Annotated in this window: 52 protein-coding genes (2 of these 52 only partly in view); 20 read left to right on the forward strand and 32 right to left on the reverse strand. The window is 63.3% G+C overall.

The genetic code is table 11. From position 1 onward, the window contains the following. Positions 1-300 carry the final stretch of a flagellar basal body P-ring formation chaperone FlgA gene (gene flgA, locus DXK50_RS03075; protein ID WP_249186602.1) on the forward strand. 414 nt of this gene lie to the left of the window's left edge, so 300 of the gene's 714 nt are visible here — the last part of the coding sequence; its start codon lies off the left edge, out of view; the stop codon is at positions 298-300. Positions 301-425: 125 nt separating this feature from the next. Here the strand turns inward: flgA and glcC are convergent, their stop codons facing one another. Then, positions 426-1,199 carry a transcriptional regulator GlcC gene (glcC, locus tag DXK50_RS03080; RefSeq protein ID WP_212629297.1) on the reverse strand — a complete coding sequence of 258 codons (774 nt, stop codon included), beginning with the start codon at positions 1,197-1,199 and terminating at the stop codon, positions 426-428. Positions 1,200-1,437: 238 nt separating this feature from the next. On the opposite strand from glcC, the gene glcD reads away from it, so the two are divergent. From glcD to DXK50_RS03140, 12 genes are all read left to right on the forward strand, one after another. Continuing rightward, positions 1,438-2,937 (forward strand): glycolate oxidase subunit GlcD, encoded by a 1,500-nt coding sequence (gene glcD, locus DXK50_RS03085; RefSeq protein WP_212629298.1) that lies wholly within the window; start codon positions 1,438-1,440, stop codon positions 2,935-2,937. After that, positions 2,937-3,992, forward strand: coding sequence for a glycolate oxidase subunit GlcE (gene glcE, locus DXK50_RS03090; RefSeq protein ID WP_212629299.1), 1,056 nt, complete (start codon positions 2,937-2,939; stop codon positions 3,990-3,992). Before glcD ends, glcE begins: the two co-directional genes overlap by 1 nt. A 3-nt stretch (positions 3,993-3,995) precedes the next feature. Then, a complete protein-coding gene (glcF, locus tag DXK50_RS03095) occupies positions 3,996-5,213 on the forward strand; it encodes a glycolate oxidase subunit GlcF (protein ID WP_212629300.1) in 1,218 nt (405 codons plus the stop codon). A 218-nt stretch (positions 5,214-5,431) separates the two neighbouring features. Then, positions 5,432-5,830: a heme-binding protein gene (locus DXK50_RS03100; RefSeq protein WP_161864091.1), complete on the forward strand. Its 399-nt coding sequence runs from the start codon at positions 5,432-5,434 to the stop codon at positions 5,828-5,830. Between the two features lie 203 nt (positions 5,831-6,033). Further along, on the forward strand, positions 6,034-8,211 hold the full coding sequence (locus DXK50_RS03105; protein ID WP_212629301.1) for a malate synthase G: 2,178 nt from the start codon (positions 6,034-6,036) through the stop codon (positions 8,209-8,211). Positions 8,212-8,518: 307 nt separating this feature from the next. Further along, on the forward strand, positions 8,519-10,219 hold the full coding sequence (locus tag DXK50_RS03110; protein WP_212629302.1) for an L-lactate permease: 1,701 nt from the start codon (positions 8,519-8,521) through the stop codon (positions 10,217-10,219). Positions 10,220-10,352: 133 nt separating this feature from the next. Continuing rightward, positions 10,353-10,520 carry a rubredoxin gene (locus tag DXK50_RS03115; RefSeq protein WP_003242223.1) on the forward strand — a complete coding sequence of 56 codons (168 nt, stop codon included), beginning with the start codon at positions 10,353-10,355 and terminating at the stop codon, positions 10,518-10,520. A 229-nt stretch (positions 10,521-10,749) separates the two neighbouring features. Continuing rightward, positions 10,750-11,589: a lateral flagellin LafA gene (lafA, locus tag DXK50_RS03120; protein WP_212629303.1), complete on the forward strand. Its 840-nt coding sequence runs from the start codon at positions 10,750-10,752 to the stop codon at positions 11,587-11,589. A 140-nt stretch (positions 11,590-11,729) separates the two neighbouring features. Further along, on the forward strand, positions 11,730-12,566 hold the full coding sequence (gene lafA, locus DXK50_RS03125; protein WP_212629304.1) for a lateral flagellin LafA: 837 nt from the start codon (positions 11,730-11,732) through the stop codon (positions 12,564-12,566). 139 nt (positions 12,567-12,705) lie between these two features. After that, positions 12,706-13,617, forward strand: a complete 912-nt coding sequence (gene lafA / locus DXK50_RS03130; RefSeq protein ID WP_212629305.1) for a lateral flagellin LafA — start codon at positions 12,706-12,708, stop codon at positions 13,615-13,617. 340 nt (positions 13,618-13,957) lie between these two features. Next, positions 13,958-14,794, forward strand: a complete 837-nt coding sequence (locus DXK50_RS03135) for a winged helix-turn-helix domain-containing protein (protein ID WP_212629306.1) — start codon at positions 13,958-13,960, stop codon at positions 14,792-14,794. Next, positions 14,791-15,258: a hypothetical protein gene (locus DXK50_RS03140; protein ID WP_212629307.1), complete on the forward strand. Its 468-nt coding sequence runs from the start codon at positions 14,791-14,793 to the stop codon at positions 15,256-15,258. The genes DXK50_RS03135 and DXK50_RS03140 overlap by 4 nt, the downstream gene beginning before the upstream one ends. An 18-nt stretch (positions 15,259-15,276) precedes the next feature. Here the strand turns inward: DXK50_RS03140 and DXK50_RS03145 are convergent, their stop codons facing one another. From DXK50_RS03145 to DXK50_RS03225, 17 genes are all read right to left on the reverse strand, one after another. Continuing rightward, entirely contained in the window at positions 15,277-16,218 is a 942-nt protein-coding gene (locus DXK50_RS03145) for a flagellar motor protein MotB (RefSeq protein ID WP_161864098.1), read from the reverse strand. After that, positions 16,215-17,087 carry a flagellar motor stator protein MotA gene (gene motA, locus DXK50_RS03150; protein ID WP_161864099.1) on the reverse strand — a complete coding sequence of 291 codons (873 nt, stop codon included), beginning with the start codon at positions 17,085-17,087 and terminating at the stop codon, positions 16,215-16,217. The genes DXK50_RS03145 and motA overlap by 4 nt, the downstream gene beginning before the upstream one ends. Position 17,088: 1 nt before the next feature. After that, positions 17,089-17,823 carry a FliA/WhiG family RNA polymerase sigma factor gene (locus DXK50_RS03155; RefSeq protein ID WP_161864100.1) on the reverse strand — a complete coding sequence of 245 codons (735 nt, stop codon included), beginning with the start codon at positions 17,821-17,823 and terminating at the stop codon, positions 17,089-17,091. Between the two features lie 41 nt (positions 17,824-17,864). Beyond that, complete coding sequence (locus DXK50_RS03160) at positions 17,865-18,341, reverse strand: flagellar basal body-associated FliL family protein (RefSeq protein ID WP_161864101.1); 477 nt, start codon at positions 18,339-18,341, stop codon at positions 17,865-17,867. Between the two features lie 26 nt (positions 18,342-18,367). After that, complete coding sequence (locus DXK50_RS03165; protein WP_212629308.1) at positions 18,368-19,447, reverse strand: flagellar hook-length control protein FliK; 1,080 nt, start codon at positions 19,445-19,447, stop codon at positions 18,368-18,370. A 3-nt stretch (positions 19,448-19,450) separates the two neighbouring features. Further along, on the reverse strand, positions 19,451-19,768 hold the full coding sequence (locus DXK50_RS03170; protein ID WP_212629309.1) for a hypothetical protein: 318 nt from the start codon (positions 19,766-19,768) through the stop codon (positions 19,451-19,453). Beyond that, positions 19,752-20,150, reverse strand: coding sequence for a flagellar export chaperone FliS (gene fliS / locus DXK50_RS03175; protein ID WP_106737774.1), 399 nt, complete (start codon positions 20,148-20,150; stop codon positions 19,752-19,754). Before fliS ends, DXK50_RS03170 begins: the two co-directional genes overlap by 17 nt. Beyond that, positions 20,150-21,445: a flagellar filament capping protein FliD gene (gene fliD / locus DXK50_RS03180; RefSeq protein ID WP_212629310.1), complete on the reverse strand. Its 1,296-nt coding sequence runs from the start codon at positions 21,443-21,445 to the stop codon at positions 20,150-20,152. Before fliD ends, fliS begins: the two co-directional genes overlap by 1 nt. 462 nt (positions 21,446-21,907) lie before the next feature. Further along, on the reverse strand, positions 21,908-22,804 hold the full coding sequence (locus DXK50_RS03185; protein ID WP_212629311.1) for a peptidoglycan DD-metalloendopeptidase family protein: 897 nt from the start codon (positions 22,802-22,804) through the stop codon (positions 21,908-21,910). Positions 22,805-22,974: 170 nt separating this feature from the next. Next, complete coding sequence (locus DXK50_RS03190) at positions 22,975-23,883, reverse strand: response regulator (RefSeq protein ID WP_212629312.1); 909 nt, start codon at positions 23,881-23,883, stop codon at positions 22,975-22,977. Positions 23,884-24,018: 135 nt separating this feature from the next. Beyond that, positions 24,019-24,747, reverse strand: a complete 729-nt coding sequence (gene phoU, locus DXK50_RS03195) for a phosphate signaling complex protein PhoU (protein ID WP_161864107.1) — start codon at positions 24,745-24,747, stop codon at positions 24,019-24,021. A 160-nt stretch (positions 24,748-24,907) separates the two neighbouring features. After that, positions 24,908-25,741 carry a phosphate ABC transporter ATP-binding protein PstB gene (pstB, locus tag DXK50_RS03200; protein ID WP_161864108.1) on the reverse strand — a complete coding sequence of 278 codons (834 nt, stop codon included), beginning with the start codon at positions 25,739-25,741 and terminating at the stop codon, positions 24,908-24,910. 66 nt (positions 25,742-25,807) lie between these two features. Further along, positions 25,808-27,424, reverse strand: a complete 1,617-nt coding sequence (gene pstA, locus DXK50_RS03205) for a phosphate ABC transporter permease PstA (RefSeq protein ID WP_178101751.1) — start codon at positions 27,422-27,424, stop codon at positions 25,808-25,810. A gap of 221 nt (positions 27,425-27,645) precedes the next feature. Continuing rightward, positions 27,646-29,931 (reverse strand): ABC transporter permease subunit, encoded by a 2,286-nt coding sequence (locus tag DXK50_RS03210; RefSeq protein ID WP_212629313.1) that lies wholly within the window; start codon positions 29,929-29,931, stop codon positions 27,646-27,648. 176 nt (positions 29,932-30,107) lie between these two features. Then, positions 30,108-31,076: a PstS family phosphate ABC transporter substrate-binding protein gene (locus tag DXK50_RS03215; protein WP_161864111.1), complete on the reverse strand. Its 969-nt coding sequence runs from the start codon at positions 31,074-31,076 to the stop codon at positions 30,108-30,110. Positions 31,077-31,811: 735 nt separating this feature from the next. After that, on the reverse strand, positions 31,812-32,246 hold the full coding sequence (locus DXK50_RS03220) for a ferritin-like domain-containing protein (protein ID WP_212629314.1): 435 nt from the start codon (positions 32,244-32,246) through the stop codon (positions 31,812-31,814). A 67-nt stretch (positions 32,247-32,313) separates the two neighbouring features. Continuing rightward, complete coding sequence (locus tag DXK50_RS03225) at positions 32,314-33,144, reverse strand: BON domain-containing protein (RefSeq protein ID WP_212629315.1); 831 nt, start codon at positions 33,142-33,144, stop codon at positions 32,314-32,316. Between the two features lie 210 nt (positions 33,145-33,354). Between DXK50_RS03225 and algB the strand changes: the two genes are divergently transcribed. Beyond that, the gene (gene algB / locus DXK50_RS03230) at positions 33,355-34,707 is read left to right on the forward strand and encodes a sigma-54-dependent response regulator transcription factor AlgB (RefSeq protein ID WP_161864114.1); all 1,353 of its coding nucleotides are present in this window, start codon (positions 33,355-33,357) and stop codon (positions 34,705-34,707) included. Positions 34,708-34,720: 13 nt separating this feature from the next. Beyond that, positions 34,721-36,517 (forward strand): ATP-binding protein, encoded by a 1,797-nt coding sequence (locus DXK50_RS03235; RefSeq protein WP_212629316.1) that lies wholly within the window; start codon positions 34,721-34,723, stop codon positions 36,515-36,517. 92 nt (positions 36,518-36,609) lie between these two features. On the opposite strand, the gene DXK50_RS03240 is transcribed toward DXK50_RS03235, so the two are convergent. The 6 genes from DXK50_RS03240 to DXK50_RS03265 form a co-directional block, all read right to left on the reverse strand. Then, complete coding sequence (locus DXK50_RS03240) at positions 36,610-36,795, reverse strand: PA3371 family protein (protein ID WP_161864116.1); 186 nt, start codon at positions 36,793-36,795, stop codon at positions 36,610-36,612. 18 nt (positions 36,796-36,813) lie between these two features. Further along, positions 36,814-37,113, reverse strand: a complete 300-nt coding sequence (locus DXK50_RS03245; RefSeq protein WP_161864117.1) for a hypothetical protein — start codon at positions 37,111-37,113, stop codon at positions 36,814-36,816. A 173-nt stretch (positions 37,114-37,286) separates the two neighbouring features. After that, positions 37,287-38,474, reverse strand: coding sequence for a hybrid sensor histidine kinase/response regulator (locus DXK50_RS03250; RefSeq protein WP_212629317.1), 1,188 nt, complete (start codon positions 38,472-38,474; stop codon positions 37,287-37,289). Further along, the gene (locus DXK50_RS03255) at positions 38,468-39,079 is read right to left on the reverse strand and encodes a chemotaxis protein CheB (protein ID WP_161864119.1); all 612 of its coding nucleotides are present in this window, start codon (positions 39,077-39,079) and stop codon (positions 38,468-38,470) included. The genes DXK50_RS03250 and DXK50_RS03255 overlap by 7 nt, the downstream gene beginning before the upstream one ends. Beyond that, complete coding sequence (locus DXK50_RS03260; RefSeq protein WP_161864120.1) at positions 39,076-39,885, reverse strand: CheR family methyltransferase; 810 nt, start codon at positions 39,883-39,885, stop codon at positions 39,076-39,078. The genes DXK50_RS03255 and DXK50_RS03260 overlap by 4 nt, the downstream gene beginning before the upstream one ends. Further along, positions 39,885-43,388, reverse strand: coding sequence for a response regulator (locus tag DXK50_RS03265; protein ID WP_212629318.1), 3,504 nt, complete (start codon positions 43,386-43,388; stop codon positions 39,885-39,887). Before DXK50_RS03265 ends, DXK50_RS03260 begins: the two co-directional genes overlap by 1 nt. 131 nt (positions 43,389-43,519) lie before the next feature. Between DXK50_RS03265 and DXK50_RS03270 the strand changes: the two genes are divergently transcribed. The 3 genes from DXK50_RS03270 (at position 43,520) to DXK50_RS03280 (ending at position 45,179) form a co-directional block, all read left to right on the forward strand. Continuing rightward, on the forward strand, positions 43,520-43,912 hold the full coding sequence (locus DXK50_RS03270) for a response regulator (protein WP_212629319.1): 393 nt from the start codon (positions 43,520-43,522) through the stop codon (positions 43,910-43,912). 50 nt (positions 43,913-43,962) lie between these two features. Next, the gene (locus tag DXK50_RS03275; protein WP_212629320.1) at positions 43,963-44,631 is read left to right on the forward strand and encodes a DUF3313 domain-containing protein; all 669 of its coding nucleotides are present in this window, start codon (positions 43,963-43,965) and stop codon (positions 44,629-44,631) included. Between the two features lie 134 nt (positions 44,632-44,765). Further along, positions 44,766-45,179: a DUF1330 domain-containing protein gene (locus tag DXK50_RS03280; protein ID WP_161864124.1), complete on the forward strand. Its 414-nt coding sequence runs from the start codon at positions 44,766-44,768 to the stop codon at positions 45,177-45,179. Here DXK50_RS03280 and DXK50_RS03285 read toward each other — a convergent pair. Together DXK50_RS03285 and DXK50_RS03290 are read right to left on the reverse strand one after the other, a co-directional pair. Continuing rightward, positions 45,176-45,958, reverse strand: a complete 783-nt coding sequence (locus DXK50_RS03285) for an N-acetylmuramoyl-L-alanine amidase (protein WP_212629321.1) — start codon at positions 45,956-45,958, stop codon at positions 45,176-45,178. The genes DXK50_RS03280 and DXK50_RS03285 overlap by 4 nt on opposite strands. After that, a complete protein-coding gene (locus DXK50_RS03290) occupies positions 45,955-46,545 on the reverse strand; it encodes a MarC family protein (RefSeq protein ID WP_161864126.1) in 591 nt (196 codons plus the stop codon). The genes DXK50_RS03285 and DXK50_RS03290 overlap by 4 nt, the downstream gene beginning before the upstream one ends. Before the next feature lie 228 nt (positions 46,546-46,773). Here DXK50_RS03290 and DXK50_RS03295 point away from each other — a divergent pair, with 228 nt between their 5' ends. Next, positions 46,774-48,297 (forward strand): nucleobase:cation symporter-2 family protein, encoded by a 1,524-nt coding sequence (locus DXK50_RS03295; protein ID WP_212629322.1) that lies wholly within the window; start codon positions 46,774-46,776, stop codon positions 48,295-48,297. 52 nt (positions 48,298-48,349) lie between these two features. On the opposite strand, the gene DXK50_RS03300 is transcribed toward DXK50_RS03295, so the two are convergent. From DXK50_RS03300 to DXK50_RS03320, 5 genes are all read right to left on the reverse strand, one after another. Continuing rightward, positions 48,350-50,206, reverse strand: coding sequence for a GGDEF domain-containing protein (locus DXK50_RS03300; RefSeq protein WP_212629323.1), 1,857 nt, complete (start codon positions 50,204-50,206; stop codon positions 48,350-48,352). A gap of 5 nt (positions 50,207-50,211) precedes the next feature. Next, positions 50,212-51,084: an endonuclease/exonuclease/phosphatase family protein gene (locus tag DXK50_RS03305; RefSeq protein WP_212629324.1), complete on the reverse strand. Its 873-nt coding sequence runs from the start codon at positions 51,082-51,084 to the stop codon at positions 50,212-50,214. Positions 51,085-51,103: 19 nt separating this feature from the next. Beyond that, entirely contained in the window at positions 51,104-51,730 is a 627-nt protein-coding gene (locus DXK50_RS03310) for a thiol:disulfide interchange protein DsbA/DsbL (RefSeq protein WP_024306270.1), read from the reverse strand. Positions 51,731-52,081: 351 nt separating this feature from the next. Further along, complete coding sequence (locus DXK50_RS03315) at positions 52,082-52,687, reverse strand: c-type cytochrome (RefSeq protein ID WP_161864130.1); 606 nt, start codon at positions 52,685-52,687, stop codon at positions 52,082-52,084. Positions 52,688-52,786: 99 nt separating this feature from the next. Beyond that, positions 52,787-53,077 (reverse strand): c-type cytochrome, encoded by a 291-nt coding sequence (locus DXK50_RS03320; protein WP_161864131.1) that lies wholly within the window; start codon positions 53,075-53,077, stop codon positions 52,787-52,789. A 241-nt stretch (positions 53,078-53,318) separates the two neighbouring features. Here DXK50_RS03320 and yihA point away from each other — a divergent pair, with 241 nt between their 5' ends. Next, complete coding sequence (yihA, locus tag DXK50_RS03325; RefSeq protein WP_212629325.1) at positions 53,319-53,966, forward strand: ribosome biogenesis GTP-binding protein YihA/YsxC; 648 nt, start codon at positions 53,319-53,321, stop codon at positions 53,964-53,966. A gap of 450 nt (positions 53,967-54,416) precedes the next feature. Here the strand turns inward: yihA and polA are convergent, their stop codons facing one another. Further along, a protein-coding gene (polA, locus tag DXK50_RS03330; RefSeq protein WP_212629326.1) for a DNA polymerase I crosses the window boundary here: on the reverse strand, positions 54,417-57,183 show its 3' portion. 29 nt of this gene lie beyond the right edge of the window; only the last 2,767 of its 2,796 coding nucleotides appear in the window; the start codon falls outside the window, past its right edge; the stop codon is at positions 54,417-54,419.

The raw sequence follows: 57,183 nt of genomic DNA on the forward strand, positions 1-57,183 counted from the left end.
GGCAAGGCCTCGCGCGGTTTCTACAACAGCCTCGACGAGGTGGTCGGTCAGGGTGCCAAGCGCCGTGTGCGCGCCGGCCAGCTGATCGCGCCGAATCTGCTTAGCGCACCGCTGCTGATTCGCCGCGGCCAGCAGGTCACCATCATCGCCAGCCAGGACGGCATTTCCGCCTCGGCCACCGGCGAGGCGCTGGCCAATGGCCGCGAAGGCGAGGTGATCCGCGTGCGCAACCTCGGCAGCCAGAAGGTGATCGAGGCGCAGGTGGTGGAAGAAGGCGTGGTCACCAGCACCTTCAGGTAGGGTGTCATGCCACGTGGGAGGCGCTTGCGCAGCGAGCGGGTCTGGCGGGTCGCGGCTAAAGCCCCTCCCACAAATATGTAGGGCGGGTGCAACCCGCCACCATTGACCGACGGGTTTCGCTCGCCCTAAGCCCAGCCCTCCAAGCGCATGGTCGCCCGCACCAGGCGCTGCTCTTCCTGCTCGATCTCCTTGAGGTTGTCGCGGATGCTGTGGATATGATCGCGCGCGGCACGCTGGGCCTGTTCCGGCAGGCGCTCGATAACCGCGTGATACAGCCGTGAGTGCTGACGGTCAATCTGCCGCTTCTGCGCCGGGCGGTGGTAGAGGTTGTTCACCGAGGCGAACACGGTGCTGAGCATGAGGTCGGTCAGCGATTGCAGGGTGTGCACCAGCACCGGGTTATGCGAAGCCTCGCAGATGGCCAGGTGGAAGGCGTGGTCGAGGCGCGCATGCTCGCGCGGGTCGACCGGGTTTTCCTGGGTGTGTGCGGCGAGCATTTCCTCATAGCGCCGCGTCAACAGTACGAAATCCGCTTCGGTGCCTCGCAGCGCCGCCAGACGCGCCGACTCGCCCTCGAGCAGGTCGCGTACTTCGAGCAGGTCGTAGAGCGTGCGCGGTTGCGAATTGAACAGGTGCATCAGCGGGCTGGCATCACGCTCGCCGCTGAGCTTGGCCACCCGTGAGTCGCGGCCCTGGGCCGTCTCGATGATGCCCCGTCCGCGCAGCACCTTGAGCCCTTCGCGCAGCGCCGAGCGGGAGATGCCCAGCTTCTCGCACAGGCGCCGCTCCGACGGCAGCGGCTGGCCCACCTTGAGCACGCCATCGACGATCAGGCGTTCGATTCGCTCGGCCACCACGTCACTCACCTGGCGTCGTGCGGCGCCCTGACTCGCATCCACTTAAGCCTCCTCAGAACTGGTCGTACCAGTTATCACAGCCCCTTTCGCTTGCTTTCCAAGCCATCCCTTAGCCCAGCAAGCATAAGTCTTTTACCTGAATTCAGGTGAAAGCGTGGCGAAAGAAACTGGTCCTACCAGCAACAAAGAGAATGGACGACCGGGACCCGAGAGCCTAAACATGCGGCCCATGGTCGCAGCATGACCGCCAATAAAAACAACGTCCACGACTGAGCCTGCCATGAGCATTCTGTACGACGAGCGCGTCGACGGCGCACTGCCCAAGGTCGAAAAAGCTGCGCTGCTGGCCGAGCTGCGCCAGCACCTGCCCGACCTCGACATCCTGCACACCCAGGAAGACCTCAAGCCCTACGAGTGCGATGGCCTGTCCGCCTACCGCACCACACCGATGCTGGTGGTGCTGCCCGAGCGCATCGAGCAGGTGCAGCAGCTGCTCAAGCTCTGCCACGCACGTGGCGTACCGGTGGTGGCGCGCGGCGCGGGTACCGGCCTGTCCGGCGGCGCGCTGCCGCTGGAGCAGGGCATCCTGCTGGTGATGGCGCGCTTCAATCAGATTCTCGAGATCAACCGCGAAGGCCGCTTCGCCCGCGTCCAACCCGGCGTGCGCAACCTGGCGATCTCCCAGGCCGCCGCGCCCTTCGACCTGTATTACGCCCCCGACCCCTCGTCGCAGATCGCCTGCTCCATCGGCGGCAACGTCGCCGAGAACGCCGGCGGCGTGCACTGCCTGAAGTACGGCCTGACCGTGCACAACCTGCTCAAGGTCGACATCCTCACCGTCGAGGGCGAGTTCATGACCCTCGGCAGCGACGCCCTGGACGCGCCGGGTTTCGACCTGCTGGCGCTGTTCACCGGCTCCGAAGGCATGCTCGGCATCGTCACCGAAGTGACGGTCAAGCTGCTGCCCAAGCCGCAGGTGGCCAAGGTGCTGCTGGCGGCCTTCGACTCGGTGGAAAAGGCCGGCCGCGCCGTGGGTGACATCATCGCCGCCGGCATCATCCCCGGCGGTCTGGAAATGATGGACAACCTGGCCATTCGCGCCGCCGAAGATTTCATTCACGCCGGCTACCCGGTGGAAGCCGAGGCCATCCTGCTCTGCGAGCTGGACGGCGTAGAGGCCGACGTCGCCGACGATTGCGAACGGGTACGTGAGGTGCTGGAGAAAGCCGGCGCCACCGAAGTGCGCCTGGCCCGCGACGAAGCCGAGCGGGTGAAATTCTGGGCCGGGCGCAAGAACGCCTTCCCCGCGGTCGGGCGCATCTCGCCGGACTACTACTGCATGGACGGCACCATCCCCCGCCGCGAGCTGCCCGGCGTGCTGCGCGGCATCGCCGAGCTCTCCGAAGAGTACGGCCTGCGCGTGGCCAACGTGTTTCATGCCGGCGACGGCAACATGCACCCCTTGATCCTCTTCGATGCCAACGTGCCGGGCGAGCTGGAGCGCGCCGAGGCCATCGGCGGCAAGATCCTCGAACTCTGCGTCAAGGTCGGCGGCAGCATCACCGGCGAGCACGGCGTGGGCCGCGAGAAAATCAACCAGATGTGCGCGCAGTTCAACAGCGACGAGATCACCCTGTTCCATGCGGTGAAGGCGGCGTTCGACCCCAGCGGCCTGCTCAACCCGGGCAAGAACATCCCCACCCTGCACCGCTGCGCCGAGTTCGGCGCCATGCACGTGCACCACGGCCAACTGCCCTTCCCGGAACTGGAGCGTTTCTGATGTCGCATGATTTCGACGCCAGCGCCGCGCTGCTGGAACAGGTCAACCACGCACTCAACAGCGCCACCCCGCTGCGCATCCATGGCAGCGGCAGCAAGGCCCATCTGGGCCGCGCCACCAGCGGCGAAGTGCTGGACACCCGTCAGCATCGCGGCATCGTCAGCTACGACCCCACCGAGCTGGTGCTCACCGCCCGTGCCGGTACGCCGCTGGCCGAGATCGAGGCGGCACTGGAGGCCAACAACCAGATGCTGCCGTGCGAGCCGCCGCACCTGGGCGATGGCGCCACCTTGGGCGGCATGGTCGCTGCCGGGCTGTCCGGCCCGCGCCGACCCTGGGCCGGTTCGGTGCGCGACCAGGTGCTCGGCACCCGCGTGATCACCGGCCAGGGCAAGCTGCTGCGCTTCGGCGGCGAGGTGATGAAGAACGTCGCCGGCTACGATCTGTCGCGGCTGATGGCCGGCAGTTTCGGCTGCCTCGGCCTGCTCGCCGAAGTCTCGCTCAAGGTGCTGCCCAAGCCGCGCCAGGTACTCAGCCTGCGCCTGGAAGTGGACGCCCTGCAGGCACTGAACAAGCTCGCCGAATGGGGCCAGCAGCCGCTGCCGATCAGCGCCGCCAGCCATGACGGTGCGGCGCTGCACTTGCGCCTGGAAGGCGGCGAAGGTTCTGTGCTGGCCGCGCGCCAACGCCTGGGTGGCGAAGAGATCGACAACGCTTACTGGCACGAACTGCGTGAACAGCGCCTGCCGTTCTTTACAGGCAGCGGCACGCTGTGGCGCCTGTCGCTGCCGGCCAATAGCGGTCTGCTCGATCTGCCCGGCCGCCAGCTGATCGACTGGGGCGGCGCGCAGCGCTGGCTGAAGACGGACGCCGATGGCGAGCTGATCCAGCGCGTGACGGCCAAGCTCGGCGGCCACGCCACCTGCTTCGCTGCCGGCCAGGCGCAACCTTTCCAGCCGCTGGCTGCTCCTTTGCTGCGTTACCAGCGCCAGCTGAAGAACCAGCTCGACCCCCAGGGCATCTTCAACCCTGGCCGCATGTACGCCGAGGTATAAGACGTGCAGACCAATTTGAGTGAACAGGCCAAACGCCTGCCGCGCGCCGAGGAAGCCGAGCGCATCCTGCGCTCCTGCGTGCATTGCGGCTTCTGCAACGCCACCTGCCCGACCTACCAGTTGCTCGGCGACGAGCTGGACGGCCCGCGCGGGCGCATCTACCTGATCAAGCAGATGCTCGAAGGCGGTGAAGTGACCGCCAAGACCCAGGAGCATCTGGATCGCTGCCTGACCTGCCGCAACTGCGAAACCACCTGCCCGTCCGGTGTGCAGTACCACAACCTGCTGGATATCGGCCGCGAAGTGGTCGAGCAGGCGGTGCCGCGGCCGCTGAACGAACGCCTGCTGCGTCAGGGCCTGCGCGCCGTGGTGCCGCGCCCGGCCTTGTTCAAGACGCTGACCCAGACTGGCCTGGCCCTGCGCCCGCTGCTGCCGGCCGCGCTCAAGGCCAAGCTGCCGCGCGAAGTTCGCCCGGCCAAGCCGCGCCCGACGCAGCAGCATGCCCGCCGCGTACTGATGCTCGAAGGCTGCGTGCAGCCGGGGCTGTCGCCCAACACCAACGCCGCCACCGCACGCGTACTCGATCGCCTCGGCATCAGCGTCACGCCGATCCACGAGGCCGGCTGCTGCGGCGCCGTGGACTACCACCTCAACGCCCAGGAAGCCGGGTTGCAACGCGCGCGACAGAACATCGACGCCTGGTGGCCGGCCATCGAGTCCGGCGCCGAGGCCATCGTGCAGACCGCCAGCGGCTGCGGCGCTTTCGTCAAGGACTACGGCCATCTGCTCGCCAGCGACCCCGCCTATGCGAGCAAGGCGGCGCGGGTCAGCGCCCTGGCCAGGGATCTGGTCGAAGTGCTGCTGGGTGAGCCACTGGAACAGCTGCAGGTACGCGCTGAGCAGCGCCTGGCCTTCCACTGCCCTTGCACCCTGCAGCATGCGCAGAAGCTCGGCGGCGCGGTGGAGGGCGTGCTGACGCGCCTCGGCTTCGGCCTCACCGCCGTGCCGGACAGCCATCTGTGCTGCGGCTCGGCCGGCACCTATTCGCTGACACAGCCGGCGCTGTCACGCCAGCTGCGCGACAACAAGCTCAACGCCCTGGAAAGCGGCAAACCGGACGCCATCGTCACCGCCAACATCGGCTGCCAGACCCATCTGGATGGTGCCGGACGCACGCCGGTAAGGCACTGGATCGAAATAGTCGAGGAGGCCATGCACTGATCACAGCGTAGCGGGGTGCAAGCCTCGAATGATCTTGCATAGGTAGGAGCGAGCTCTGCTCGCGAAGCTTTTGCCGTTTGCCAGGGTTCGCGAGCAGAGCTCGCTCCTACGGATTAGCACGCTGCCGGTCAGGGCTTGGCCCTGCCCAACAAGCGGTGGATGAAGAAAGCGACATCCACCCTACAACTGATCACGAAGACACGAATACGAGGTATGCCATGCAAAGCAAAGCCGTACTCAGCCAGATCGAAGTCAGCCAGATCCTCCAGGCGGCCCGCAACGAAGCGCAGCAACAGGGCTGGGCCGTGGCCATCGCCGTGGTCGACGATGGCGGTCATCCGCTAGCCCTGGAACGCCTCGACGGCTGCGCGCCCATCGGCGCCTATATCGCCACCGAAAAGGCGCGCAGCGCCGCTATCGGCCGCCGCGAAACCAAGGGCTACGAGGACATGGTCAACGGCGGTCGCACCGCCTTCGTCAGCGCGCCGCTGATTACCTCGCTGGAGGGCGGTGTGCCGGTGCTGGTGGATGGCCAGGTGGTGGGTGCCGTGGGCGTGTCCGGGGTCAAGGCCGAACAGGATGCGCAGGTGGCCAAGGCGGGGATAGCGGTGCTGTAAGCAGCAAGCATCGTTTTCTCCCCTCTCCCGCTTGCGGGAGAGGGGCTGGGGGAGAGGGCTGGAAGCGACGCGAAACGCCGCTATTCCCCTCTCCGTACGCGGCCCGCCCTAACCCTCTCCCCAAAGGGGCGAGGGAACTGATCGAGGCGAGATGAAATTCATAGGCATCCCAGGCAACCGGATGCAGACAGGAGAACAGGAAAATGATCGAACGCGTGCAATGTCAGCGTCTGCAGGTAGCGGCCGAGCTCAAGCAATTCATCGAAAGCGAAGTGCTGCCCGGCAGCGGTATCGAGGCGGCGGCCTTCTGGAGCGGTTTCGATGCGCTGGTGCACGACCTGGCGCCGCGCAACCGCGCCCTGCTGGCCGAGCGTGACCGCCTGCAGAGCGAGCTGGATACCTGGCATCGCGCCCATCCCGGGCCGATCACCGACATGAGCGCCTACCGCGCCTTCCTCGGCTCCATCGGCTATCTGCTGCCGCAGCCGGAGAAGGTCAAGGCGACCACCGCCAACGTCGACAGCGAGATCGCCACCCAGGCCGGCCCGCAACTGGTAGTGCCGGTGATGAACGCACGTTATGCACTCAACGCCGCCAATGCCCGCTGGGGCTCGCTGTACGACGCCCTGTACGGCACCGATGCGATCAGCGAAGAGGGCGGCGCCAGCAAGGGGCCGGGCTATAACGAAGTACGCGGCGCCAAGGTGATCGCCTTCGCCCGCGCCTTCCTCGACCAGGCCGCGCCGCTGGCCCAGGGCTCGCACGCCGACGCCAGTGCCTATGCCGTGGTCGCCGGCCAGCTGCAGGTGACCCTGAGCAGCGGCGCGCAGACCTCGCTGGCGCAGCCTGAGAAGTTCGTCGGTTTCCAGGGCGAGGCTGCCACGCCGAGCGCCGTGCTGCTGAAGAACAATGGCCTGCACTTCGAGATCCAGATTGATGCCAATAGCCCCATCGGCCGCACCGACGCCGCCGGTGTGAAGGACGTGCTGATGGAAGCGGCGCTGTCGACCATCATGGACTGCGAAGACTCGGTGGCCGCCGTCGATGCCGCCGACAAGGTGGTGGTCTACCGCAACTGGCTGGGCCTGATGAAGGGTGACCTGGCCGAGGAGCTGGAAAAAGGCGGCAAGCGCATCACTCGCCGCCTCAACGCCGATCGCGTCTACACTGCCGCCGCCGGCAGCGAACTGACCCTGCACGGCCGCTCGCTGCTGTTCATCCGCAACGTCGGCCACCTGATGAGCAACCCGGCGATCCTCGATGGCGAAGGCCAGGAGATTCCCGAGGGCATCCTCGATGCGGTGGTGACCAGCCTGATCGCCCTGCATGATCTCAAGCGTCGCGGCAACTCGCGCACCGGCAGCGTCTATATCGTCAAACCCAAGATGCACGGGCCGTTCGAAGTAGCCTTCGCCAACGAACTGTTCGGTCGCGTCGAGCAGCTGCTGGGCATGCCGGCCAATACCTTGAAGATGGGCATCATGGATGAAGAGCGGCGCACCAGCGTCAACCTCAAGGCCTGCATCGAGGCGGCCAGCGCGCGTGTTGCCTTCATCAACACCGGCTTTCTCGACCGCACCGGCGACGAGATGCATACGGCCATGGAAGCCGGCGCGATGCTGCGCAAGGGCGACATGAAATCCAGCGCCTGGATCCAGGCCTACGAGCGTAACAACGTGCTGGTCGGCCTGGCCTGTGGCCTGCGCGGCAAGGCGCAGATCGGCAAGGGCATGTGGGCCATGCCGGATCTGATGGCGGCCATGCTCGAACAGAAGATCGGCCACCCGAAAGCCGGCGCCAACACCGCCTGGGTGCCGTCGCCGACTGCCGCCGTGCTGCACGCCCTGCACTATCACCAGATCGACGTGCAGGCGGTGCAGAGCGAGCTGGAACTGATCGACCTGGCCAGCCAGCACGACAGCCTGCTCAATGACTTGCTCAGCGTGCCGGTCAGCGCCGAACGGCCGTGGAGCGCCAGCGATATTCAGCAGGAGCTGGACAACAACTGCCAGGGCATCCTCGGTTACGTGGTGCGCTGGGTCGAGCAGGGCGTCGGCTGCTCCAAGGTGCCGGATATCCACAACGTCGGTCTGATGGAAGACCGCGCCACCCTGCGCATTTCGGCTCAGCATATCGCCAACTGGCTGCACCACGGTGTGGTCAGCGAGGCCCAGGTGCGCGAGACGCTGCAGCGCATGGCGCAGGTGGTGGACGGACAGAATGCCGGCGATCCGGCCTACCGGCCGATGGCGCCTAACTTCGAGCAGTCCCATGCCTTCCGCGCCGCCAGTGATCTGGTGTTCAAGGGCCGCGAGCAGCCGTCCGGCTATACCGAGCCGCTGCTGCATGCCTGGCGGCTGCGCTTCAAAGAGGAGGCCTGAGCATCACAGCATAGATGTAGGAGCGGCGACCCGCCGCGAAGCTCTGCGGCGTTGACCAGAAAAGCTTCGCCCCGGGGCGGGGCTCCTACACAAGCGGGTTCACAACCGTGGATATGACTTCCACGGAGCAGTAACAAGCCCTGACGGTTTCTGACCGTCGGGGCTTTCGAGCATGAGCGCGGCGATGGGTGATCCCTGCCGTCGCGGCTCGCGGAAAGGCCGGTGCCGTAGTGCCCGTCCTTCCAGATGCGTGGCGCCGGGTACCCCCGGAAAACTGTGGTTCACAAGAAAAAGAAGGAACCAACCCATGAGTCAAACGCTGCTGTCCATCCTGGCCTTCGTGCCTCTGGTGCTGGCGGGTGTACTGCTGATCGGCTTTCGCTGGCCGGCCAAGTACGCGATGCCGCTGGTGTTCGTCCTCACTGCTCTAATCGGCCTGCTGGCCTGGGACATGTCCCTCAACCGGGTCATCGCCTCCAGCCTGCAGGGGCTGATCCTCACCGCCGCAATCCTGTGGATCATCTTCGGCGCGATCCTGCTGCTCAACACGCTCAAGCACTCCGGCGGCATCGCGGCGATTCGTCGGGGCTTCTCCAACATCAGCCCGGATCGCCGCGTGCAGGCGCTAATCGTCGCCTGGCTGTTCGGCTGCTTCATCGAGGGTGCCTCCGGTTTCGGTACTCCGGCCGCGGTCGCCGCGCCACTGCTGGTGGCCCTGGGCTTCCCGGCCCTGGCCGCGGTGGTACTGGGGATGATGGTGCAATCCACGCCGGTGTCCTTCGGGGCGGTGGGTACGCCGATTCTGGTGGGCGTCGGCGCCGGCCTGGACAAGACCGGCATCACCGAGCAACTGGTGGCCACCGGCAGCAGCTGGGAAACCTTCTTCCACCTGATCTATTCGCGCGTGGCCATCACCCACGGCCTGATCGGCCTGCTGATGCCGCTGATCATGGTGATGATCATGACGCGCTTCTTCGGCCGCAATCAGAGCTGGAAGGAAGGCCTGGCCATCGCGCCGTTCGCCATCTTCACCGCCTTCGCCTTCTCCCTGCCGTACATGGCGGCCGGCGTGTTCCTAGGCCCGGAATTTCCCTCGATGATCGGCGCCCTGGTCGGCCTGGCCATCGTGGTGCCGGCGGCCAAGGCCGGCTTCCTGCTGCCGAAGGAGACCTGGGACTTCGCCGATCCCAAGGATTGGCCGTCCGACTGGATGGGCAAGATCGAAATGAAACTGGAAGACGTGGCCGGCAAGGCGCCGATCTCGGTGCCCATGGCCTGGGCGCCCTATCTGCTGCTGGCGGTGTTCCTGGTGATCTCGCGCACCTTCCCCGAGGTGAAAGCGGCGCTGATGAGCTTTACCTTCGGCTGGAAGGACATCCTCGGCGAGACCGGTGTGTCCGGCACCATCGAGCCGCTGTACCTGCCAGGGGGCATCCTGTGCATGGTGGTGCTGGTGACCTTCTTCCTGCATCGCATGCGCTTCTCCGAGCTCAAGGCGGCAATGGGCGAGTCGAGCAAGACCCTGCTCGGGGCCGGCTTCGTGCTGATCTTCACCATCCCCATGGTGCGTATCCTGATCAACTCCGGGGTCAATGGCAGCGACCTGGTGTCGATGCCGGTGGCCATGGCGCAGCTGGTGGCCGACAGCGTCGGTGGCATTTACCCCTTCTTCGCCCCGGCCGTGGGCGGTCTCGGCGCCTTTATCGCCGGCTCCAATACCGTCTCCAACCTGATGCTGTCGCAGTTCCAGTTCAACGCGGCGCAGCTGCTCGGCGTGTCCGGGGCGATGATGGTGGCACTGCAGTCGGTCGGCGCAGCGGCGGGCAACATGATCGCCATCCACAATGTGGTGGCGGCCTCGGCGACCGTCGGGCTGCTTGGGCGCGAGGGCATCACCCTGCGCAAGACCATTCTGCCGACGCTGTATTACCTGGCCGTAGCCGGCGTGATCGCGCTGATCGCGATGTACGGCTTGGGGCTGAGCGATCCTCTGATGGTCGCTCGCTGAGGCCAGGCGGGCCGTGCACTGCACGACCCGACTTTGGTTGGCCACCGGCCGGCGGCGATTGCCACCGGCCGGCTTGGCGCATCCGCGCAATTGCGGTAGCTTGCCGGCACCGTGAGATTCACCCGAGGTCGATATGAAGAAGTGGCAATGCGTGGTCTGTGGACTGATTTACGACGAGAGCCAGGGCTGGCCGGACGACGGCATCGCCCCCGGCACCCGCTGGGAAGACGTGCCGGAAGACTGGCTGTGCCCCGACTGCGGCGTCGGCAAGATGGATTTCGAGATGATCGAAATCGGCTGATTCGGCCCTGGCCACACGACAACGGCGACCTTCGGGTCGCCGTTTTCATTTCTGCATCGCCCCGGCCGCCGCGCCCGGCTCTTCAACGGCCGGCCAATGTGAAGCTCCACCGCAGTGCAGGAAAAACACTCGCGTCATTTAATCCGCGCCAAAAGCCGGTCGCCCTTCAGGTACAGCAGGCAATCACAGCCAGCTTCATTCCGCGCTTACCGCACGAAGGATTACGATCATGGCCTTGTCGATTCACACCAACTATTCCTCACTGATCACTCAGACCAACCTGGGCAAAACCAATAACGCCCTGGGCACCAACCAGCAGCGCCTTGGCACCGGCCTGCGTATCAACAGCGCCGCCGACGACGCCGCCGGCCTGCAGATCGCCACCCGCCTCAACGCTCAGTCGCGCGGCATGGACGTGGCCATGCGCAACACCGGCGACTCCATCTCCCTGCTGCAGACTGCCGAAGGCGCCTTCAGCGAGATGACCGACATCATGCAGCGCATGAAGGATCTGGCCACCCAGGCGGCGAACGACACCAACAGCGACGACGACCGTACCTCGCTGAAGGCCGAGTACGACGAGCTGGGCAACGAACTGACCAACATCATCAGCAACACCAAGTACGCTGGCGAAGCCCTGTTCGCGGCTGGTGGCAAGCTGACCGGGGCTATGACCTTCCAGATCGGCTCCAGCAGCGCCGAAACCCTGTCGTTCAATGCCGCCGCCAACCTGACCGCCGTCACCGGCGCGATCACCACCATCAAGGCCGAGACCCTCGACACCGCGGCCAATGCCGGCGGCGCGATGGACGAGCTGGAAACCGCTCTGGACGCCGTAGGCACCCTGCGTTCGCAGTTGGGCGCCAACATCAACCGCCTGAATCACACCGCCAACAACCTGGCCAACATGAAGGACAACACCGACATGGCCAAGGGTCGCATCATGGACGCCGACTTCGCCAAGGAAAGCGCCAACATGACCAAGAACAGCATGCTGATGCAGTCCGGCATCTCCATGCTCAAGCAAGCCGGCCAGATGCCGGGCATGGTCATGTCCCTGCTGGGCTGATCACAGGCTTTCCAGGCGCAACGGATTGCGCCACCCCCATTTCACGATTGAACGCCATCGCCCCTTAAGGCACTTGTGAAAACGGTCGCCCTGTTCCTATAGCACCGCTTCCAGGCGTTCACGCACGAAGGATTACGATCATGGCTCTCTCGATTCATACCAACTACTCCTCGCTGGTGACCCAGACCAACCTGGGCAAGACCAACAACGCCCTGGGCACCAACCAGCAGCGCCTGGGCACCGGCCTGCGTATCAACAGCGCCGCCGACGACGCCGCCGGCCTGCAGATCGCTACCCGCCTGAACGCCCAATCGCGCGGCATGGACGTGGCCATGCGCAACACCGGCGATGCCATCTCTCTGCTGCAAACCGCCGAAGGTGCGTTCAACGAAACCACCGACATCCTGCAGCGCATGAAGGATCTGGCCACCCAGGCAGCGAACGACACCAACTCCGCTGACGACCGCACCTCCCTGCAGTCGGAATTCGACGAGTTGGCAAAAGAAATCACCAACATCTTCAACAACACCAAATACGCGGGCGAAAACCTGTTCACCGGCAAGCTCGCCGACGCGGTCAGCTTCCAGATCGGCTCCAGCTCGGCAGAAACCCTGAGTTTCGACGTCAGCACCGATCTGGGCACCCTGGACACCACGCTCAATACCGACGTGGCCGCCCTGACCCTCGACACTGCAGCCAACGCCGGTGCGGCGATGACCGCGCTGGAGGGCGCGCTGGACGATGTCGGCGCGATGCGTGCCAGCTTCGGTGCCAACATCAACCGCCTGAACCACACCGCCAACAACCTGGCCAACATGAAGGACAACACCGACATGGCCAAGGGCCGCATCATGGATGCCGACTTCGCCAAGGAAAGCGCCAACATGACCAAGAACAGCATGCTGATGCAGTCCGGCATCTCCATGCTCAAGCAAGCCGGCCAGATGCCGGGCATGGTCATGTCCCTGCTGGGCTGATCCCACGTCATCCAGGCGCAAGGGACTGCGCCGCCCCCATTTCACGATTGAACGCCAGCGCCCTTAAGGCATTCGAGAAAACGGTCGCCCTGTACCTACAGCACCGCTTCCAGGCGTTCACGCACGAAGGATTACGATCATGGCTCTCTCGATTCATACCAACTACTCCTCGCTGGTAACCCAGACCAACCTGGGCAAGACCAACAACGCCCTGGGCACCAACCAGCAGCGCCTGGGCACCGGCCTGCGCATCAACAGCGCCGCCGACGATGCCGCCGGCCTGCAGATCGCCACCCGCCTGAACGCCCAGTCGCGCGGCATGGACGTGGCCATGCGCAACACCGGCGATGCCATCTCCCTGCTGCAAACCGCCGAAGGTGCGTTCAGCGAGATGACCGACATCGTTCAGCGCATGAAGGACCTCGCTACCCAGGCCTCCAACGCCACCAACAGCGGTGCCGACCTGATCGCTCTGCAGAACGAGTACGACGAACTCGGCAAGGAAATGGCCAACATCGTCAAGAACACCAAGTACGCTGGCGAGAATCTGTTCAGTAACGGCACCACCGTCGACGGTTCCAACGGCAAGCTGTCCGATGCGGTGAACTTCCAGATCGGCTCCAGCTCCGCCGAGACCCTGGAACTGGACGTCGGCGCCAAGCTGACCGCACTGGGCACCTCGCTGGCAGCGATTTCCGATACCTATACCACCGCCGGCACCCCGGGTACCGAACTGGCCAGCACTCAGGATCCGACGACCGCCACCAACGCCACCGCCAACGCGATGATCGACACCCTGAGCGACGCGCTGGACGACATCGGTGCGTTGCGTGCCAGTTTCGGTGCCAACATCAACCGCCTGAACCACACCGCCAACAACCTGGCCAACATGAAGGACAACACCGACATGGCCAAGGGCCGCATCATGGACGCCGACTTCGCCAAGGAAAGCGCCAACATGACCAAGAACAGCATGCTGATGCAGTCCGGCATCTCCATGCTCAAGCAGGCCGGCCAGATGCCGGGCATGGTCATGTCCCTGCTGGGCTGATCCCGCATCATCCAGGCGCGATGGATCGCGCCACTTCATCCGACGCCCCGCTCTCGCGGGGCGTTCTGCATGGTCGCTCGGACCATCGCCAGATCTCGCGCCAATCGATCATCCGTGACGGTGGTTCGGCATGATCGAATCACTTTCCCGATTCTCGTTGATCGTGCCCATTTAATTGGCTGCGTGGCTGCTATCAGCCTTGAACGAGTTTACTCGTTGTCCTACAACTGCAATCAGGCTGTGGCACAAGACTTGCCACCGCATTTTCCTGACGCCAGAATGCCGACCCATTTATCGTCCGGACTTTCCAGTCGGAAGCACCGCTCGCCTCAAGGAACGCATGAATTCCAGCTCCGAAACGCCGCTCGCCGAGCCGGGAAGCACGATTGCCTGCCTGATCATCAGGACCGGGCGCAGTGATTGCTATGCACACTTCTACCCGGCGCTGTATCAGCTGACCCTGGTCAAAAGTGGCATCGAGGAGAAGATCGACCTGGGCTATTCCGGTAGCCGTCTGCTCGAACGCCTGCTGCAGGAGCCCGGCGAGGTGGTGTCACGCGACGAGCTGATGAATCATGCCTGGGCCGATCGGGTGGTCGGGCAGGGCAGCCTCAATCAGCAGATCTACACCCTGCGCCAGATATTGGGCGATGAGAAGAGCAGGGAAATCATCCAGACTCTGCCGCGCCGCGGCTATCTGCTCAACCCCAACTACCTGGTCTACCCACCGAGCATCGACGATATCGGCGCAGTCAGCGAACCGGCGGATACACCGGCGCCGCCGTCCGCCTTTTTGCGTCGCCACAGTCGGCAGCGCGCATCCTGGCTGATTCTGCTGAGCGTTTTCGGTATCGCCGGGATTATCTTGTTCACGGCGCTGTACCAGATCAGCCAACCCAAGGACCTGCACAGCAGCGAAATGAATCTCGGCTCGCTGCACGTGCACTACATCGATCAGGACTCGCAACGCCTGCAGCAGCTGATTTTGCAGACTCACGGCCTGACCAGCCAACTTGCGCTACTGGCCAGCAAGCCTGCGACCCTGGTGCTGCGTCTGCATGGCGGCTTTTATGAACTGCTGTGTCTGCAGCCCAGCGGCGACGCACGTTCGCTGATGCTGCACGAAAGCCAGCTGAGTCAGGTGGCCGACGCCCAGCTACGCAGGTGCCTGCCATGAGCCTGGCCAGAGAGCGCGGCATCAGCGGTGTTTGGTTGCTGTGCATGGTCGCTACGGCCCTGGCCATGCTGCTGGGTATGCTGGCCATGTGGGCGAGCTTCATCTCCAGCAGCGAACTCGACGGACGCTACCAGTCCACCGGCCAGGTGCAGCTGAGCAACGGGCAGGTGCTGGACATCAGCCACAGCCTGCGGGTCAGCAACGGTCGCTTCTACGCCATGACCCGGCAGGGCGACAGCATTCTGGAAACCTCGGGCGTGGTGGACTATGGCTTCCTCGGCAATTATCGATTGCGTGTCGAAGACGGCCAGGTCACCGGGCTGGCCAGTGAAATCGATGACGAGCTGGTGTTCAATCTGCTCTACGGCCGACACAAGGGATCGACCATTCGCCTGACCAGCGTCGATGGCTGCCTCTATGCGCTGGAAACCCGGCAGGTGTACTGCCAGGCCCGCAATCCGTAAGGCGGAACGCGCCATCGCTCAGGACTCCGGCAGACTGAGCTGGACGCCTTCGGCGCGAACCTCGGCACGCACCTGAGCCTCGCCGAACAGCTCGCGATACAGGCCTTCGGCCTGGCTGGTCAGCAACAGTAGCTCGATACGTCTATTGGCGCCGTTCTGCGTATCGCCCGGCAGCAGCGGCATGCGGTCGGCCTGGGCCGCCACCTGCAACACGTTGCCGCTCGGCAGACCGGCCTCGACCAGCACGTTGCGCGCGCGTAGTGCGCGGTCGCCGGAGAGGTTCCAGTTGTTGTAACCGCCGACTACGCCGCGATAGGGCATGGAGTCGGTGTGCCCGCTGATGATCAGGTGGTTGTCGACTCGCCCGAGAATGCCGGCCAGGCGCTGCAGCAGGGTTTCGAAATGCGCATTCAGGTGGGAACTGCCGCGGTTGAACATGAACCGCTGCGCGTCGTCCTTGATCAGGATACGCAGGCCCTGAGGCACCACCTGCACTTCGATATTGGCCTCGGCGTCGAGTTGCAGTGCCAGTTCCTTCATCAACGCGGCCAGCTCCTGCATCTGTGTCGACTCGCTGAAGTGCGGGCGACGCGGCTCGCCGGGCTGACCCTCGCCAAGGGCCGCACCGGGGTCTTCCTGCGGCGTACGCGCGCGGTTTTCCGGGTCACGGCGCGGGGCGACCTGCACCGGCACGCCATCGAGTTCCAGCGGCGTGGTGCTGGTGCCGTCGAAGATACCGGCGCCGCCATCGACCAGAGGATTGTTCAGCATGTCGGCGTTGGCGCGGCTGGCGTCCTGGGTCTGCGGCTGGATGATCCACAGCACCATGAACAGCGCCATCATGGCCATGGTGAAATCGGCGAAGGCCACCTTCCAGGCACCGCCATGCTCGTCGTGGCCGCCCTTCTTGCCACGCCGCTTGATGATGATCTCGTGGCCGTCACCGCCGCGTGGTTTCATGCGGCGTCCCTTTCATCTTCGTAACGGTTGACCCAGATTTCCAGCTGCTTGAACGCCGGTTTGACGTCCTGTTCGATCAGCTTGCGCCCGGCATCCACCGCCAGCAGCGTGGGCTTGCCGGCGACGTGGGCGACCAGGGTGGTACGCACGCACTCGAGCGCCGACATCTCGGTCTTGATGCGCTGGCCCATGGCGCTCGACAACGGCTCCATCACGCAATAGCACATGAAGATGCCGAGGAAGGTGCCGACCAGCGCCGCCGCCACGTGGGCGCCGATCTCGGCGACCGAACCGCCGATATTGCCCATGGTGATGACGATGCCGAGGATCGCCGCGAGGATGCCGAAGCCCGGCATCGCCTCGCCGATCTTGTGCAGCGAGCGCGAAGGCTGCATCAGCACGTGCTCCATGGCCTCCAGCTCCTGCTCAAGGAAGCCTTCCAGTTCGTGTGCACTGATCTTGCCCATGGCCATCAGACGGAAGTTGTCGGCAATGAAGGCCATCAGGTTCTTTTCCTGACGGATCAGCGGGTACTTGCCGAACAGGTCACTCTGCTCCGGCTCTTCGATATGCGCGTCGAGCACCTTGAGGCCACCGACGTCGACCATCTCCAGCAGTTCGTAGAGCATCATCAGCAACTGGCGCTGGAACTCCTCGCCGCGCTTCTTGTAGACGAACACACCCTTGATCTGGTGCAGCATTTCCAGCAGCACGTCCTTGGGGTTGGCCACCACCAGCGCGCCGAAACCGGCACCGACGATGATGATCACCTCGGCCGGCTGCCACAGCATGGCCAGCTCGCCATGGGCCATGACGTAGCCACCGAGCACGCAGGCGACGATGATCAATGCACCTAATAACTTCTGCACCCTAGCCTCTCTCGTTCAGGTAACGGCTGGCCTTGGCGATCGCCTGCTTGCTCAGCTGGCAGACGCGAGCGTCGCTCAGCTCCAGCACCAGGGCGATTTCCTTTAGGCTCAGCTCGTGTTGGTAGTAAAGGGTCAGCACCAGCCGCTCGCGTTCGCTGAGCTGACTCAGCGCCTGGGTCAGCAAACGCTCCTTGAGCACGCGTTCCTCGACCGCACTGCCGCCACAGGCAAACCCCTCGTGGCCGTTCTGCAGCAGCTCATCGAGGCTTTCGATCGCTTCGCAGGCGTCGGCCTGGAGAAACTCCTGATAATCCTTGGCGCTGATCCCGGCCGCCTCGAGAATCTCCTGCTCCTGCGGCACGCGGCCCAGCTGCCGCGCCAGCTGGCGGATGGCATCGCGAACCCTGTGCGTCTGCTGACGCACCTGGCGCGGTCGCCAGTCCTGACGACGCAGCTCATCGAGAATCGCACCGCGAATGCGCAATGCGGCGAAACGCCCGAACTGCTCATCCGGGGTGCCGTAGCGGCGCAGGCACTCGAGCAGCCCCATCAGACCGATCTGCTCCATGTCCTCGCGGTCGAGCACCTGGTTGGCCTGCAGCGCCAGCTGGCTGACGATGCGCTTGACCAGCGGCAGGTACTGCAACAGCCACTTCTGCTCGGCCCCCGGGGCGAACAGCGCGGCACCACCCTGTTCGGCGGCATAGCTGTAGTCGATGGCGCAGTTGGCGTTCATGAATACTCGGCTCCGGTTCCGGCGCAGTCGCGTGCTGCGCCCTACTGGACGATCAGCTTGCTGACCAGCACGTTGGCGAAGGGCATCGCCAGTTTCTTGCTGGCAAAATCATCGGACAGCACCCGCTCGAGGGTGCCCTGCAGTTCGGGAATGGGCATGCCGCGCAGCTTCTCGAAGCTCATCGAGGACAGATGCGCGACCACCGAATTGCGCACCATGGGATCGATCTGCTCGAGCTTCTTCGGATCGGTTTCCACGTCCGCCTGCAACACCAGGTCGAGAACGAAATAATGTTCGCGGGTCTCACCCTGCAGGCTGACGATCACTTTCTCGATGGGAAAGAAGCGGTATTCGCTCTTGGCCTCCTCAGCTTCGCTGCCGCCAGCGCCAGCGGAAATGCCGAGCACGGTCTGGCCGGTCTGCATCGACTTGAGCGTGGCGTAGTTGAAGATGCTGCCGCCGATCACCACCAGGGTGTTGAAGATAACCAGCAGCAGGAGGATGCGCGGCATTGTCATGACTACTCTCGATTCATTAACGAAAATTAAACGGTGACCAGCACATCGCTGGCCGACTCCGTGGCGCTACGCTCGCCACCGCTCGGCAGCACCGCGGCTGCGGCCACAGCGTCCTCGGCAAGCCAGGCCTGAGCCTGCGCCTGTTGCTGCTGGCGCCCGCCCTGCGCATCGGCGGAAACCTGTACGTTGACCTGCACGAAGTTCTGCCCCACCAGCTCCTGACGCAGACGCTCGCTGGTCTGCTGCAGCAGGCGCGCCACGTCGGCATTGGCCGCGGACAGTTGCACGCTGAGGCGGCCGGACTCGTGGCTGAGGAAGATTTCCAGGCTGCCCAGCTCCGGCGGATCGAGGCGGATGGTGGCGTTCTGAATACGCTGATTGATCTGCAGGTCGACGTGTTCACGCAGGCTGGCCAGCATCTGCTCGCCCCACTGAGCCTGGGGCGCGTGCAGCTTGAGCGGCCGCTCGGCCACTGCTGGCGCAGGCGCAGCCAGGTTAGCTGCAGCGCTGCCAGGCGCGGCCCTGTCGCTGTCCGTGCTGCTCGGGAGACGCTCCAACACCTTCAGCTCGATGCCTTCGTCCATCGCCAGTGGCGAGGCGGTCTGGGCCCCCACCTCGGCCGTCATCAGCGGCCTGGGCACTGCCACTGGCTCCGCCACTGCTGCTGGTGGCTGGCCGAGCGCTGCAGCACTGGCAGCGCGCGAGGTATCCCCCAGCGGCTGCTGACGCGGCTGCACCTGCGCCTGCGCCTGGTCGAGGAACGCGGCAGGCAACACTGCGGGCTGCTCGGCCTCCTCGTCCAGCACCTGCTCTTCCTGCACCGGTTCCGGCGCTTCGCGCGCCTCGATACGCACCGCCTGCTGACCGAGCATGCCGGCCAGCCATTGCTCGGCATCCGCTTCGCTGAGGTGGATGGCTTCGGGCGTCACGCTCGCGGCGTGCACCGCTTGCGCGCCAGCAGCAGCGAAACCCTGCACGGCCATCTGCTGATCGAACGGCCGAGCCGCATCACCCGCACGGCCGGCCTGGGCGAAGCCCGACGGCAGCGTGTGCTCGGCGGAGCCACTCGGGCTGACCCGAGCGTTGGCATTGATCGGTTGCAGCACCCTTTATCTCCCGGCTTGATACAGATCGACACGCATGTAGGCACTGCGTCCTTCGGCGTATTCCAGATGCGTCAGCAACTGCCGGCGCACCCGCTCGCATTCCTCGGCGCAGGCGATACGCGCCTGCCCATGCAACTGGCGCAGATGCTCCCTGGCCTCGCGCACTTCATCGCTCAGGCTCGGCAGCCCGGCCAGCAATTGCAGACAGGTGCGGATCCGCGAGTCGATCTCGCCGATTCGCGTCCAGTCGCCCTGCTCCAGCGCTTGCGCCAGCTGGGCATGCAACTGCTGCAGCGCGCGCAGTTCACTTGCGCGTTGCATTCACGCCTTCCCAGCCTTCACGCAGGACGCCGAGCAGGCCGACCACTTCATCCAGGCCTTCCAGCGACAGGCTGACGCTGACGTCGGAGAGGCGGTAGATGCAGTAGTCATAGAGCCGCGCCAGGCCCTGTACCAGCTCGCCACCGTTCTCGTAATCGAGGGCGCCGTTGAGACCGTTGAGGATGTTCAGGCATTTCTCCAGCGACTGACCCTTCTGCTGGTAACGCTTGGCCTCGATATGGCCACGGGCGCGGGCCAGCTCGTCGAGCAGGCCGTCGAACAGCACCAGCACCAGTTCGTAAGGCGAGGCGGCGGCAGCGCGCGCCTCGAGATCCACGGTGCGATAGCTGTCGTAACTTTCGTTGAGGTTGTAGGCACTCATCAGAACATTCCGTAGGTCTGCTCCATCGCCGCCATGGTCTGCATGAGACCGGTGTACTGGCGGAGATAGCGGGCGTAGTAGGAGTCGTACTGCTTCTGGATGCTGTCGAACTGCTGATCGACACGGCGCAGTTGGGTATTGAGGTTGTCCTTGCGGTCGGTCAGCAGACCACTGGCGCTACTGGTGTAGGCCGCGAGGTTCTTGTCCAGCGTGTCGAGCAGGTTGCCCTTGTCGGTGAACAGCTTCTCGAAGCCTTCCGGGTTGGCCGCCACGGCCTTCTCGAAGCGCGCGTTGTCGATGGTCAGCTTGCCGTTGCGGTCGGCGGCGATGCCGAACTCGGTGAGGCTCACACCACCGAACGAGGTGCGCACCAACTGATTGAGCATGCCCTCGATGGCACGCACGCTGGCATCACCGGCCAGAACCCCACGACCGCCGCTCTCGCCGCCGCTGGCGGTGAGCGAGTCGAAACTGGTCATCAGCGCGTTGAAGGCATTGACGAAGGTCTGCGCCTTTTCCTTGGTGGCTTTCTGATCCTGGCCGACTTCCATGGTCAGCGGTGCATCACCGCTCTTGTGCGCCTTGTTGAAGGTCAGGCTGACGCCGTCGATGAGGTTGTCGAAGGTGTTGCTGGTGCTGGTCAGCTCGATGCCACTCTCGCCACCCAGACGCACGATGGCATCCTTGGCTGCGGACAATTCCTGACGCCCCGCCACCGCCCCCTCGAATGCGGCATTGCCGCTGGCACTCAGGCTGATAGCCTGGTCGGCACCGGTCTTCTCGCTGGTCAGTACCAGGTTGACCTGACCGTTGCTGCGCACCAGTGTAGCCTTCACCCCCTCGTTATCGGCGGCGGCGTTGATGGCCTTGGCCAGTTCGTCGAGGGTCGCGACGGTGCCGAGATCGATGCTGAACGAGCCGCTGCCCTGGCCGATGGTCAGGTTGCCGCTACCGAGGTTTCCGTCCTGCAACCCCTGCAGGGCAACCTGGCTCTTGCTGGCCAGTTGCTGGACGAAGAAATCGTAACTACCGGCCACCGCCTTGCTGCCCACCGTAGCGCTGGCGTAACCCTCCTGGCTGAAGCTGGCGCTGTTGACCAGCATGCTGCTACCCGCCAGCTTCAGGCCGCTGGCGGCGCTCTTGAAGGTTTTCAGCGCGGTATCCAGGGTCGTCAGGGCACTGAGCTGCGCCTTGTATGCTGCCTGGTTGCGATTGGCCTTGGCCAACTGGCCCTGAACTTCGTACTGGGCCAGTTGGGTCGCCATGCTTTGAACGTAATCTGAATCGATAGCCATAGTCGGACACCCGTTTTCCTGAGTGATAGCAATAGCGGTGCCAACAAACTAAGCCATTGATATTAAAGGCTTTAAGCTAACCGCCAGGTGAAAGATCCTTTCCGCTCACAGGGCAACGAACGACGAGCGGAAGGCCTGCTTCCGCCTGCGTCGCGCAGGAGGCGGACGTGCTTCTTACACAGGCGACACAGCAGCGCCCTGGCTTAAGTGAAAGGCGGGAAATCAGTGCAGTAATGGCCTGGCCAGAGATGCCGCGAGGCGCAGGGCGGCATCGAGGGAGGAGCTCCAGCCGCGACCTGGAGGAGCGGCTTCAGCCGCGATACGGCGCACGACACGGCAAATCCCGCTCGCGGATAACTCCGCTCCTACGCAATCAGGGGGCAGGGAAGACTGCATCGAACCGCGGGAGGGCTTCAGCCGCGACTTGGGCAAGCGCAGCTAAAGCCTTCCAACACGTGCCGCTTACTCGCCACCGACGGCGAAATTGGGCAGGCTGTTGACCGGCTGACGGAAGTTGAAGGGGATGGATTCGACGGCCAGACCGACGTTGCGCTGCACCACGAAGTGCAGATGCGGGCCGGTGCTGTTGCCGGTGTTGCCGGAGCGCGCCAGCAGGCTGCCGGTTTCCACGCGCTGGCCTTCGCGCACGCTGACCGAGCCTTTCATCAGGTGCAGGTAGACGCCCATGGTGCCGTCGTCATGCAGGATGCGCACGAAGTTGCCGGCCGGGTTGTTGCCACGGCCGCTCTGCTGGTTCTCGGTCTTCACTACCACGCCACCGCGCGCTGCGACGATGGGCGTACCCTCGGGCATGGCGATATCCACCGCGTAGCGGCCCTTGGCCGTGAAATGGCTGTAAGTGCCGTTGGCGCCCTGAGTCTGGCGGAAGGGACCGCCGCGCCACGGCAGCGGGTAACGATGAACACTCGGCTGCAGCCGTGGATCGCCTAGGGCATAACGCAGCTTCGGCTTGTAGCGCAGCGGTTTGGATGCATCCTGCGCGGTGAGAGTGGCCAGACGGATATTGCTGCGCGGCGGCAGCACCCAGCGAATCGGCTTGTCCGGCGCACCGATGGCGTTCTGCACCTGCTCCAGTTTCAACTCGATTTCCACCGGGGCATAGAGGTCGTTGCGAACCAGCAGGGTTTCACCAGCTTCGTGCTTCCGGGTTTCCAGCTTTACCTGGTTGTCCAGACGCTCGACCATGCGATCGTTGAACACGAACACCTGCGCGCCAGGCGCGGCCTGGTCGCTGTAGGTCACCACGCCGTTCTTGTCGACGTACTTGTAGATGGTCAAGGCAGCGGCCTGGCCGCAGAGGACCAGCAGACTGCAGAAAATGATCAAACGCCCTAGCATAACGATTCGGATCTTATGGCTTTTTGATATCCGGGTTAGCAAGACTAGCAGCGCCGCATGAGCGGCGCGAGACACCGACCGTCAGGCTGTGAACCGGCGCACCGCCATTGGTCGGCTGATGGCCACAGCCGTACGCATGGAAACGTCCGCGACGGTTGCCGGCGCCTGCATCAGGCGCCTGGGGTGAAATGCTTCTGCGCCGTACCGCGGGCGATCAAACGTGACAGATAGTCGAGCTTCTGCGGGTCACGGTCGACGAAACGGAAGGTCAGCTGCAGCCATTCACTGTCGGGCTTGGGCTCGAAGGCCGCTACGGCATGCAGATAGCCGTTGAGGCGTGCGGTTTCCGCCGCCTCGCCCTGCTCCAGGTCGAGCACCGCACTCTCCAGAACCTGAGGCAGCTGCTCGGTACGCTTGACCACCAGCAGCGCCTCCTTGAGGCTCAGCGCCTTGATCACGCAGGCCATGCTGCCGGTCGGCAGGCGCAGCTGGCCCTGCCCACGCCCGGCCGGCGCCTTGCTTGCAGCAGTGGGCGCTGGCGCAGCGCTTGCCGCAGGTGCGGCGGCAGGTGCCGGCGTCTGCGCACCGGGTTTGACCACTTCGGCCTTGCCACCGGTCAGCGCAGCCAGCGAATCGTTGGCAAAGCCGCCGGTGCTGAGCATCTTCGGCGGAGCGCTGGCGGCCAGGGCCTGCAGCTTGCCGGCACGGCTCAGCGCCTTCTTCACCTTGGTCACCAACTGCTCGTTGGAGAAGGGCTTGCCGATGTAGTCGGAAACACCGGCCTGAATCGCCTGCACCACGTTCTCCTTGTCGCCACGGCTGGTGACCATGATGAAGGGCGTGGTTTTCAGGTTGTCCTGCTCGCGGCACCAGGTCAGCAGCTCGAGCCCGGACATCTCCGGCATTTCCCAGTCACAGAGAATCAGATCGACCACCTGGCGGCTCAACATCTGCTGGGCCTTGCGGCCATTGATCGCTTCCTCGATCTGTACGCCGGGGAAGTTATCGCGCAGCCCTTTCTTGACCAGATCCCGGATAAAGGTCGCGTCATCCACCACCAGCACACTGACTTTGCTCATCGGTTACTCCTGTACGAATGGCAGTAAGCATAGTCATGGCCAGTGGCCTAAGGCCAACGGAAAACGCCGGACGCACAACAAATCGCGCAAACGAAACGGCCCGGGAAGCCCCGGGCCGTCAATATCAAGCCGGCCTCAGCCCTTGGACTTGCCTTCGACCTCTTCGCGCATGCGCGTCAGGCCGATATGGCGCACGTCGGTGCCACGTACCAGGTAGATCACCAGTTCAGCGATGTTGCGTGCATGATCGCCGATACGCTCCAGCGAGCGTAGCGCCCAGATCACGTTGAGCACGCGGGAGATCGAACGCGGATCTTCCATCATGAAGGTGACCAGCTCGCGCAGTGCGGTCTTGTACTCGCGGTCGACGGTCTTGTCGTACTGCGCCACCGACAGGGCCAGGTCGGCGTCGAAACGGGCGAAGGCATCCAGCGCCTCCTGCACCATTCTGCGTACCTGGTCACCGATATGACGGACCTCGACGTAGCCACGCGGCGACTCGCCCTCTTCGCAAAGCTGGATGGCGCGCTTGGCGATCTTGGTCGACTCGTCGCCGATGCGCTCGAGGTCGATCACCGACTTGGAGATGCTGATGATCAGGCGCAGGTCGGAAGCCGCCGGCTGGCGACGGGCGAGGATGCGCACGCACTCCTCGTCGATGTTGCGCTCCATCTGATTGATCTGGTCATCGATCTCGCGCACCTGCTGGGCCAGGCCGGAGTCGGCCTCGATCAGCGCGGTGACGGCGTCGTTGACCTGCTTTTCCACCAGACCGCCCATGGCCAGCAGATGGCTGCGCACTTCTTCCAGTTCGGCGTTGAATTGCTGGGAGATGTGCTGGGTAAGGTTGTCTTTGTTGATCATGTTTCGCTCCGCGAAAGCTGCCAGCTTGAATGGCCATGGTGCGCACGGCGCACCCTACTGGTTGTTAAGGGATGGGCTTTGGCAGGGGGTGCTGGGCAAGGAGGCGGAACGCAGACAGTACCGGTTCCGCCGACGCAGTCCAGCGCCCTCTGGCATGGCCTTAGCCGTAACGACCGGTGATGTAGTCTTCAGTCTGCTTCTTGGCCGGGTTGGTGAACAGGGTGTCGGTGTCACCGAACTCGATCAGCTTGCCCATGTACATGAAGGCGGTGTAGTCGGAAACGCGCGCCGCCTGCTGCATGTTGTGAGTAACGATGACGATGGTGTACTTGCTCTTGAGCTCGTAGATCAGCTCTTCGACCTTCAGCGTGGAGATCGGGTCCAGCGCCGAGCAGGGTTCGTCGAGCAGCAGCACTTCCGGCTGCACCGCCACGGTACGGGCGATCACCAGACGCTGCTGCTGACCGCCGGACAGGCCGAGGGCCGAGTCATGCAGACGGTCCTTGACCTCGTCCCACAGCGCTGCGCTCTTCAGCGCCCATTCCACCGCCTCGTCGAGCACGCGCTTGCTGTTGATGCCCTGGATGCGCAGGCCATACACCACGTTCTCGTAGATGCTCTTGGGGAAGGGGTTGGGCTTCTGGAACACCATGCCGACACGACGACGCAGCTCGGCCACGTCCTCGCCCTTGCGGTAGATGTTGCGCCCGTCGATGTTGATCTCACCTTCCACACGGCAACCGTCGACCAGGTCGTTCATGCGGTTGAAGGTGCGCAGCAGTGTGGACTTGCCGCAGCCGGACGGGCCGATGAAGGCGGTCACGCGCTGTTTGGGGATGTCCATCCTGACATCGAACAGCGCCTGCTTCTGACCGTAGAACAGGTTCAGGCCCGGCACTTCGATGGCCGTGGTTTCGTCGGCCAGGCTCAGGCTCTGCTTGTCGCGGCCGAGGGCGGCCAGATCGATACCGTGGGTATGGGTTTCGTGTTGCATAAACTCACTCCGTTCGTAGCTACAAGCTGCAAGCTGCGCACCGGCGGTGCGCCACTCGTAGCTGCGTTAGTGATCCAGCGCCTTGTACTTCTCGCGCAGGTGGTTACGGATATAGACCGCGGTCAGGTTGAGCAGGGCGATCACGATCACCAGCAGCAGCGCCGTGGCATAAACCAGCGGGCGTGCGGCCTCGACGTTGGGGCTCTGGAAGCCGACGTCGTAGATGTGGAAGCCCAGGTGCATGATCTTCTGATCCAGGTGCAGGTAAGGGTAGTTGCCGTTGAGCGGCAGGGTCGGCGCCAGCTTGACCACACCCACCAGCATCAGCGGCGCCACCTCGCCGGCGGCACGCGCCACGGCCAGGATCAGGCCGGTCATCATCGCCGGGCTGGCCATCGGAATGACCACTTTCCACAGTGTTTCGGCCTTGGTCGCGCCGAGTGCCAGCGAACCTTCGCGCACGGCGCGCGGAATACGTGCAAGGCCTTCCTCGGTGGCAACAATTACCACCGGCAGAGTCAGGATCGCCAAAGTCAGCGAAGCCCACATCAGGCCAGGCGTACCGAAGGTCGGTGCCGGTGCGGACTCGGGGAAGAACAGCTGGTCGATCGAGCCACCCAGCACGTAGACGAAGAAGCCCAGGCCGAACACGCCGTAGACGATCGAAGGCACGCCGGCCAGGTTGTTAACCGCGATGCGGATCACACGAGTCAGCGCGCCCTGATGCGCGTATTCACGCAGGTATACCGCGGCGATCACGCCGAACGGGGTGACGATCACCGCCATCAGCATGACCATCAGCACGGTACCGAAGATGGCCGGGAAGATACCGCCTTCGGTGTTGGCCTCACGCGGCTCGTCGCTGACGAATTCCCACAGCTTCATGGCGTAGAAGCCGAGCTTGTCGACAGTACCCATGGCGTTCGGACGGAAGGCGCGGACGATCTTGCCCAGAGCGATCTCGGTCTGCCGGCCATCACTGGCGCTCAGGGTCACGCTGTCGCGGTTGATCTGCTGGGTCAGCGCCACCATGCGTTCTTCGAGCACCTTGTACTCGGCGTTCAGGGCATCACGGCGAGCGTCCATGTCGGCCTGCGCAGCGGCGTCCAGCTTGCCCTGCAGCTGCAGTTTGCGGCCTTCCAGGCGGATGCGCTCGAGACCATGGTTGATCCGCCCGATGTCCTTCTTCTCCAGGCGCACCAGCTGTGCATGCAGGTCGTCGACACGATCCAGGCGCTCCTGCAGGGCCGACCAGGCGGCATCGCCCTCGGCCACGATCTGGCCGCTTTCCTTGACGTTGACCAGGTTGCCGTAGAAGTTGCCCCACTCGCGGCGCTCCAGCACGGTAATTTCCGCAGGCTTGCGCAGGTTGCTCAGCCATTCGCCGACCACCCAGGTGAAGTCCGCACCGAACAGCTCGCGGTTACCCACCTTGAGCAGCTCGCGGGTCATGAATTCTCCGCCCTCTTCGGCCACCGGCAGGCCAGCGGCGGCCAGGCGCGCACGCGGCACTTCCTCGACCTGCACCACCTCTCCCAGCATGACCCGGGCTTCCTGGCCCGGAATCTGATAATCGGCCTCGATGATATCCGCCGGCCAGAAGTGACCCAGGCCACGCGTGGCGATTACCGCCAGCAGGCCGAGGGTCATGATGATGGCAATGGCCACCGCGCCACCACTCATCCACACGCCCGGGGCGCCGCTCTTGTACCAGGATTTCAGGTTGTTCTGTTTCACGGCATCACACCTTGAATGAAATCATTCTTTACCTCCCCTCTCCCGCTTGCGGGAGAGGGGCCGGGGGAGAAGGCTCGTGATTTCACACAACCCTCTCCCGCCCTGCGGGCACCCTCTCCCATAAACGGGAGAGGGTCATCAGTTGGGCCTGCTGTGCAGGCCATGCTTTACAGACTCGAATACTTGGTGCGCAGGCGCTGACGGATCAGCTCGGCCAGGGTGTTCATCACGAAGGTGAACAGCAGCAGCACCATCGCGGCGAGGAACAGCACGCGATAATGGGTGCCGCCGACTTCCGACTCGGGCATTTCCACCGCGACGTTGGCAGCCAGGGTGCGCATGCCTTCAAAGATGTTGATGTCCATGATCGGCGTGTTGCCGGTGGCCATCAGCACGATCATGGTCTCGCCCACGGCGCGGCCCATGCCGATCATCAGCGCGGAGAAGATGCCCGGGCTGGCGGTGAGAATCACCACGCGGGTCAGGGTCTGCCAGGGCGTGGCGCCGAGCGCCAGGGAGCCGAACGTCAGGCTCTTGGGCACGCTGAACACGGCATCTTCGGCAATCGAATAGATGTTCGGGATTACCGCGAACCCCATCGCCAGGCCCACCACCAGCGCGTTGCGCTGGTCGAAGGGAATCCCCAGGTCGTTGGACAGCCACAGGCGCATGTTGCCGGCGAACAGCCAGTTTTCCAGGTGACCGCTGATCGCGATGGAGAACCAGCCCACGGCGACCACCACCGGAATCAGCAATGCCGCTTCCCAGCCTTCGGGCACGCGGTGGCGCACCGACTCAGGCAACTTGGTCCAGAGGAAACCGAACAGCAGAATGCCCACCGGCGTCAGCAGCAGCAGGCTGAAGATGCCGGGTAGATGGTTCTCCAAAAACGGCGCGAGGAACAGACCGGCGAAGAAGCCGAGGATCACCGTCGGCAGCGCCTCCATCAACTCGATCACCGGCTTGACCTTGGTGCGCATGCGCGGCGCCATGAAATAGGCGGTGTAGATCGCCGCAGCCACAGCCAGCGGCGCGGCCAGAAGCATGGCGTAGAAGGCGGCCTTCAGGGTGCCGAAGGCCAGCGGCGAGAGGCTCAGCTTGGCTTCGAAATCGGTGTTGGCGGAGGTCGACTGCCAGACGTAGTCAGGCTCCGGGTAGCTTTCGTACCAGACCTTGCCCCACAGCGAGCTCCAGGAAATTTCCGGGTGCGGGTTGTCGACCACGAAACGCTGCAACTTGCCGTCCGACTCGACCAGCACGCGGGTGGCGCGCGGCGACAGGGCGGCGACGGCGTTGCCTTCGGCCACCTGCTCCTTCAGCAGCGTGCGGTGCGCGGTGCTGTGATAGACGCCCAGCTGGCCATTTTCATCGAGCGCCATGAAGCCCTTGCGGCGCTCCTCGGGCAGGATCTGAGTGACCGCACCGCTGCCCAGCTGGAAGCTGCGAATCGACTGGAAGGTGGACTTGCCATCCTTGTCGCGCACCATGAACCACTGCTGAATGCCGCCTTTGGCATCGCCGATCATGATGGAGATACCGCCCAGCAGGCTGGTTGCACTGGTAACGCGATTGCCGGCGTCCTTGAGCAGCTCGTAACGACCGTTGAGCGCGCGCTTGCGCAGGTCGAAGACGTCGGCATTGGAGTCGCCGTTGAGGACGTACAACCAGAGTTGACGCGGATCGAGAATCAGCTGGTTGATCGGCTCACCGATCTGCGGCAGGTTGATACGCTCTTCGCTGACGCTCACCTCGCCGGTGAACAGATTTTCCTCGCGGCCGAGGCTGATCAGGTGCAGGTCGCTGCCGGTAGAGCCGGCCAGCATCAGCGTGCCGCTATTGAGGTTGACGGCTACATGCTCGAGCGGACGCCCCTGCGGGTCGACCTCGATCGGCGTCTCGCCGTAGGGGTATTCGATTTGTGGCGCGATGGTGCGCACGTTGTCCGGATAGCTGACCTTGTAGTTGTGCTGGATCACCAGCGCCTGACCGTTGGACAGCCCCAGCACCACACGGCGGCTGCCGGGCTGATCCTGACCGACGGAGGCAACGCTGACCCCTTCCGGCAGCGGCAGTTGCAGGCGTTGCAGCGCTTCACCGTTCTTGAGTTCGAAAAACTGCACCACACCGGCGGTATCCAGGCGCATGGCAACCTGGTTCTGCTCTTCTACCGCAAGCATCAGTGGCGCTTGCGCCTCGGCAAGCCAGGCGGGTTGCTGAGCCTTGCGCGACTCAAGTTCGGCCCCCTGGAACATGGGCAGCACAACGTGGGCGAGATAAAAGAAGATCAGGGTGATGGCGCCGAGTACCGCCAGACCACCGACGGAGACGTACCAGCGCGCCATACGATCCTTCAATGCGCGCAGACGGCGCTTGCGCTGCAGCGCGGGCGTATTGAAGTCGATCCCCAGCGGGTTCTGCGAACGGTTCATGGATTCGTTTGCCAAGTCATTCATGCGAGAAGTCTCTGCGCGGGCTTGATTGCAGCGCATACGGCTGCCCAGGCGTGCCAATTTAGCGGGCTTGTATGACAGAAAAATTACAGTCTGCTGACACGACGAAGCCCGCTGCCCATGAGGGCAGCGGGTTCGCGTAATGGCCCGGCTAGAACCAGGCCATCATGCTGACAGCCTTACAGGCCCAGCTCCTTCATCGCTTTCTCGGCGACCTTGGACGGCAGCGGGATGTAGCCATCCTTCATCACCACGTCCTGACCTTGCTTGGACAGCACCAGCTTGATGAACTCGGCGTCCAGCGGGCTCAGCGGCTGGTTCGGCGCCTTGTTCACGTAGACGTAGAAGAAGCGAGCCAGCGGGAACTTGCCAGCCAGGGCGTTCTCTTCCGAAGCTTCGAACGCTTCACCACCCTTCTTCGACAGCGGAACGGCGCGCACGCTGGAAGTGCGGTAGCCGATACCCGAGTAGCCGATGGCATTCAGGGTGCTGGAAATCGATTGCACCACGGAAGCCGAACCCGGCTGCTCGTTCACGTTGGATTTGAAGTCGCCTTTGCACAGGGCTTCTTCCTTGAAGTAACCGTAAGTGCCGGATACCGAGTTACGGCCGAACAGCTGCAGCGGCTTGCTTGCCCACTCGCCGGTCAGACCGAGGTCACCCCAGGTCTTGATGTCCTTGTCGTAACCGCACAGACGGGTGCTGGAGAAGATGGCATCGACCTGCTCGATCGACAGCGACTTGATCGGGTTGTCCTTGTGCACGAACACGGCCAGGGCGTCGATGGCAACCGGAACGGCGGTCGGCTTGTAGCCGTACTTCTCTTCGAAGGCCTGGATTTCGCTGTCCTTCATCGGACGGCTCATCGGGCCCATGTTGGCGGTGCCTTCAGTCAGAGCGGGTGGCGCGGTAGAGGAACCAGCAGCCTGGATCTGGATGTTGACGTTGGGGTAGTTCTTCTTGAACTCTTCGGCCCACAGGGTCATCAGGTTGGCCAGCGAGTCGGAGCCGACGCTGGACAGGTTACCCGATACACCGGAAGTCTTTTCATAGGTCGGCAGAGCCGGGTCGACGGCGGCTACAGCAGATACGGCGCTTACGCCAGCGGCGGCGAAAGTCAGGGCCGCCATCAAACGCTTCAGTTTCATGCCTTGCTCCTAGCAGATTGTGTTGTGTTGGATGGAACGGGCCCAAGTATCTGCAGGCCACGTGAACACTGTATGAAACGAATGTGACAGTTAAATGAACGCCGGTGACGTTTCGCTTTGACAGCGAAAGGCGCTTTGGTGAAAGGCGGGTTGATACCGGACTGGCAAGTCTGTGTGTTCTTTTGCGCTATTTATATCCGGGCAAAGATCATTGGCGTGTCGATCTTTCGTCTTGGTTTCGCCCCCTCACGGGCGAGTCACTTGATTCGCTGCGCTCACCCTTCGGGTCAGCCTGCGGCTGTTACTTCGCTGCGCTTCGTAGCTCTTGCTTGCCCAAGAGAAAGTAACCAAAGAGAAGAGCACCCCACCATCCGGCCCCGGCTGCGCCGGGGTTCCCTCGCTCCATCACCGCTCCAGGGGCACGACCGGATGCGGCCCACCGACGAAGGGCCATCCCTGGCCCATCACGGCTCTCGCGACATCCATGTCGCTCAACCCCTTCCACGGCGATTCCACTCGGCCTCCTGAAGGGGACTTGGGCGTCGCTTGTGAGATCGCGCTTCAAGAGCAAAAGCCAAACGCTACCCACTTTGATCTTCCGGATATTTCGCGAGCTCGCGGTCCCGTAAGTAGGCCAAGCCATCGGCAGCACACACTTAATTGCCAGTCCGATCTGCGCAACAAAAAAGCCCCCGCACGCCTTGCGTGCAGGGGCTCGGAACAGCGCAGCAGCTATTACTGCATGTTCTGCTTCAGCGCGCGCATGCGCTCATGGCAGGCACGCACCTTGGGCATTTCCACGGCCAGCAGCACGCGGACGTCCTGATCGGCACTTTCCAGCGCGTCTTCGAAGGCATGCAGGATGCGGTCTTCCGCCTCCTCCAGCTGCGCGACGTAGGTGGCGTCTTCGTCCTTGCCCAAGGTCGCGCGGGTGTCGGCGTAGAACTGACGCAACTTGCCGAGCATGGTGCCGCCAGCGGCAGGTTCGCTCTGATTGGCCGCAACCTTGACGCTCAGCGCGTCGATCACCTGGGTTTTGGCGCGCACCATGTCACGGAACAACGCCTGCAGGCGGATATCCTTGACCTCCTCGTGGGCATGCTCGTAGAAGCGCTTGCCGTCACGGGTAATTTCGATCAGTTCATTGAGTTGTGCGGTCTTGCTGCTCATGGATTCTCTCCTTGGCGATGGGACTTGCGGGTTGTCGGCCGCTCCTGCGGCCGAGATTGCTCGGAATTCAACTGCTGATGCGCAACGCGTCTGCATCGACGCCACGCACACCGCGAATGTTGCGGGCGATTTCGACCGCCAGACGCTTCTCGGCGCTGCTCAGTACGCTGCCGCGCAGGCTGACCAGGCCATCGTCGGTGTTCACTGAAATGTTCATGGCATCCAGGTTGCGGCTGTAGAGGAAACTGGCCTTGACCTTGCTGGTGATCCAGCTGTCGCTGATGTCCTCGCGCGCTTCGTCGAGGGTGGTTTGCACTTCGCTGCTACTGCTGTCCGCAGTGCTGATGCTGAGGTGATTGAACACTTCGCGCACGCCATCGGTATTGGCTGCCAGCTGGCCCGCCAACTCCTTGGCCGCAGGGGTTTGTGCATGACCACTCAAGGTGATGTTGCCGGTTTCGCTCTTGACCTGAATGTCCAGGCCGCGGGTGTTGCTGTTCCATAGCAGCTTGGACTTCACCGTGGCGGCGAGGCTGGCGTCCTCGAGACGCTGCACCATCCCGGGTGGGTTACCTTCGACGGCATCGCTGCCGACTTCGATGCGATTGTCCACCGAGTCGATGCCCTCTATGCTCAGCGCCACCTGCTTGGCGAGCTCCTTCTGCACGTCGTTCTCGACCTTGCCACCGAGAGTGGCCACACCATCGTCCACGTCAATCTTGAGCTTGAACGGGTTGAGATGACGGTTTAGGGCGAAGGCCGTCCAGATCGAGCCTTCCTGGCGTGCAGCATCCAGCTGCGAAGCCAGCGCGCCCTCGGCGGCCTGACTGGCAAGCGGTGTAAGACCGAGCAGCAACGCAGTGCTGGCGGCAAGCATCAAAGGTTTGAACGGGGGCATGAGTTCACTCCTGTTCGTGAGACTACATAAGGAATATCGCAAGCTTTATGCCAGCCAAGAACGCAGATAAAGTCTTTTAAAAACAAACACTTAATCATAATAAAGGCACCCTGCCTGCATGCAGGGTGCAGTATCGGCGCGAGCAGGCCGTGCAACTTGCACGGTTTTTATCTGACTAAGCTGCATTGACCAGCAAGACGGAGCACATACATGGCAGTAGCAGAGCAGACCAGCGGGCGTATTCTGCTGGTGGATGACGAAGCGGCAATCCTGCGTACTTTCCGCTACTGCCTTGAAGATGAAGGCTATGACGTCGCGGGTGCCAGCAGTGCGGCGCAGGCCGAAGCACTGCTGCAGCGACAGGTGTTCGACCTGTGTTTTCTGGACCTGCGCCTGGGCGAGGATAACGGCCTCGATCTGCTGGCGCAGATGCGCATCCAGGCACCATGGATGCGTGTGGTCATCGTCACCGCTCACTCGGCCGTGGACACTGCGGTCGATGCCATCCAGGCCGGCGCCGCCGATTACCTGGTCAAGCCCTGTACCCCGGATCAACTGCGTCTGGCAGCGGCCAAGCAGCTGGAGGTCCGCACCCTGGCCGCGCGCCTGGAAGCGCTGGAGGGCGAGGTGCGCAAGGCCAAGGACGGACTCGACTCGCACAGCCCGGCAATGATGTCGATCCTGGAAACCGCACGCCAGGTCGCCGCTACCGACGCCAACATCCTCATCCTCGGCGAGTCCGGTACCGGCAAGGGCGAGCTGGCTCGCGCCATTCACGGCTGGAGCCGCCGCGCCAAGCGCACCTGCGTGACCATCAACTGCCCGTCGCTGACCGCCGAACTGATGGAAAGCGAGCTGTTCGGCCACGCCAAAGGCTCCTTCACCGGAGCCAGCGAAAGCACTCAGGGGCGGGTCAGCCAGGCCGATGGCGGCACCCTGTTCCTCGACGAGATCGGCGATTTCCCGTTGACCCTACAACCCAAGCTGCTGCGCTTCATCCAGGACAAGGAATACGAGCGTGTGGGCGATCCGGTCACGCGTCGCGCCGATGTGCGTATCGTCGCCGCCACCAATCTGGACCTCGACGAAATGGTGCGCGAAGGCAAGTTCCGCGAGGACCTGCTCTATCGCCTCAATGTCATCACCCTCAAGCTGCCGGCATTGCGCGAGCGCCATGAGGACGTGATGTCCCTGGCCGAACGCTTTCTCGCCCGTTTCGTCAGCGACTATGGCCGCCCGGCGTGTGCCTTCAGTCCTGAAGCGGCAGCCGCGCTGCAGGCGTATCACTGGCCGGGCAATATCCGCGAACTGCGTAACGTCATCGAGCGGGCCAGCATCATCTGCCAACAGGAGACCGTGGAGATAGCGCACCTGGGGCTCGGCGGAGGCGGCGAAGCCCCAAGCAGCACCGTGCGAGTCGGGGCGCCGATGAGCCTCGAAGAACTGGAAAAGGCCCATATCGCTGCGGTGCTGGCCAGCAGCAGCACTCTCGACATGGCGGCCAGGACACTGGGTATCGACACCTCGACCCTCTACCGCAAACGCAAACAGTACAACCTCTGACCATGGGGCCACCATGAAGCTGTCGATGAAGCTGCGCACGCGCCTGTTCCTCAGCATCTCGGCGCTGATCACTGTCGCCCTGCTGGGGCTGCTGCTCGGCCTGTTCAGCGTGACGCAGATGGCTCGCAGCCAGAGCGAGCTGATTCAGCGGGGCTTCGACGCCGTACGAATTGGCCAGAAGCTGCGTCAGCATCTGGGTGACGAGCTGATCGTCCTGATCGATGTACAGCCTGATGCACAGCGCCTGGAGACGATCCGCCAGTCGTTTCGCGCAACATTCGAGGAAGGCTTCAGCGCCAACCTCGGTAAGGACTATGCAAAAGGCCTGGAGCGGGCGGCAGAGCTTTACGACGAAATGGAACAGGTGGCCAGCAACGCGATGCCGCCTGGTCAGACGCCTTACAACCTGGCCAAGCACAAACCCTTTACCGAAGCGTTTCAGCGCCTGCGCAACCATCTGTTGGACCAACAGGACCAGGTCGTCGCCTGGGTGATCGCAGCCGAGCACAAGGCTGGTGAGCGGTCGCAGCTGATTGCCGGACTACTGGTGCTGATCGGCCTGGCGGTGCTGGCCATTGGCGTCCTCACTGCGCACGGCATCGCCCGCCGCTTCGGTGCACCCATCGACATGCTGGCACGAGCCGCCGACCAGATCGGCCAGGGCACGTACGACGTCGTGCTGCCGGTATCACCGGTGGTGGAGCTGGCCGTGCTGAGCCGCCGTTTTGGCCTGATGACCGAAGCGCTGCGCGAATACCACTCGAGCAACCTCAAACAGCTGCTCAATAGCGAAGGGCGACTTAAGGCGGTGCTCGACAGCATCGACGACGGGATGGTGATACTCGACGCGCAAGGCCGCATCGAGCACGCCAACCCGGTTGCGATGCGCCAGCTGTCCTGGCATGCCGAGATTCTTGACCAAGCCATCGGGCCACTTCTACCGGGCCATGCCGTGGACGAGGCGCTGCGCCTGGTACTCGCAGGCGAGCTGCTACGTGAGCCACCGGCCGACCTGCAGATCGAACGCGACGGTGAAACCCGCCTGCTGGCTTGGACGCTGACGCCTGTGCAGGTCAGTGAGGGCGGCAGCGTAGGGGCCGTGATGGTGCTGCGCGATGTCACCAAGCAGCGCACCTTCGAGCGCGTGCGCAGCGAGTTCATCCTGCGCGCATCCCATGAGCTACGTACGCCGATTACCGGCATGCACATGGCATTCAGCCTGCTGCGCGAGCGTCTGAAGCTGCCGCCGGGAGGCCGCGAGCAGGAGCTGATACGTACCGTGGATGAAGAGATGTATCGTCTGGTGCAGCTGATTGACGATCTCCTGAACTTCTCGCGCTACCAGAACGGCGTACAAACCCTTCAGCGCCGCCCTTGCGACCTGGCCGAGATGATTCAGCAGACGCCGCATCGTTTCGCCGCAAAGGCCGCTGAACGCGAGGTCTCGATGGTCTGCGAGATCCATGAACCGCTGCCGCACCTCAACCTCGATGCCGCTCAGCTGGAACGACTTATCGACAACCTGACCGACAACGCCTTGCGTTACAGCAATCCGGGCGACGAGGTGCGCCTGCAGGCACGCCGGCATGGTGAGCAGGTAATCGTCAGTGTGCAGGACGAAGGCGAAGGTATTCCCTTCGAACAGCAGACACGTATTTTCGAACCTTTCGTTCAGGTCGGCAGACGCAAGGGCGGCGTCGGCCTGGGTCTGGCGCTGGCACGGGAGATCGCGCAGCTGCATGGCGGCCAACTCGGCGTCCACTCACGCCCAGGCGAAGGTTCCAACTTCTACTTCAGCCTGCCGGTCTGACTTCGACGCCTGGCAGCACCAGGCTGTCGGCCCGAACAATAAAAAACGCCGCGGTATTCGCGGCGTTTCTCTTGGCCCGGAGCTGAACAGACTCAGCGCAGGACCGGGTCGAACTTGATACGGCGACCGGCCATCAGAGCCACCAGAAAGCCCAGGCCGAAAACGACACTGGCCCCCTTGAGCACGAGGGCGAAGCCTTCTTCCAGGCTCGGGCTCAGCCAAAGCGCGGCCAGGCTCGACAGGGTCATGATCAACAACACAATGGCACTTCTGGACATGGCAGGACTCCTTGTCGGTCAGAACACCCAGCGCGGGGTGGTATTGGCAGGGCGCTCGCGATTGGCGGTATCGGTGTCGCCATCATCGGAAATGCGCAACCAATTGGCCTCGTCACCGACACTGTGGACGCCCCGCTTACGCAGCTCGACAGAACCAGCGGGCTGCGTAGCGACACGAGACTCCCATACCGGCGTATTGGCGATGGTGAATTCGGCGGTCTTGGCGGTGGCGCCAGCCGAACCCGTGAAATCCTTGGCGTAAGCCCCGTTGACCAGCGATGCAGCGACGCAAAACAGGCTCAGTCGGAAGATGTTCATGACGCTTCTCCATCAGCAGGTCAGTCGGGGCTTACATGACTGATTTTGCAGCGCTCATGCCAATCTCAAGATTTTAAAAAATCCTTATAAATCAATAAGTTAAGCGGTCAAAAATGCTTCTAACCAATGCACTTTGCAAGATGCATGATTTCCGACACGTGCAATTTGCACGATCAGCTGCGCCGAGGCAGCACGATGCTGAAACAGGAGCCCTCACCAAGGCGGCTGCAGAGCTCGATGCGACCGCCATGGGCCTGGACGATCTGCTCGCTGATAAACAGGCCGAGGCCCAGCCCCTGGCCGACGCTGGTGTCTGAGGCACGCTCGAATTGCTCGAAGACCCGCCGCTGATCCGCCTCTGAAATGCCCAGGCCCTGGTCACGCACCTCTGCACGAACCAGCTCGCCCTCTACCCTGACCCGCACCGATACCGGTTTGCCTTCCCCGTAGCGCAGGGCGTTGGTCAGCAGGTTGGCCAGCACCTGCTCGATGCGGAATTCGTCCATCATCACCAGCGCCGGCCCTTCCACCTGCAGCTCGATATGACTGCCGGCGCTGGCGAACTGCGGAGCCAATCCCTCCACTACGCTGCCTGCCAGTACGCCGAGATCGCCCGGTTCGGGGCGCACGGAAAGCTTGCCGGTGCGAATGCGCGAGACATCCAGCATGTCATCGATCAGGCGACTGAGGCTGCGGATCTGTCGCTCGTCACGCGCGATCATCTCCTGCAGCTTGTCCGCAGTGAAGGCATCCATGCGCCCCTGCTCCAGGCGTAACCGGCGCAGTTGCACGTCGAGGATCAGACCGTTGAGCGGCGTGCGCAGCTCATGAGAGGCGATGGACATGAACACGTCGCGCATCTGCACCGCTTTCTGCAGCTCGGCCTGGGTCTCGCGCAGCTCGGCGAGCAGTGCTTCCTGTTCACGGCGCGCGGCCTCGACCACTTCCAACTGCATGCTCAGGGCTTTGCGGTGGCGATACAGCTCGACGAACATCGACACCTTGCTGCGCACTTCGAAGGACGACAGCGGCTTGTGCAGGAAGTCCACCGCACCACTTTCGTAACCCCGGAAGGCGTAGTCCATGTCGCGCCCCACCGCACTGACGAAGATGATGGGGATGTGCTTGGTCTTCTCCGTGCCGCGCATCAGCTCGGCCAGCTCGAAGCCGTTCATGCCCGGCATCTTCACATCGAGAATGGCCAGGGCGAATTCGTTTTCAAGCAGCAGCGACAACGCCTCGTCGGCGCTGCTGGCCTGGAACACGGTTCGATCCTCGCTCTGGATCAGCGAACGCAGAGCCAGCAGGTTTTCCGGCAGATCGTCGACGATCAGCACCTTGGCTTCAGTCTTCCTCAGCATGGCAGGGTATCCAGTTCAGCCAGCAGCAGGCGCATGGCATTGATAGACAGGAGAAAATCCGGTTTGAGTAACGCCAGCGCGGCATTCGGCATGGTGGGTACCAGCGCGTCGGCCGGTTCCTGTACCAGCGTCAGACCACCGGCTTGCTGAACGGCCAGCAGACCGGCGGCGCCATCCTCGTTGGCGCCGGTCAGCAGCGCGGCGGCCAGCTGCTCACCGTAGGCATCGGCAGCGGACTCGAAGAGGATGTCGATCGACGGCCGGGAAAAGTGCCTCGGCTCCTCACGGCTGAGGGAAAAGCTGCGCTCGGTTTCGATGGACAGGTGGTAACCTGCGGGCGCTACGTAAACCACGCCGCCACGCAGGTATTCCTTGTCCTCGGCTTCCTTAGTCGGCAGCTTCAGGCGCCGCGCGAGCAGATCGGCGAGCAGGCTGTCGTTGCGATCCGGCTGATGCAGCAGGCACACCACAGGCAGCCGGTAGTCCGCAGGCAGGTCTTCGAGCAGGCTCAACAGGGCTTCCACCCCGCCGGCCGAGGCGCCGATCAACAGCGCCTGCAGCGGCGCACGAACCTGGCCGCGGAGGTTGATCCGTTGGCTGCTCATCGCTTGCGGAAAATCCGCTCGGGCCGCGACACTGCTTCGAACTGTCGGGCATAGGCGGAGAAATCCAGGCTTTCCTTGCTGCCCAGGCCGAGAAAGCCACGGTGACAGAGCGATTCATGGAACAGGCCGAGGGCACGATCCTGCAGGTCGCGATTGAAATAGATCAGCACGTTGCGGCACGACACCAGGTGGGTTTCGGCGAACACGCTGTCGGTGGCCAGGCTGTGGTCGGCGAAGGTCACATTGGCTCGCAGCGACTTGTCGAACAGCACACGGTCATAGGCCGCCGAGTAGTAGTCGGAAAACGCCCGCTTGCCGCCGGACAGCTGGTAGTTCTGGGTGTAGGTGCGCAGATTGTCGAGGGCGAAGACGCCCTGTTCAGCCTTCTCCAGCGAATGCGGGTTGATATCGGTGGCATAGATCATGGCACGCTCCAGCAAACCTTCCTCATGCAGAAGGATGGCCAGGGAATACACCTCCTCCCCGGTGCTGCAGCCGGCTACCCAGATCTTCAGCGAAGGATAGGTGTGCAGCAGCGGCACCACCTGCTCGCGCAACGCGAGGAAATAGCTGGGGTCGCGAAACATCTCGCTGACCGGGATGGTGAGATACTGCAACAGCTGCATGAAGGCCTGCGGTTCATGCAGGATGCGCTCCTGCAGCGCCGAGATGGTCGGACACTCCAGCTGCGCCTGCGCCTGGCGCACGCGCCGTTTGAGCGACGCCTTGGAATAGTCGCGAAAGTCGTAGCTGTAACGCAGGTAGATCGCCTCGATCAGCAGGCGCAGCTCGATCTCGTCAGGCATCACAGGCGCTCCAGCTTGGGCATCCACACGCGAATCAGGGAGAACAGACGATCCAGATCGATGGGCTTGGCCAGGTAGTCGTTGGCACCGGCCTCGCGGCAGCGCTCCTGATCATCCTTCATCGCCTTGGCCGTCACGGCGATGATCGGCAGGTTCTTCCAGCGATCTTCCAGACGAATCTGTCGGGTGGCCTCGTAGCCATCCATCTCGGGCATCATCACGTCCATCAGCACCAGGTCGATATCCGCGTGCTCACGCAGCTTGGCCAGCGCCTCGATGCCGTTGCGCGCGACCACCACCGCAGCCCCCTTCTGTTCCAGCGCGCTGGAGAGGGCGAAGATATTGCGCACATCATCGTCCACCAGCAGCAGGCGCCGGCCCTCGAACAGCTTGTCGCGACTGCGCGCGGTCTTGAGCATGCGCTGATGTTCGCTGGACAGCTCGGCCTCGACCTTGTGCAGGAACAGGGTGACTTCATCCAGCAGCCGCTCCGGCGAGCGGGCACCCTTGATGATGATCGAACGCGAGTACTTGAGCAGTTCAGCCTCTTCATCGCGGGTCAGGTTGCGCCCGGTATACACGATAACCGGCGGGAAGGAGCAGATGTCCTCCTCGGCCATGCGCCGCAGCAGTTCGTTGCCGAGCATGTCGGGCAGCTTGAGGTCGATGATCATGCAATCGAACACCGTGTTGCGCAGTTTTTCCAGCGCTTCGCCAGCCAGGGCAACGGCGGTGATCTCGATGTCTTCGTCGCCGATCAGGCGGGCAACGCTGTCGCGCTGCAGCGGATCATCCTCGACCAGCAATACGCGTTTGACCTGCTGGTTGAGCTTGGCCTCCAGCTTGCCGAACACCTCCTTGAGCTGGTCACGACTGGTGGGCTTGAGGGCATAGCCAACTGCGCCCAGATGCAGGGCGGCCTCGCTCTGATCCTCGACCGAGACGACATGAACAGGAATATGGCGGGTCTGCGCATCGTCTTTCAGACGCTGCAGTACGCTGAGGCCGGAGCCATCAGGCAGACGCATGTCGAGCAGGATGGCATCCGGGCGATACTGCTGCGCCAGCTCCAGGCCTTCGTCGGCACAGGTGGCAACCAGGCAGGCGTAGCCCAGTTCGTGGGCCAGATCGAAGAGGATGCGGGCGAAACGGACTTCATCCTCGACCACCAGCACACGGCGACCGCCGCGCTCGTCGAGCTGCTCGCGATCGTCGGCGAAAGGCGCCGGTGCACGCGGCATCGCCGGAGCCGCCGGAGCGGCTGGAACGACAGGGGCGGCTGGTTCCGCTAGCGGCGCCACGACCCGCGGGGCCACCGGCTTGCCCTGGACGGCACCTTCGACCATCCGCTCGGGCAGCAACAGGGTGAAGGTACTTCCCTCACCGGGCACACTGCTGACGGAGATGGAGCCGCCAAGCAGCCCGGCCAGATCACGTGAAATGGACAACCCCAGACCGGTACCGCCATAGCGGCGATTGGTGGTGCCGTCCGCCTGGCGGAAGGCCTCGAAGATCGCCTGTTGCTGGTCCGCAGCGATACCGATGCCGGTGTCACGCACGGCGAAGGCCAGATGGTGATCATCCTGACGCGAGACACTGAGAGTCACACCGCCACGGTCGGTGAACTTGAAGGCATTGGACAGCAGGTTGCGTAGAATCTGTTCGGCACGCTGGCGATCGGTGAACAGCACCTGCGGCAACTCGCCCTGCTGTTCGATCTGGAAGCTCAGGCCGCGCTCACCGGCCAACGGCGCGAACACATCCCGAAGACTTTCCAGCATCCCTGCCAATGGCGTGCGCTCGGGACGCATCTCGAGCTTGCCGGCCTCGACCTTGGCGATGTCGAGAATGTCGTTGATCAGGTTGAGCAGGTCATTGCCGGCCGAATAGATCGATTCGGCGAACTTGACCTGTTCGTCGTCGAGATTGCCTTTGCCGTTCTCCGCCAGCAGCTTGGCCAGGATCAGCGAGCTGTTCAGCGGCGTGCGCAACTCATGGCTCATGTTGGCGAGGAATTCGGATTTGTAGCGGCTGGCGCGTTGCAGTTCTTCGGCGCGCTCCTCCAGCTGCGCCTGGATGCGGCCAAGCGTGGTATTGCGCTGATCCAGCTCGTCGCGCTGATCAGCCAGGGTCTGCGCCTGCTCGGAGAGTTTTTCGTTGGTCTGCTCCAGCTCGGCCTGCTGTGTCTCCAGGTGGGCCTGAGATTCCTTGAGCACGCGCGCCTGCTGCTCCAGTTCTTCATTGGCGGCGCGCAGTTCCTCCTGCTGGGTTTGCAGTTCCTCGTTGAGTTGCTGGGTCTGACCGAGCACCTCTTGCAGGCGCTGGCGATAACGCGCAGCTTCCAGCGCCATGCCGACACTGCCGGCGATGGCTTCGAGGAACTCGCGTTCGCGTGGCTCGAGCGGACGCATGAAGGCCAGCTCGATCACGCCGTTGACGCGATCTTCGGACTGCAGCGGTACCAGGGCGACGCTGACCGGCTGGCCTTCGCCGAGACTCGAAGCGACCTTGATGTAGTCTGCCGGCAGGTCATCCAGGCAAACCAGACGGCGGCCACGGGCAGCTTGCCCAACCAGGCCTTCACCGTTATAGAACTGCTCCCTGAGGTTGGCATCCCTGCTGAAGCCATAGCCGGCAATGCGTCTCAGATCACCGGTCTGACCATCGCGCAGGTACAGGGCAGCAACCACGCAGTTGAGATACTCGGCCAGAAACTCGAGCGAACGATCAGCCAGCTCCTGCACCTGTGGCTGGCCGAGCAAACGCTCGGACAACAGCGTCTGACCACCGCCGAGCCAGGCACGACGCCTCTGCTCCTCGGCGTAGTCCGCCTGCCTGGCCATGGCCTGGGAATAGGTCTGCGAGAGGTTCATCAGCTCACGACGACCGAACAGCGCCAGCACGGCGCTGAACAGGATGCTCACCACCAGGTAGATGCCGGCGCCCCAGAGCGTGGTATTGCTGACAGTGTTATTACGCTGCTGACGCAGCTCACGCTCGCTGTTGATGAAGGTATCGAGTTCGCGACGCATACCATCGGTGAGGTTCTTGCCGCGCCCTCGTGCCACCTCGGCCAGGAAATTGCCGCCATCGCGACGGCTGCCGATGACCTCCTGGGCGAACAGATCCCACTGCTCCTGCAACGCCAGCAGGCGTTCGAGCCGCTGTACCTGCGGCGGGTTGTCCGCCACCATGCCGATGAGCTGTTCGGTCAGCGGACGAAACTTGCCACGCGCCTGTTCGTAGGGCGCAAGGTAGTCCTCGTCACCACTGAGCAGGAAGCCGCGCATGCCGGTTTCCTGGTCCAGGGTCAGCCTGTATACCTCGCTGGCCCGGTTGAGGACCTGGTCGGTATGCTCCACCCAGCGGATCACGTCGAGCAAATAGCCGATCAGCAGCGCGAAGAACAGGGCACCGACCACACCAAGGCCGAGCGGCAGCCCAACGTTACGATTGAGAATGCGGCGAAAACCTCTTTCGTCCATTGCGGACTCATTCGACATTGGGGCGTCCATTCGATGATTGTCTCGCTTCTTCTTATCTATCGGGTGAAGGCGTGTGGCACACTGACTGTGAGCAGACTCCGAAGTTTGCCAAACATTTGCGCATTCTGCGCGCTAAAACAGAGATCTTCATGACCGAAACCGATTGCGCCAGTGTCAAGACCATCGTACTGGTCGAGGACGATGATGTCGTACGCGAGCTCACCGCGGAGGTGCTTGGCGAATTCGGCTATCGCGTGTATGCCCTGCGCGACGGCCCCAGCGCGCTCGAGCTGTTGGGTAGCGGGCAACAGGTCGATCTGTTGATGACCGATATCGGCCTGCCCGGCATGAACGGGCGCGAGCTGGTGGAAGCTGCACGCCGGCTGCGGCCGACCTTGCCGGTGCTGTTCGCCAGTGGTTACAACGAACGCGAACTGCTCGAAGAAGTGCGCGCGCGCGACAGCGCCGCAGCCACCGACAGTATCGTCAAGCCCTACGATTTCAGGATGCTGGCACAGCGACTGGGCGAACTGGCGGACTAACGGAGCGGCATCTAGTCTGGTTTCAGACCACTGGACAGGAGAGTCCGCCGATGCGTTACGTCACGCCGCTTCGTCTCGGTGTTCTTGCTGGCTTGCTGCTCACCGGCTGCGCCAGCCAGACAACCCAACCCACGCAATTCTCCGGCTTTCTGGCTGACTACTCGCAGCTGCAGCCTGCCACCTCGGCCACCGGAGCACCGGTGCTGCGCTGGATTTCGCCACAGTTCAGCAGCGAGCGCTACACCTCGGTCTATGTCGAAAAACCGAGTTTCTACCCCGAGCCCGTACCCAGTGACCAGGTCAGCGCGCAGACTCTGGAACAGGTGCGCAGCTACCTGCACCAGGCACTGCTGCGCGAGCTGAAGAACGGGCGCCTGACACTGGTCGACACACCCAGCATGGACAGCCTGGTGCTGCGCAGCGCGATCACCGGGGTGAACGTTTCGACTGAAGCGATCAAGGCCTACGAGGTTATCCCCGTGGCCCTGGTGATTGCCGCGGCCAGCACCGCAGCGGGCACCCGTGATCGCGACAGCGAAATCTTCATCGAGCTGGAAGCGCTGGATGCCCGCACCAGCGAGCCCGTGCTGCGAGTGGTACGCAAGGGCCATGGCCTGACGCTGGAAAACAGCAGCACCCAGCTGACCCTGGATGACCTTCGGCCAGTGCTGGATGTCTGGGCGCGCGACGCGCGGGACTTCAATCCCGGCCTGCGCTGATCAGCGCACTATCCCGGCAATACCCTGCGCAAGCCGCAGCACGCCGGACAGATGGCTGCCTATCAGGCGGATCGATAGCGCTTGCGGTATTCGGTTTCACGCGGGAGGCTGAAAAAAACAGGCGAGGAACACGCATGCCCAGCATCAATCCCAGCAGCGCGGATGTGCAGGCGTTCGCCGAACGCATGCCAAGCGACACACCGATTCTGATGCTCAATCTGCTCCGCTTCAGCAGTCATGCCGCGTATGACGCAGACAGCCCCTTTGCGCCTTGCAGTGGGCGCGAAGCCTATGCGCGCTACAGTCGCACCGCGCTGGCCAAGGTTCAGGGCGTGGGCGGCGAAGTACAGGTTATGGCTGACGTTCACCTGGCGTTGATCGCGCCGAAGGAAGAACGCTGGGACCTGCTTCTTCTGGTGCGCTATCCATCTTCCGCAGCCTTTCTGAACATGCTCGCCGACCCTGAATACCAAGCGGCTACCGTTCATCGCAGTGCAGCGTTGGAGGACTCGCGGCTGATCGCTACGACACCTGCTGAGAAGCTCTAGCCTGATGCCTGCAGGTTGAGCACCAGCAGGCGCGCTGCGGTTTCCGCGTCCGGCTGGCCATCATAGTTGGCCGGACGGTACTTCATCTGGAAGGCGGCGATGACATTGCGCGTCGCTTCGTCCAGCTCGCCATGCTGTGGCACCGTGTAACCGTGCTGCGCCAACTGCTCCTGGAACCACTGCACGCTGGGCAGGCTGGTGCTGAACAGCACCTGCTGACGCGCCACCGCGTCTTCGTTCGGCCACGGCACCAGGCCCTCGTCGGCCAGGCGCTTCCAGGGGAACAGCGGGCCCGGATCGACCTTGCGCTGCGGCGCCACGTCGCTGTGCGCGATGATCGAGCCCAGCGGTAGCTGGTGACGCTTGACGATGTCCTTGAGCAGCACGATCAGGGTATCGATCTGCTGCGGGGCGAAGGGCTGCCAGTAGCGACCAGCTGGGGTCTGGTAGTACCCCTGGTTGACCAGTTCGATGCCGATGGTCGTGCTGTTGAGCCAGGTGCGACCCTTCCACTCGCTGACGCCGACGTGCCAGGCACGACGATTCTCGTCCACCAGTCGGTAAACGGTCGGCGACGCATCTCCGATCAGGTAGTGACTGCTCACCTCGGTCTGCGTCAGCAGATGCAGCGAGCGCTCTAGGTCGGCGGAGGTGTAATGCAGCACGACGTACTGTACGCGGCTGTTCTGGCCAGTCGCAGTATGGCTGTCGTCGATACGCAGACCGCCGGCACAGCCGGCGAGCAGAACAAGAACGAGGGCAAGGCAAAGAGACTTCATGCGTGACCGAATACGCTTTGCAGGTTGTCCAGCAGCATATCGACGCTGAGCATGATCAACAGCATGCCCATCAGACGTTCCACCGCCATCAACCCGCGATTACCGAGAAACCGCTGCAGGAACGAAGCCTGCAACAGGATGAATGCCGTCGCCGCCCAGGCCAGGATCAAGGCCAGGTAAAGCTCCCAGAGCGGCCCGGTGTGGGTGTTGCGCAAGGTCATCAGCACGGCGAGGGCCGAGGGCCCGGCTACCGCGGGCGTGGCCAGGGGCACCAGCATCGGTTCGCCGTCCGGCACGTCGCCGAGCAGGCCCTGCGGGCTCGGGAAGATCAGGCGCATGGCGATGACGAACAGGATGATACCTCCGGCAATGGCCGTTGCCTCGCGCGACAGTCCGAGCCCCGTAAGGAATTTGTCACCAAAGGTGAGGAACAGCAGCAGCAGGCCGAGGGCAAACAGCAGTTCGCGCGCAGCGATCCACAGGCGTCGGCGGGGCTCGACGTTCTTCAGTGCGGCGATGTAGATGGCGATATTGCCGAAAGGATCGGTGACCAGAAAGATCAGCACGGCGATGCTGAAGATGTCCATGGGTATCTCCGCTGACAGATGCGCATAGTCTAGGGCCTGCGGGGGGCATCTCGCGAGTCGGCGTGGGGGATTGCGGCCTTCGCATTTTCATGGGGCGGCATTTCATGACCGAAAACGCAGCAGCCTTCATGAAAACAACCGCAAGGATAAATGTATACAAAGTGGTAGCCAAGATAGCTACAAAATGTCTACATTGACCGCACAAGAACAACAGCGAGTAGTTTTCCCATGACCTCCACCGCTCAGCGCCCCGAGGACGAGAACCTCGGCATTGGCTCCAATCTGCTTTACGGCCTGCAACACGTACTGACCATGTATGGCGGCATCGTCGCCGTGCCGCTGATAGTCGGCCAGGCGGCCGGCCTGTCGCCCGCCGATATCGGCCTGCTGATCGCGGCCTCGCTGTTCGTCGGCGGCGCCGCCACCCTGCTGCAGACCATAGGCCTGCCGTTCTTCGGCTGCCAGCTGCCTCTGGTGCAGGGCGTGTCATTCGCCAGCGTCGCCACCATTGTCGCGATAGTCGGTGCCAATGGCGGTGAGGGCGGGCTACCGGTGGTGTTCGGTGCGGTAATAGGCGCAGCGGTGATCGGCCTGCTGATCACGCCGGTCTTCTCCAAGATCACCAAATTCTTCCCGCCACTGGTGACCGGCATCGTCATCACCACCATCGGCCTCACCCTGATGCCGGTTGCCGCTCGCTGGGCCATGGGCGGCAACAGTCAGGCTGCAGACTTCGGTAGCATGGCCAACATCGGCCTGGCCGCTTTCACCCTGGCCACCGTTCTTCTATTGAGCAAAGTGGGCAGCGCCACCCTCTCGCGCCTGTCGATCCTGCTCGCCATGGTGATCGGCACGCTGGTCGCCCTGGCATTCGGCATGGCCGACTTCTCCGGGGTCAGCGAAGGGCCGCTGCTGGCATTCCCGGCGCCGCTGCACTTCGGTATGCCGGTGTTCAAGGTGGCGGCGATCGTCTCGATGCTGATCGTGGTGATGGTGATCCTGGTGGAAACCTCGGCCGACATCCTCGCCGTAGGCGACATCATCGACACCAAGGTCGACTCCAAACGCCTCGGCAACGGCCTGCGCGCAGACATGATCGCCAGTCTCGTCGCGCCGCTGTTCGGCTCCTTCACCCAAAGCGCGTTCGCACAGAACGTCGGCCTGGTAGCGGTCACCGGCGTGAAGAGCCGCTACGTGGTGGCCACCGGCGGTCTGCTGCTGGTTACCCTGGGCCTGCTGCCGATCATGGGCCGGGTCATCGCCGCGGTGCCGACCTCGGTACTGGGCGGCGCCGGCATCGTGCTGTTCGGCACGGTCGCGGCCAGCGGCATCCGCACCCTGGCCAAGGTGGACTACCGCAACAACATGAACCTGGTGATCGTCGCCACCTCTATCGGCTTCGGCATGATCCCCATCGCCATGCCGAGCTTCTATCATCATTTTCCGGCCTGGTTCGAAACCATCTTCCACTCGGGCATCAGCTCGGCGGCGATCATGGCGATCCTGCTCAACCTGCTGTTCAACCATTTCACCGCGGGCAATTCGGATCAGCAGTCGGTGTTCGTCGCCGGCACCGAGCGCAGCCTGCGCTACCGCGACATTGCTGCCTTGCGCGAAGGTGATCGTTTCGTTGGTGGCAAGCTGTATGACGCGCAAGGTAACGAGGTGCCACTGCAGGATGAGGATGATCATGCCCCGCGGGTGCGCACCGCCTCCTCTGCCGGCAAGGAGCGCGAAGAGGTTGCCTCCTAGCCAGACAAGCCGCGACGCTTGGCGTGATCTGCCGGGGCTGGATTACGCCGACTCAGGCCTGTTCGACGCGATTTCGCCCAGCCCCCTTGGCACGGTATAGCGCCTGATCGGCGCGCTCGAACGTGGCCTCGGTGGCCTCGTCGCTGCGGAACTCGGCGATACCGGCGGACAGGGTGACGGTCACTGGCTCGCCCTTGAAATGAAACGGGCAGGCTTCGACCGCAGCGCGCAGGGTTTCCAGCAGTTGCACGCCACCCTCAAGCGGCGTCCCCGGAATCAGCAGTACGAACTCCTCGCCACCGAAGCGGGCTATGAAATCGGTCTTGCGCAGGCGCTTGTGCAGCTCTCCGGCAATGATCTTCAGCACCCGATCGCCCGCCAGATGGCCATAGCCATCGTTGATGCGCTTGAAGTGGTCGATATCCAGCACCGCCATCAGCAGCTGACCGCCATAGCGCTGGCGTCGGGCGATCTCCAGGTCAAGGCGCTCGCTCCAGGCCGCTCGGTTGGGCAAGCCAGTCAGCGGATCGAGCAGGGACTTCTGCCGCTGCTCTTCGATATGCTGGCGAAACTGCTGCGCCTCGAGCTCCATTTCAGCAACGCGCTTGACCAGGCCCTGTAGCCGTTCGGCCACGTCGTCTTCACCGCTGTCGCGCTGGCGCTGGTGATCGCTGACGCTTTTCAGCAGGCCCTCCAGGCGCTGCTCCAGCGCCTGCTTGAGCGCGTCCAGATCGGCTGCCTCCTGCACGCTGTTCTGCAGGTCGCTGACCTGATCGCGCAACTGCTGGTTGAACTGGCGCGTGCTTTCCACCGAAGCGTTATAGCCCTCGTGCGCCTCGCTGAGGGTGCCGATAAAGGCGGCAAGGCGCTCGTTGAGCTGCTTGAGGTAACCGGCGAACTCACGCTGGCCGCTGTCGGTGACCGCCAATACCAGCACAGCCAGATCATCCAGCACCGGCACCAGTTCATACCAGTTGAGGTTACCGTCCAGGCGTTGGCGCAGTGCATCGCCTTGCGGCAGATGGCGGGCTGGCAGCTCCAGTTCGTCGAGCAGGCCGCGCAGGCTGCTGGCGATGTGCGGTGCTACCGCGCTGTATCCCGGCTCACTGCCTGGCAGGGAGAACGGACTGTCGCTGGCGTCCTCCTGCGGTACCAGGCCAGGTGGCAATGGCAGACTGTCGAGCACTGGCACAGCGTCGCTGGCCTGAAGACGCACGGATGGCGCCGGGACGACTGCCAATCCCTCGCTCGCAGGCACGGAGACCGCCGCCGCCCGCGTTTCAGTCTCGGAGACTGCGTCAGGTGCAGGTGCAGGTGCAGGTGCAGGTGCAGGTGCAGGTGCAGGTGCAGGTGCAGAATTAGCATGCGCGGCCTCTTCGCCGCTTTCACCACGTGAGCCGAACAGACGTTGCAGCAGACCAGGCTGCTCCTGCACCGGGGTCTGCAGGACGGTCAGCGCCTGCCCTTGCAGATTGCTCAGTTGACTGAGCAGCGCGGGCAGCAGGTATTGGTGACTGGTGGCTTCCTGCAGTTGCTTGCCAAGCGACTTCAGCGCCTTGCGCACCTCACGCGGCGGCTGCAGGCGTTGCAGTTGCTCGATCAGACCCGCCAGCGCCGTAGCGGCCTCCCCGGCACGCTGCTGACGGCGATGCTCGGAATCCAGCACGGCCTTTTCCAGCCGCGGGATCAGACCACTCAGGGCGGCGTCGATGTCGTCACGGCGAAGAATCTCGCGCATTTCCTGCATGCACTGATCGACGGCCTTGTCCGCGCCCTCGGCAGCCAGGCTGCTGCGCACCAAACCACGGCGCAGCAGATCCAGGCGCGACTCCCAGCGGCGCTCGAGCTTCTCCTGCTGCTCCAGGCTGCTCAGGTACTTGTCTTTCCAGCGTTGCGCGTCATCGCTCATGCGGCTTACTCGGGAGATGGCGTCTTCAGCATAGGCATTTGCGCGCCATTCTGTGCTTCCGGCAAGCGGATTTCCACGGCCACGGGAAGGTGGTCGGAAATCGGCTGGCTGAGTACATCGACACGCCCCAGCTCCAGCTCCGAACTGAGCAGGATGTGGTCGAGACAGCGCTGCGGGCGCCAACTGGGAAAGGTCGCCTCGACCTGCGGGGCGAGCAGGCCGAGATCACGCAACGGGGAGTTTTCCAACAGATCGACGGCATGGGTGTTCATGTCCCCCATCAGCACCAGATGGCGAAACTCGCTGACCCGCTCGCGGATATAAGCCAGCTGCCGGGTACGGGTGCGGGCGCCCAGCGCCAGGTGCATCATCACCACGCCCAGCGCATGCTTGCCTTCCCCCAGGCGCAGAAAGATCGCCCCCCGCCCAGGCGGGCCGGGCAATGGATGGTCTTCCAGCAGGGTAGGCCGCAAGCGGCTGAGCACGCCGTTGCTGTGCTGGGCAAAGCGCCCGAGATTGCGATTGAGCTGTTGGTACCAGTAGGGAAAGGCGCCCTGCTGGGCCAGGTACTCGACCTGATTGACATAGCCCGAACGCAGGCTGCCGCCATCGACTTCCTGCAGCGCCACCAGATCGAAATCGGCGAGCAGGTCACCAATGCGCTGCAGGTTGCCGGCACGCCCGGCATGAGGCAGCAGATGCTGCCAACTGCGCGTCAGATAGTGATGATAACGCTGCGTATTGATGCCGACCTGCACGTTGAAACTGAGCAGGCGCAGAAGGCCGTCGGCTGGCCAGTCGGCTTGCGGCGAGCAGTGCGGGTTGACCCGTGGATCACACAGGCCAACTGCACGGGTCTTCCGCCAGCGGCGCAACATGCTTCGCGCCTGCGGGCGCTTAGAGCGCCTCGCGCTCCTTGGCGATCAGGTGGTCAGCCACCTGGAGGGTCTGCTGCGGACCACCAGCCGAGCCCAGGTCGAAGCGATACTTGCCGCCGACGATCATCACCGGTACGCCAGTGATCTGGTAGGCCATGGCCAGTTTCTTGGCCTTTTCCATCTGGCCTTTGACGGCGAAGGAATTGAAGGTCTTGAGGAAGGCGTCGCGATCCACACCCTGAGTGGCGACGAAGTCGGCGAACTCTTCAGCCGAAGCCAGCTTCTTCTTCTCCTGGTGGATGGCGTTGAACACGGCGTCATGCACCTTGTGTTCGACCTTCATCATCTCCAGGGTGATGAATGCCTGACCGTGCACGTTCCAGATGCCGCCGAACAGTGCCGGGACGCGGACGAAATTGACGTCATCCGGGAGCTTCTCGACCCAGGGATTGAGGGTCGCCTCGAACTGATAGCAGTGCGGGCAGCCATACCAGAACAGCTCAACGACCTCGACCTTGCCGGGCTTGGACACCGGCACCGGGCTCTTCAGCTCCACATACTGCTGGCCGGCGACCGGTTCGGCATGGGCAGTAAGGCCGAACAGGCTGCTGAACGCCAGAGCGGCGCCGAGAATCAGGTTACGCATGGGGGTACTCCTTGGCTGGATAAGCTTCGCCCTGATGGCGTTTCGAGACTATGACTCGCTACCGCTGGGCCGGTTCCGCCCATTGTAGCCATGACGCATACGAAAAAGGGCGGCCGAAGCCACCCTTTGTCTTGCCAAAAGCAACAAGCCTTTGGTCTTCAGGAAATTTCGCGAGCTAGAGCCCTGCAAGGAAGAAACAGGAGAGGAACGGTCGGAGTCGCGGGCGACTGTACTTTTGTACATTCGCATGACTCACTCCGCTCGCCCCTCCGGGGCCGCCCTAAAGGTCGTTAGCCGCAAGCGGCTTCCGATCCTGTTTCTGACACAGCAGGGCTGACGCGCAGCAAATTATCAGTGCAGACCCTGGATGAAGCTGGAAACAGCTTCGATATCCTTGTTGCTCAGCTTGGCGGCGATGGCGCGCATGATCATCGCGTCGCCGTCGTTGGTACGGTTGCCTTCGCGGAAATCGGTCAGCTGCTTGGCCACGTACTGAGCGTGCTGGCCGCCCAGTTTGGGGAAGCCTGCCGCGGCCAGGCCAGCGCCATCAGGCGAATGGCAACCGGTGCAGGCCGGCATGCCCTCTTCCAGCTTGCCGCCGCGGAACAGCGCTTCACCACGCTGGACCAGCTTGGGATCGGCAGCACCGACGCTCATCTTCTGACTGGCGAAGTATGCCGCGATGTCAGCCATGTCCTGGTCGCTGAGGTTGTCCAGCATGCCGGTCATCTCGACCACCGGACGAACGCCGGACTTGATGTCGTGTAGCTGCTTGAGCAAGTAACGCTCGCCCTGACCGGCCAGCTTGGGGAAGTTAGGCGCAGGGCTGTTGCCATCGGCGCCATGGCAGGCACCACAGACAGCGACTTTGCCCTGACCGGCTTCGGCATCGCCAGCAGCCTGAGCCACACCGGTGAGGCCCAGGGTCAACAGCAGACTCACGAGTACTTTGTTCATCAGCTAATCCAATTACGGCTAAGAGAGAAAGGGTTATAAGACTGTTGAAAAACCAGCTGCCTCGCTTGGCTTTTCAACGGCCTGCTATGGCCGGGTTGCTCATTCGGTCATCAGTTTGATGACCGCCTGGTAATCCTCGGCCGTACAGTCCATACACAGGCCGCGCGGCGGCATGGCATTCAAACCATTGGTGACGCTCTGCACCAGTGTATCCATGCCCTTGGCCAGACGTGGTTCCCATGCGGCCTTGTCGCCCTTCTTGGGCGCCGTGGGAATCTGGCCGTTGTGGCATACACCACAGGAGCGGTCATACACAGCTTGCGGATCCTGTGCAGCATAGCCGTTCAAAGACAGGGTCATAACGGCAGCTGCAAGCAGCAGTTTCTTCATCAGATCAACCTCATCAGGGTGGAAGCGTCCTGCTTTCTAATGAGCAGAGATGTAATCGCTCCCGGCAATCGGGTTCCTGCGGGTGGGACAAAGCGCACACAAAATCTGCGGCATTATATACTGGCGACGCTGAAACGGAAACGACGCCGCTTGCCGCGCCCCCGGGCGTGCAGCAGGTGCGCGGAAATGTCGCAAGCCCTCGAGCCGCTCAACAGAGTCGAGGCAACCACCGGATACCTCCATGCTCCCGAAGAATCCCATCATCGGTCTGTGCCAGCAGGCCAGCTTCCTCATCAGTGCCGCCAAGGTCGACCAGTGTCCCGAGGACAGTGGGCTGGAAGTCGCCTTCGCCGGCCGCTCCAACGCGGGCAAGTCGAGCGCGCTGAACACCCTGACCCATGCCAGCCTGGCGCGTACCTCGAAGACGCCGGGGCGCACGCAGCTGCTCAACTTCTTCCGCCTGGATGACGAACGCCGTCTGGTGGACCTGCCCGGCTACGGCTACGCCAAGGTCCCGATCCCGCTCAAGCAGCACTGGCAGAAACACCTGGAAGCCTATCTGGGTAGTCGCGAGAGCCTGTGCGGGCTGGTGCTGATGATGGATATCCGTCACCCGCTGACCGAGTTCGACTGCATGATGCTGGACTGGTCGGTGGCCAGCGGCATGCCGCTGCACATCTTGCTGACCAAGGCCGACAAACTGGCCTTCGGCGCGGCGAAGAACGCACTGCTCAAGGTGCGTCAGGACATTCGCAAGCAGTGGGGCGAGGGCATCAGCATCCAGTTGTTCTCGGCGCCCAAGCGCATGGGCGTGGAAGAAGCGCAGATGGTGCTGGCCGGCTGGCTGGATCTGTTGCCGGAAGAGGATGAGACAGCCCCAGAGGAATGAGTCGTGGGGCGCTATGCGCACCGAGATCGGAGGGCGTATTAGGTGCGCGCGGCGCACCCGACGGAGCTGCAGCAGCCCGTTTGGACGTGAAAGCGCATCACAAACGCCCTCTCCCGCCCTTCGGGCACCCTCTCCCATAAATGGGAGAGGGTCATCAGAATGCCGCTAGCGGCAGCTTTTTTTGGGCAAAAAAAACCCCGAGCTTCGTATGGGGAGGGAGAAGTTCGGGGTCCAAGGTCTGAACCGCTAGGGCGGGGTTCAGATGTCTGCCAACACTTAACACAACAAAGGAGCATGAAGGCCTTAGCGGCCATTCATGAACTCTGACCGGACGGGTTTGGGGAAAGTTCATCGGCGCCCTAAAAACCATTTGCCATAAGAAAGTGCCTTTTGATTCCTCAAACCCCTAAGCCAGAGCGGCCGCGGCTATACGCCGCGGCGCTGACTGGCTTAGTGCGCTTCGTCCCAATTGGTGCCAACGCCCACTTCCACCAGTAGCGGCACATCCAGATCGGCGGCACCACTCATCAGATGCCTGAGTTTGGCGCTGACCTCTTCGACCAGTTCCTCACGCACCTCAAGCACCAGTTCATCGTGCACCTGCAGGATGATACGCGCGTCGATGCCACTGTCCTGCAGCCAGCCGTCCACGGCAATCATGGCGCGCTTGATGACGTCCGCCGCCGTGCCCTGCATGGGCGCGTTGATCGCCGCACGTTCCGCGCCCTTGCGCATGGCCTGGTTCTGCGCATGAATTTCCGGCAGGTACAGGCGACGCCCGTAGACCGTTTCCACATACCCCTGCTCGGCGGCCTGGGCGCGGGTGCGCTCCATATAGGCCAGCACGCCGGGATAGCGGGCGAAGTAACGGTCGATATAGGCCTGCGCCTCCTTGCGTTCGACGTCGATCTGCTTGGCAAGACCGAAGGCACTCATGCCGTAGATCAGGCCGAAGTTGATGGCCTTGGCCTTGCGCCGCTGATCGCTGGTCACCTCCTCCAGCGCCACGCCGAACACTTCGGCGGCGGTAGCCTTGTGCACGTCCAGATCATCGCGGAAGGCAGTCAGCAGCCCTTCGTCCCTGGCCAGATGAGCCATGATGCGCAGCTCGATCTGCGAATAGTCCGCCGCCATCAGCTTGTAGCCCTCGGGCGCGACGAAGGCCTGGCGGATGCGCCGTCCTTCGGCGGTGCGGATCGGGATGTTCTGCAGGTTAGGGTCGCTCGACGACAGCCGGCCAGTGGCAGCCACCGCCTGGTGGTAGCTGGTGTGGATGCGCCCGGTGCGCGGGTTGATCTGCTCCGGCAGCTTGTCGGTGTAGGTGCTCTTGAGCTTGCTCAGGGAGCGGTACTGCATCAGCACCTTGGGCAGCTCGTAGTCCTGCTCGGCCAGCTCGGCAAGTACCGCCTCGGCGGTGGAAGGCTGGCCCTTGGCGGTCTTGCTGATCACCGGGTAGCCAAGTTTCTCGTAGAGGATCACCCCGAGCTGCTTGGGTGAGGCCAGGTTGAATTCCTCGCCGGCAATTTCGAACGCCTTGCGTTCCAGCTCCACCAGTTTTTCGCCCAGTTCGACGCTCTGCTCGCCCAGCAGCTTGGCATCGACCAGTGCACCGTTGCGCTCGATGCGCGCCAGCACCGGCACCAGCGGGATTTCGATCTCGCGCAGCACCTTGGCCAGGGGCGGCACCGCCTCGAGTCGGCCCCACAGTTCCTGGTGCAGGCGCAGGGTTACGTCGGCGTCCTCGGCAGCGTACGGGCCGGCCTGCTCCAGGGCGATCTGGTCGAAGGTCAGCTGCTTGGCGCCCCGGCCAGCGATGTCCTCGAAGCGAATGGTGCTGTGGCCCAGGTATTTAAGGGCCAGGCTGTCCATGTCGTGGCGCGTGGCGGTGGAATCGAGCACGTAGGATTCGAGCATGGTGTCGAAGGCTACGCCCTGCACGGCGATCGGCGTGCTGGCATTGGCCAGAACGTTGATGTCGTACTTGGCGTGCTGGCCGACCTTGGCCTTGGCCGGGTCTTCGAGTATCGGTTTGAGCGCCTTGAGCACGGCGTCGCGGTCGAGCTGCTGCGGCACGCCCATATAGCTGTGCGCCAACGGCACGTAGGCGGCCTCGCCGGCCTTGACCGCGAAGGACAGACCGACCAGTTGCGCCTGCTGCGCGTCGATACTGGTGGTTTCGCTGTCGAAGGCGATCAGCTCGGCCTGCTCCAGCTTTTTCAGCCAGGCGTCGAACTGTGCCTGCTCCAGCACCAGCTCGTAATCGCCCGCGCCCATCGGCGGGGTCCCGGATGCTTGCTCGGCAGCCGGGCCGGCAGGCTCGGCGAACAGGTCGCCGGCCGGCACCGCGGCCTTGGCCGCCAATGCATGGTTCTGGCGCAGCAGTTCGTCCAGCCAGTTCTTGAACTCCAGCTGGCCGTACAGCTCGACCAGGGCGGCCTGATCCGGCTCGCCGGGATGCAGCGAGTCGATCTCGATATTCAGCGGCACGTCGGTCTTGATGGTCGCCAGCTGATACGACAGATAAGCCATCTCGCGATGTTCTTCGAGCTTGGCCGGCAGACTCTTGGCGCCGCGAATCGGCAGCTCGGGCACCTTGTCCAGGTTGGCGTAGAGCACGTCGAGACCGCCGCCGACACCGTTCAGCAGGCCCAGGGCGGTCTTTTCGCCGACGCCGGGCACGCCGGGGATGTTGTCGACCTTGTCGCCCATCAGCGCCAGGTAATCGATGATCAGCTCAGGGCCGACACCGAATTTCTCTTTTACGCCATCAATGTCGTAGACGCTTCCGGTCATGGTGTTGACCAGCGTAACGTGCGGGCAGACCAGCTGCGCCATATCCTTGTCGCCGGTCGAGATCACCACGTTACGCCGCTCGCCGGCGGCCTTGCGAGCCAGAGTGCCGATCACGTCATCGGCCTCCACGCCCTCGACGCACAGCAGCGGCAGGCCCAGAGCGCGCACGCTGGCGTGCAGCGGCTCGACCTGCACGCGCAACTCGTCCGGCATGGACGGGCGATTGGCCTTGTACTCGGCGAACAGCTCGTCGCGGAAGGTACCGCCCTTGGCGTCGAAAACCACGGCAAAGGGGCTGTCCGGGTACTGCTTGCGCAGGCTCTTGAGCATGTTCAGCACGCCCTTTACCGCTCCGGTGGGCATGCCCCTGGAGGTGGTCAGCGGCGGCAGGGCGTGGAAGGCACGGTACAGGTACGAGGAACCG

Source organism: Pseudomonas sp. KB-10, from assembly GCF_018221585.1.
Classification (GTDB): Bacteria; Pseudomonadota; Gammaproteobacteria; order Pseudomonadales; family Pseudomonadaceae; genus Aquipseudomonas; species Aquipseudomonas yangonensis.

Bases quoted from the DNA above. Each gene is read 5' to 3' on its own strand.
- glcD (WP_212629298.1), top strand. From the start codon at position 1,438: ATGAGCATTCTGTACGACGAGCGCGTCGACGGCGCACTGCCCAAGGTC.
- glcE (WP_212629299.1), top strand. From the start codon at position 2,937: ATGTCGCATGATTTCGACGCCAGCGCCGCGCTGCTGGAACAGGTCAAC.
- DXK50_RS03100 (WP_161864091.1), top strand. From the start codon at position 5,432: ATGCAAAGCAAAGCCGTACTCAGCCAGATCGAAGTCAGCCAGATCCTC.
- DXK50_RS03105 (WP_212629301.1), top strand. From the start codon at position 6,034: ATGATCGAACGCGTGCAATGTCAGCGTCTGCAGGTAGCGGCCGAGCTC.
- DXK50_RS03110 (WP_212629302.1), top strand. From the start codon at position 8,519: ATGAGTCAAACGCTGCTGTCCATCCTGGCCTTCGTGCCTCTGGTGCTG.
- DXK50_RS03115 (WP_003242223.1), top strand. From the start codon at position 10,353: ATGAAGAAGTGGCAATGCGTGGTCTGTGGACTGATTTACGACGAGAGC.
- lafA (WP_212629303.1), top strand. From the start codon at position 10,750: ATGGCCTTGTCGATTCACACCAACTATTCCTCACTGATCACTCAGACC.
- lafA (WP_212629304.1), top strand. From the start codon at position 11,730: ATGGCTCTCTCGATTCATACCAACTACTCCTCGCTGGTGACCCAGACC.
- lafA (WP_212629305.1), top strand. From the start codon at position 12,706: ATGGCTCTCTCGATTCATACCAACTACTCCTCGCTGGTAACCCAGACC.
- DXK50_RS03135 (WP_212629306.1), top strand. From the start codon at position 13,958: ATGAATTCCAGCTCCGAAACGCCGCTCGCCGAGCCGGGAAGCACGATT.
- DXK50_RS03140 (WP_212629307.1), top strand. From the start codon at position 14,791: ATGAGCCTGGCCAGAGAGCGCGGCATCAGCGGTGTTTGGTTGCTGTGC.
- DXK50_RS03145 (WP_161864098.1), bottom strand. From the start codon at position 16,218: ATGAAACCACGCGGCGGTGACGGCCACGAGATCATCATCAAGCGGCGT.
- DXK50_RS03155 (WP_161864100.1), bottom strand. From the start codon at position 17,823: ATGAACGCCAACTGCGCCATCGACTACAGCTATGCCGCCGAACAGGGT.
- DXK50_RS03160 (WP_161864101.1), bottom strand. From the start codon at position 18,341: ATGACAATGCCGCGCATCCTCCTGCTGCTGGTTATCTTCAACACCCTG.
- DXK50_RS03170 (WP_212629309.1), bottom strand. From the start codon at position 19,768: ATGCAACGCGCAAGTGAACTGCGCGCGCTGCAGCAGTTGCATGCCCAG.
- fliS (WP_106737774.1), bottom strand. From the start codon at position 20,150: ATGAGTGCCTACAACCTCAACGAAAGTTACGACAGCTATCGCACCGTG.
- fliD (WP_212629310.1), bottom strand. From the start codon at position 21,445: ATGGCTATCGATTCAGATTACGTTCAAAGCATGGCGACCCAACTGGCC.
- DXK50_RS03185 (WP_212629311.1), bottom strand. From the start codon at position 22,804: ATGCTAGGGCGTTTGATCATTTTCTGCAGTCTGCTGGTCCTCTGCGGC.
- DXK50_RS03190 (WP_212629312.1), bottom strand. From the start codon at position 23,883: ATGAGCAAAGTCAGTGTGCTGGTGGTGGATGACGCGACCTTTATCCGG.
- phoU (WP_161864107.1), bottom strand. From the start codon at position 24,747: ATGATCAACAAAGACAACCTTACCCAGCACATCTCCCAGCAATTCAAC.
- pstB (WP_161864108.1), bottom strand. From the start codon at position 25,741: ATGCAACACGAAACCCATACCCACGGTATCGATCTGGCCGCCCTCGGC.
- pstA (WP_178101751.1), bottom strand. From the start codon at position 27,424: ATGAGTGGTGGCGCGGTGGCCATTGCCATCATCATGACCCTCGGCCTG.
- DXK50_RS03210 (WP_212629313.1), bottom strand. From the start codon at position 29,931: ATGAATGACTTGGCAAACGAATCCATGAACCGTTCGCAGAACCCGCTG.
- DXK50_RS03215 (WP_161864111.1), bottom strand. From the start codon at position 31,076: ATGAAACTGAAGCGTTTGATGGCGGCCCTGACTTTCGCCGCCGCTGGC.
- DXK50_RS03220 (WP_212629314.1), bottom strand. From the start codon at position 32,246: ATGAGCAGCAAGACCGCACAACTCAATGAACTGATCGAAATTACCCGT.
- DXK50_RS03225 (WP_212629315.1), bottom strand. From the start codon at position 33,144: ATGCCCCCGTTCAAACCTTTGATGCTTGCCGCCAGCACTGCGTTGCTG.
- algB (WP_161864114.1), top strand. From the start codon at position 33,355: ATGGCAGTAGCAGAGCAGACCAGCGGGCGTATTCTGCTGGTGGATGAC.
- DXK50_RS03235 (WP_212629316.1), top strand. From the start codon at position 34,721: ATGAAGCTGTCGATGAAGCTGCGCACGCGCCTGTTCCTCAGCATCTCG.
- DXK50_RS03240 (WP_161864116.1), bottom strand. From the start codon at position 36,795: ATGTCCAGAAGTGCCATTGTGTTGTTGATCATGACCCTGTCGAGCCTG.
- DXK50_RS03245 (WP_161864117.1), bottom strand. From the start codon at position 37,113: ATGAACATCTTCCGACTGAGCCTGTTTTGCGTCGCTGCATCGCTGGTC.
- DXK50_RS03250 (WP_212629317.1), bottom strand. From the start codon at position 38,474: ATGCTGAGGAAGACTGAAGCCAAGGTGCTGATCGTCGACGATCTGCCG.
- DXK50_RS03255 (WP_161864119.1), bottom strand. From the start codon at position 39,079: ATGAGCAGCCAACGGATCAACCTCCGCGGCCAGGTTCGTGCGCCGCTG.
- DXK50_RS03260 (WP_161864120.1), bottom strand. From the start codon at position 39,885: ATGCCTGACGAGATCGAGCTGCGCCTGCTGATCGAGGCGATCTACCTG.
- DXK50_RS03265 (WP_212629318.1), bottom strand. From the start codon at position 43,388: ATGTCGAATGAGTCCGCAATGGACGAAAGAGGTTTTCGCCGCATTCTC.
- DXK50_RS03270 (WP_212629319.1), top strand. From the start codon at position 43,520: ATGACCGAAACCGATTGCGCCAGTGTCAAGACCATCGTACTGGTCGAG.
- DXK50_RS03275 (WP_212629320.1), top strand. From the start codon at position 43,963: ATGCGTTACGTCACGCCGCTTCGTCTCGGTGTTCTTGCTGGCTTGCTG.
- DXK50_RS03280 (WP_161864124.1), top strand. From the start codon at position 44,766: ATGCCCAGCATCAATCCCAGCAGCGCGGATGTGCAGGCGTTCGCCGAA.
- DXK50_RS03285 (WP_212629321.1), bottom strand. From the start codon at position 45,958: ATGAAGTCTCTTTGCCTTGCCCTCGTTCTTGTTCTGCTCGCCGGCTGT.
- DXK50_RS03290 (WP_161864126.1), bottom strand. From the start codon at position 46,545: ATGGACATCTTCAGCATCGCCGTGCTGATCTTTCTGGTCACCGATCCT.
- DXK50_RS03295 (WP_212629322.1), top strand. From the start codon at position 46,774: ATGACCTCCACCGCTCAGCGCCCCGAGGACGAGAACCTCGGCATTGGC.
- DXK50_RS03300 (WP_212629323.1), bottom strand. From the start codon at position 50,206: ATGAGCGATGACGCGCAACGCTGGAAAGACAAGTACCTGAGCAGCCTG.
- DXK50_RS03305 (WP_212629324.1), bottom strand. From the start codon at position 51,084: ATGTTGCGCCGCTGGCGGAAGACCCGTGCAGTTGGCCTGTGTGATCCA.
- DXK50_RS03310 (WP_024306270.1), bottom strand. From the start codon at position 51,730: ATGCGTAACCTGATTCTCGGCGCCGCTCTGGCGTTCAGCAGCCTGTTC.
- DXK50_RS03315 (WP_161864130.1), bottom strand. From the start codon at position 52,687: ATGAACAAAGTACTCGTGAGTCTGCTGTTGACCCTGGGCCTCACCGGT.
- DXK50_RS03320 (WP_161864131.1), bottom strand. From the start codon at position 53,077: ATGAAGAAACTGCTGCTTGCAGCTGCCGTTATGACCCTGTCTTTGAAC.
- yihA (WP_212629325.1), top strand. From the start codon at position 53,319: ATGCTCCCGAAGAATCCCATCATCGGTCTGTGCCAGCAGGCCAGCTTC.